The sequence below is a fragment of the Demequina muriae genome (assembly GCF_030418295.1).
In the GTDB taxonomy this organism is placed as follows: Bacteria; Actinomycetota; Actinomycetes; order Actinomycetales; family Demequinaceae; genus Demequina; species Demequina muriae.
The window spans coordinates 570,114-626,713 of sequence record NZ_JAUHQA010000001.1 but is presented as its reverse complement, the minus strand read 5'-3'; the positions used below and the strand labels follow the sequence as shown (position 1 = coordinate 626,713).

Below are 56,600 nucleotides of genomic sequence, written 5' to 3'. Positions count from 1 at the left end.
GGCTCGACCCCGGCCAGGGCCGAGTGCGCACCGCGCGCAGCTTCGACGCCTACGAGGGCGGCGGCGAGTACAACGTCGCACGCGGGCTGGCCCGCGTGTTCGGCCACCGCGCGGCGGTCGTGACGTCGCTCGTGGACAACGAGGTCGGACGGCTCGTCGAGGGACTGATCATGGCGGGCGGCGTCGACGCCTCGTGGATTCGGTGGCGAGACTTCGACGGCGTGGGTCGCGCCGCCCGCAACGGGCTCAACTTCACGGAGCGCGGCTTCGGCGTGCGCGGAGCGGTGGGTGTCTCGGACCGTGGTCACACGGCCGCATCGCTGCTGGCGGCGGACGAGGTGGACTGGGACGCGCTGTTCTCGTCGGGAGTGCGGTGGCTGCACACCGGCGGGATCTTCGCCGCGCTGTCCGACACCGCGGCTGACACCGTCGTGGCTGCGCTGGAGGCGGCGCGCCGGCACTCGGTCGTGGTCTCGTACGACCTCAACTATCGCCCGAGCCTGTGGAAGGCGGTGGGCGGTCGCGAGCGTGCTCAGGAGGTCAACCGACGCATCGCGCCGCTCGTCGACGTGATGCTCGGAAACGAGGAGGACTTCACCGCCGCGCTGGGTTTCGAGGTCCCTGGCGTCGACGCGTCGCTCGACGAACTCGACGTGAGCGGCTTCGAGGCGATGATCGCCGAGGTCACCCGTCAGTACCCGAACTTCGCGGTGGTCGCCACCACGATGCGCACGGTGCGCAGCGCCACCATCAACGACTGGGGCGCCCTCGCATGGTCTCGCGAGAGCGGGATCGTGCACGCGACGCACCGGCCCGATCTGGAGATCTTCGACCGCGTGGGAGGGGGTGACTCGTTCGCGTCTGGACTCATCGCTGGACTGCTCGCGGGCGAGGGCCTGCGGACCGCGGTGGAGTGGGGTGCCGCGCACGGCGCCTTGGCGATGACGACGCCGGGCGACACCTCGATGGCCTCGGCCGCAGACGTGTTCAAGCTCGCGGGAGGCGGCGGCGCCCGGGTGGACCGCTGACCGCGAGCGGGGGCGCGGCCGTCAGAAGCGCGTCAAGGCGAGCGCGGGAGAGGGCCGATGCACGCCCCGGGGCTCGTACGGCAGGTGGCCTGACAGGCCCAGCAGGTCTGCGGCATACCAGACGATGCTGAGCCACATCTCTGTGCCCTGGAGGCCTGGCCGGCGCTGATCGGAGGTCGCGCCCTCGGCATCGCTCGCCGCGAACGGGAAGCCCTCACCGGGCACGTAATGCGTGATCGCGTCCTGCAGCAGTCGCAGCGCGACCTCGTCCACCTCTGTCGATCGATGCCGGGTGGAGCGACGAACGAGCCACAGGGGGTGGAGCACGTCGAGCACGTTGCAGGCGTTCTGTCGCGACGGCGAGAAGCGCCGCGCGGACCGCGCATGCGTGAGCACCGTGTCCACGACGCGTGCGGAGTGAGGCGGGGCCACGCCGAACTGGGCAAAGGTGCCGCGCGTGGTCCGGTAGTAGCCGTTGACCACGTCGAGGAGGTCGCCATCCTCGCTGGGCGCCCCCCACATCCCGGTCTCGGGGGATGCCGCACCGACCAGCCAGCCGAGCAGTGTGCGCAGGTGGGCGCGAGCCCCTGAGTCGGGACGGTCCCAGTCCCACAGGAGGGACGTTCCGAGGGCGTCGACCTGGTGTCCCGCGGTCCACGCGTCACCGCGCCAGGGGAGCGAGTCGAGGAGGGCGACCATCGCGGCGGCGTCCGCCTGGCTGACGTGGGCGAAGCCGTGAGGGGGCCCCGCGCCGAGCAGTCGCAGTGCGTAGCCGGCCGCGAGCACCGTGTAGCTCGCGTCAGGGTCGGCGAACGTTAGCGAGCGGTCGCCGACCGTGCCATCGGGGGCGCACTCGTGGAACAGTCCGGTGGTGGGGTCCTGCAGCGACTCGAGCAGGGCGCGGTGTCCCTCGAGGGTGCGCTGTGGTGGCACCTGACTCAGGAGGGCCGTGGACAGCTCGATCGCGTCGCACTGGGCGCGCAGGCTGGGCGGCGAGCCGGGGGCGTCGCTGAACAGCCCGCCGCCTGCATCGGGGTTCCAGGCCTCAGCCAGGATGTCCGGCAGGTCGCGCGCCGCCGCTGTCCCGAGGTTCCGCAGCGCAGTCGCGAGGGAGGCATCGTGTGCGGGCGGCACCCGCCAGCGCGTCACGCGCGCAGGGTTTCCGACGGCGATGGCGCCGGCCGGCACGTCCCTGGTCACCACAGCGCCGGCGCCGATCACGGCCTTGTCGCCCACCGTCACGCCGTCCACGATCGTCACGCCCGCGCCGATCCACACGTCGGTGCCGATGAGGATGCCGCGGCTCGTGTGGGGCTGACGGAACACCTCGGGCTCCGCGTCGAATCCGTGATTGAAGCCGACGATCGAGGTGCGAGCGCCCACGCGGGTGGAGTCGCCGATGCGAACGCGACCGCGCACGGCGCAGTCGACGTTGACGGAGCAGTCTGCGCCGATGGTCACGTCGCCGTCGAGGTGCGCTCGAGCGGCGATCGTGGTGCGGTCGCCCACGTGGATCGTGCCCGGCTGCACGGCGGCCAGGGGGGAGATGAAGCACTGGTCTCCCAGCGAGCAGTGCGGATGCCGATCGAGGAAGGCGCGCTGCAGGGAGAGCTGCTCAGCGACCTCCTCCTCCGTGGCGTGCTCCCAGAACTCCCAGGGCGCCACGTCGTAGTGGTGCGCATCGAATGGTGCGGTCATCTCGGCGTGCGTCCCTTCGGGTGAGGGGTGGGCGGGAACAGAGGTGCGCATCGGAATCGCACGACAGATCGTTTCGACGTGCACATCTCTTGACGAGTCAAGCACGACTAGTTAATGTCGTGCAAAGCCGCGCTTAATGCACCATTAAACGAACATAAACGAACATGCGCGGCGAGCTGACGAATTCAAAGGAGAACTCGTGCTCACTCACGTCCCTGCCATCGTGGCCCGCCCTTCGAGGTCGCGGGGCCTCGCCGCCTTCGCCATCGTGATGGCCCTCATCCTCGGCACCCTGACCGCAGTGTCCGGCGTGGGTGCGAGCCCCGCGCAGGCCGCGTCGCCAGGCCACATCCCCGCGCCCGACGGCACGCCGTGGCTCGATACGGACGGCGACGCGGTTGCGGCCCACGGCGGTTCCGTCGTGCAGGTGTCCGAGTCCGACGTGGGCCTGGACATCACGGGCGACGGCACCCAGGGCCAGGACGTGTGGCTCTGGTACGGCGAGGACAAGACCAACGCGACCCGGCCCGTGGACGGGGTGCGCGGCTACTGGTCGACTGACCTCACCACGTGGAACGACATGGGGCGAGTGCTCCCGAGCCACCAGTTCTTCACGCTCGACGTGAGCGAGGACGGCACCCGCGTCGAGGTGGACCAGGCGAGGGTCGACGAGATCAAGACCACGGCGAACAAGACCGCGCCCGACGCGGAGTCGACCCAGGACCAGATCGACGAGGCGCGCGCGTTCGTGCAGCCGTACGTCGAGACATGGGCGGACGAGGCCGCGGGCATCGCGGCGACATACGACGAGCAGGCGCTCGCCCACGCCTCGTATCGACTCAACGGCAACATCAACATCATGGAGCGTCCCAAGATGCTCTGGAATGCGAAGACCCAGAAGTTCGTGATCATTTATCACGCCGATGGTCCGCTGGCCACGAGTGCCGACCTGATCCGATGGGTCGAGGAGGGCGGGGACCCCGCCGACCGCGAGATCGGTTCGCGATACTCGCGCGCGGAGATGGGGTTCGCCACGTCGGACACCCCGTGGGGCCCGTTCAAGCTCGTGAACACGACCAAGATGAACTACTCAGAAGGCGTGCCGCCGAGCGGGCGCGAAGGCGACGCGCGCGACATGACCGTGTTCCAGGATGCGGGCGTCCACACCGTCGACCCCGCATCGGACGACGCCTATGCCGTCTACTCCTCCGAGATGAACAAGTGGATGTACGTGTCGCGCCTCAACGCGGACTACACGGGCCCTCTCGAGGAGGGGACGGACGCCGTTCTCGGCGAGGACTTCTCCACGCGCGTGCTGCCCGACTTCTCGCGCGAGGCCTCGAGCGTCTTCAAGCACGACGACTGGTACTACATGATCACGTCGGGCACCGACGGCTGGGCATCGACGCCTGTGGTGGCGTATCGCTCGCGCTCGATGATCACCCCCACCGAGGCGGTGGTCGGCGACGACAACGGCCATCCCGCCACCGGTCAGTGGGAGCGGCTCGACCCCGCCAACCCGTGCGTGGGAGATCCGTCGCGCACCGGAGTGGGCACCGCGAGCCCCGCGGAGTGCTTCGACTCCCAGCCCACCTTCGTCGTCACTCTCGACGCCGAGGCCGGCCACTACGCGTACATGGGTGACCGCTGGGCCGTCGACCCGAGCACCGGATCCGCGGGCCAGGGGTCGCGCTACGTCTGGGCGCCCATCCAGGTCGACTCGGACAGCGGCAGCATCAGCATCGAGAACGTGGGGGAGTGGGACCCGACCAACGCCACCCTGTTCCGCTCGCTTCCCGAGGTCGAGCTGACCGCTCACCTCGACGATCGCGACAGCTTCGACCCGGAGTTCTCGATCGAGGTGGGGGGCGAGACGATCACCGGCGTCACGGCCGCGTGGAGCGAGGCTGACCTCGATGCCGCGTTCGCCGGCGCGGGCACCCACGCGCTCAGCGGCCACGTGAATGACGGGCCTCTGGCCGGACGCATGGTGCAGGCCACGCTCGTGGTGGAGGGACCGCTCAACGTGTGCACGCAGCCGGGCACCACGGTGAGCGACTCCTTCCACCAGACCCAGTACGAGACGCTGCCCGCCGCGAACGCATGCGACGGCGACACCAGTACTCCGTGGTCGACGTGGGCGTCGGAGGGCCAACGGCCCGATCAGGCGACCTTCACCGCCTCGTTCACCCGCCCCTGGAGCGTGGAGCGCGTGGCGTTCACCAACAACGAGGGCACCATCGACGGCGGCAGCATCGAGTACCGAGACCCCGCCGACGGCACGTGGCGCGACGTCACGCCCGCCACCTTCGGCGCGGTGGTGACGGGGGAGAGCCAGCAGCTCGACATCGATCCCGTGGACGCCACCGGTCTGCGCGTCACGTTCGACACCAACGGGTCGTACCTGAAGATCGGCGAGATCGCGGTGCTCGGAACCGAGGTGCCCCCGGCGGAGCCTGTCAACGTGTGCGTCGCCCCCGGCACGACGGTCTCGGCCTCCACGCACCAGACGCAGTACGAGACGCTGCCCCCCGCACAGGCATGCGACGGCGACACCTCGACGATGTGGGGCACGTGGGCATCCCAGGCCACCCGCCCTGCCGAGGTCAGCTTCACGGCCGAGTTCGCCAGCGCGTGGGAGGTCGACACCGTCGAGTTCACCAACACCGAGGGCCAGATCGACGACGTCGGGGTCGAATATCTCGACCCTGCCGATGACACGTGGCGCGCCGCGGAGCCGGCGCAGTTCGGCCCCGTGACCAACGACGAACCATCCGTGCTCGAGTTCGCGCCGGTGGACGCCGCCGGCATTCGCCTCACCTTCGAGGTGAACGGCTCATGGCTCGAGATCCCCGAGATCGAGATGATGGGCGTTCCTGCGATCGTGGGTGGGCCCTCGATCGACTGGAGCGAGATCATCGTCGATGGCGAGGACGTCGAACGCGATGGGGACGGCGCGGCGTTCAACCACTTCGGTGGATTCGGCGCCGTGTCCGCGAACAACACCTCCAACCTGCTGCTGGACTACAAGGAGGAGCACCCCGACGTCTACTGGGCGATCATGGAGTCCCTGTTCGACCCTGACACCGGAGCGGGCCTCAACCACATCAAGCTCGAGCTGGGCGGCGACGTGGATACGTCATCGGGCACCGAGCCGGCGACCAAGCGCTCGGCGGACGAGCCCGCAGACGTGCTGCGCGGCGCAGGATTCCACTTCGCAGCCGATGCGCTCAGCATCAACCCCGACATCAAGCTCGAGGCCCTGCGCTGGGCCGAGCCGTCGTGGACGAACGGCGACTACGAGCTGCGCTACGACTGGTACCTCGAGACGATCGAGGCCGCGTACGACGTGTTCGGGATCGAGTTCGACTACTTCAGCCCTGCTCAGAACGAGGTGTCCAACGCCTACATGAGCGACGAGCTCGACTGGACCGTGTGGTTCGCGAAGCGCATCGCGGACGAGGCGGGCGCGGCGGACGCGCGCTACGACTACGCGGACATCAAGATCGTCGCCCTCGACTCGTACCGCAACGGCGAGAACGTGGCGACGCGAGTGATCAACCACGCGGACGCGGTGGACTGGATCGATGCCATCGGGTACCACTACACGCTCGAGGGCGGCACCAACCTCACGCGCCTGAACAAGGAGTTCGGGATGGAGATCCTCTACTCCGAGGGCATCGCGCCCATGATCGAGCCGCAGTACCGGATCCTCGGCGACCCCGCCCGCGGCGGAGTGGGAGGCACGACCTCTGCCGCTGACATCGCAGACCGGTTCATCGGCGCCTACCGGTGGTCGGGAGCCGGGTCCAACCCCGCGCACATGACCGCGTTCCTGTTCCAGCCGGCGAGCTCCGCGATGTACGAGGGAGTGCGCTACACGCCCAAATCCTTGGTCCAGGCATCGGATCCCTGGTCCGGCTACTACGAAGGCGGGATCGGGATCAGCACGGTGCGCCACTTCCACCAGTTCATCGACACCGGGTGGGAGTACATCGAGGGCGCATCGTTGGCGAACGGCAGCCTGGGCGACGGCGGCACCAACGTCGACACCGGAACGCGCAGCTACCTGACGCTGCGGAGCCCGGCCGAGGACGCCGGCGAGCCGGAGTTCACCCAGGTTCACGCCAACAACACCGCGACCACGCGGCACTTCGAGGTCAAGGTGGCGAACCTGTCCGAGGAGGAGGGGCGCCCGCTGCACCTGTGGGAGACCATCGGCCCGGAGGAGCAGGGCGATGCGGTCGACTCTCGCCACTTCCAGCCCACGGGGTCGATCGAGCCCGTCCGCACCGAGTCGATCGACGGCGTCGACCACGAGGTGTACCAGGTGACCGTCCAGCCGTACTCGATCCTCACCGTCTCCACCCTGGCCAACGGCCTCGGGGGCGACACGGAGGCGTACGTGCCCGGCCAGTACGAGTCGCCGAAGTCGCACGACACGATGGCACTGCCGTACACGGACGACTTCGAGTACGACGGCTACCCGACCGCCACCATCGGCGGGGAGGAAATGACGTACGTCGAGCGCCGCAGCGGCAACCCGCGCTACTTCGCCGACCAGGAGGGCGCGTTCGAGGTGGTGGCGGATGCCGACGCCGAGAACGGGAACGTCCTGCGTCAGAAGATCCACGCGGACAACCGCCCCTTCACCTGGAACGTGTGGGGCAACGGCGACCCGGCGGTGATGTCAACGGCGAGCCCGTACACCATCGTCGGCGACCACTCGTGGGCCAACTACACCGCGTCCGTCGACGTGAAGTTCGACTCCCTCACCCGTGACGGGTCGTTCGACAACTATGCGTCCGTCGGCGTGCGCCAGCATCGAGCTCCCGACCACGCGAACGGCTTCTACTCGCTGCGGCTGTACGTCGACGGCGACTGGGAGCTGCGCCGCCTCACCACCGTGGTGGACTCCGGATCGCTGTTCATGATGGACCCGACCACATGGCACCGTCTCAGCCTGTCCGCTCGCGACAACACGATGGTCGTGTCGATCGACGGCGAGGAGCTCGCCGTGTACTCCGACACCTCGGGAGTGCCGATGCTGTCGGGCCGCGTGTCTCTCGGGTCGGGCTTCTACGAGACCCAGTTCGACAACCTCGAGATCACCCCGGTCGAGGGTATGGCCTGGGAGTCGGTCAAGCATGACGACTCGACCGCGATCTTCGAGTACGACGGCGCGGAGTTCGCGCAGGTCGGCTACTCGGAGCTCAACCGCACCGTGCACCGATTGGGCGCGGGTGACTCCGTGGCGCTCGCGTTCGAGGGGTCCGGGCTGACGCTGTTCGGCGGCTCATCCGCGGCGACCATCGCGGTGTCCGTGGACGGCGGTCCCGAGACCACCCTGGCGATCCCGAGCTCCGGCTCCCGTCAGGCCACCTACTGGGTGCGCGGACTGACCGAGTCGGATGGCCACACGCTCGACGTGCGCGTGGTGTCGGGCACCTACACGGTGGATGGCGTGGACATCCTCACCGGCGGCGACCCCGTGACCGTGCCTCCGGAGCAGACCCCCGTCTCCGTCGATGAGTCCCTCGAGCGGCTGGCCGTCTTCGCGGGCGAGACCCCGGCCCTGCCCGAGACCCTTGCCGCGACGAGTGCCACTGGCACCTCGATCGACGCGCAGGTGGAGTGGATGGTGCCGACCGACGGTTTCGACACTCCGTACCGTATGGCGGCCGTGACGGGCACGTTCACGGCCAATCCGAGCCTCACCGTGACCGCGTATGTCGAGGTGGTGCCGCACGGCGCGCGCTACTTCATCGACATCGGCGGCACCGGCTCAGGCACGCCGGCTGCGGTGGCGTACCCCGCGATCGGCGCCCTGGTGGCCGATGCGGGCGACGCCCTTCTCAACGAGGCGGCAGATGGCGCCTTCAGCGAGGCGACGGGCTGGGGAGCCGCCGCGACCTACACCACCAAGGGCTGGGTGGCCACGCCGCCCTACGACAAGTTCTCCACGGTGGGCGCCTACACGGCGGGCACCGGCACGCCATTGGCGTACCGCGTGACCCTGCCCGCGGGCGACTACGCGATCGCGTCCGGGCACCACGAGTGGTGGAACGCCGGAGCGGGCACCTCTCGCAACGGCGCCGCCACCGTGAGCTTCACCGACGCCGGGGGCGAGGAGGTGACCGTCGACGCGGGCACATATGCGTTCCCTGCCGAGAACGCGGGAGCGCAGGCCACGTTGGGGGCCGAGTTCTCTCTCGATCACGACACTGTCGTCACCTACACGGTCGCCAGCAACGGCGGCACGGAGGCGCCCGTCATGAGCTGGCTGGGAGTGCACACGGTGGACGAGGCCACGGAGCCCGTGGACCGCAGCACGCTGGCCGCGCTCCTGGACCAGGCAGGCGGCACCTCCGTCACGGACTACACCGCCGAATCCTGGTTCGCGCTGCGCACGGTCGCGCTGGCCGCGCTGGAGGTGCACGACGATCCCGAGGCGACACAGGGCGAGGTCGATGATGCGGCCGCGCAGCTCCAGGACGCGTTGGACGCTCTGGTCGAGGTGCCCTCCGTGCCCTTGTCGGACTACCGGATCGCCACTCCCGTCGGAGTGCTGCCGGACCTGCCAGACACGATCGGGTTGGCGACGAGCAGCGGAGACGTCTCCGAGGTGCCGGTCGACTGGCAGGCGTTGCCCGCATCGGCCGTGCAGACGCCGTATGACACGGCGACCGTCACCGGTCAGGCGGGCACCACGGTGGTCACGATGAACGTCGAGGTGGTGCCGGCGTCGCTGCGGTACTTCGTGGACGCGGCGGGCTACGTCAGTGCGGACACGAGCGTGACCACTGACTCGCCCGCGCACGCGGCGATGGTGGACCTGCTCGGCGAGTCGCTCCTCAACGAGGTTCCCGACCAGCCGTACTCAGCGCAGGACGGCTGGGGCCTGGTGCAGCCCATCGGTGCGGGTGCGCCGTACGTGGGGGCGAAGGGCGCCGTCGCCGGGCCGTACGACAAGACGTCCACCACCGGTTGGTGGCTGGGCGGCACGGGCGGCGACAGCATCGACTACGCCTTCGGCCTCGAGCCGGGGACGTATGACGTGTCGCTCGGCTACCGCGAGTGGTGGGGCATGAATAGGTTCATTCAGCCCTCCGTGACGGTCGATGGTGCGACCACGGACGGAGCGGTGGTGGAGCTGTCAGGCTCCGCAGCCGTGACGGAGACCATCCAGGTCGTGGTGGAGGAGGCCGGTGAGGTCACGGTGTCCTCGGCACTGGCCTCGGGCACTCAGCTGCCCGTGCTGTCGTGGATCGGTGTCGCCCAAGTCCACAGCGCGCTGGAGTCGCTGCGCATCGATGCCGAGCCCACGCGCACTGCCTACGAGCAGGGCGATGCGCTCGACCTCGACGGTCTGGAGGCTACTGCCGTCTTTGCCGACGGTGCCACGGAAGCCGTGCCCACGGGGGCACTCGCGGTCACCGGATTCGACTCCTCGCAGGTGGGGGCGCAGACGGTCACGCTCGCCTACACCCAAGGCGGGGTCACTGCCGAGGCCACCTTCGAGGTGACCGTGAGTGAGCCCGCGGCCAGCATCGTCGAGCTGGTCGACGAGGCCACCGGCGTGAGAGTCGTGGGGACCACGGACACCCTTGCGGAGGGCACGGTCGCGGTCGTGACCCTGCTGGAGTCGGGGCCCGCCTACGGCGCGCTGCACGGTTCCATGCCGGACGGTGGCGCCGTGCTGTACGACATCACGCTGGAGGTGGACGGCGAGCCGGTGCAGCCCACGGGCGAGGTCGACGTCTACCTGCCGATCCCTGACGAGGCCACACTCGCCACGCTGGTGGTGGTGACGGTCGACGACGACCTGGTCGTGACGACGCTGCCCAGTGCCCAGGTGGACGGCGAGCTGCGGTTCTCCACGAGTCACTTCTCGGTCTACGGCGCCGCATGGCTCACGGCGGGCAGTGGTGGGGACGGCGCTGGTGGCGACGGCGGCGGTGGCGGAGATGGCGGCACCGACGGCGGTGACGTGGACAGTGAGGACGGCGGCGCGGGCCCGGACGGATCCGATGACGGGTTGTCGGTCACGGGCGTAGGACTGTCCATCTACCTCAGCGCGCTTGCGGCGCTCGTGCTCGTGGCCGTCGGCGCCGCCCTCGTGGCGCGACGACGCGCTCCTGCGACGGCGGTCTCGGGGGACACCCCCCGACCTGACCTGAGCTGACCCGGCTCAGTGGGGCCGATGCGCGAATCCTCCTCCGCGCATCGGCCCCACTGGCGTGTCCGGGGCCGTCGCGCAGACGGGGCACTTCTCGCTCGGTGGTGACAGAGGCGGCCGCAGGCACGGCTCCACCGTGAGGTGGTGCTGTGGTGCTGCGGTGAGGCGGTGAGGCGGTGCTGCAGTGAGGCGGTGCCGACCCAGAAGGGGCTAGCGGCCCATCGCAGTGCGCTCGGGGCAGTCGAACGGGTCGCGAGCGGCCAGCCCCACGCGGTTGAGGTACGCGATGACGATGCCGTACGACTCGAGCAGCGAGGTCTCCGTGTACGGGACGTCGTGCTGCTCGCAGTACTCGCGCACGATGGTGCGGGTGGCGGCGAGGTTGGGGCGCGACATGTTGGGGAAGAGGTGGTGCTCGATCTGGTAGTTGAGCCCGCCCATGAAGATGTTCATGCCCCAGCCGCCGCGGATGTTGCGGCTGGTGAGCACCTGCTTGGAGAAGAAGTCCATCTTGACGTCGTCGGGGACGATCATCATGCCCTTGTGGTTGGGGGCGAACGAGGCTCCCATGTAGACGCCGAAGACGGCCATCTGCACGCCGATGAACGCGAAGGCCATGCCCAGCGGCAGCATGAGGAACAGCGGCACCAGGTAGAGGCCGAAGTGGAGCGCGATCATCGGCAGCTCCATCCAGCGCTGGCGACGCGAGCCCTGCGTGATCAGCGAGGCCACGGACCGGTAGTGCAGGTTCAGGCCTTCGAACGTGAGGAGCGGGAAGAACAGCCACCCCTGGCGCTGGTTGATCCAGCGGATGACGCCCTTGGTCTTGGCCGCGTCCTCCTCCACGAACGTGATCGTGTCCTGCTCGATGTCAGGGTCGGAACCACGCTTGTTCGGGTTCGCGTGGTGGCGCGAGTGCTTGGACATCCACCACTGGTGGCTGATGCCGACGATGATCGTGCTGAGGATGCGTCCGAGGCGGTCGTTGGCGGGCCCGGAGACGAACACCGCGCGGTGCGAGGCCTCGTGGCCGAGGAACGCGACCTGCGTGAGGACGAGGCCGAGTGCGGCGGCCACGACCAGCTGCCACCACGAGTCACCCACGAGGATGAAGGCGGTGATGACTCCACCCAGGGCGAGCGCCAGGCCAGCGCCGAACATCGCGTAGAAGCCATACGCGCGGGCGAGGAGCCCGGTGTCGCGGACGGTCGCAGCGATCTCTGCGAAGCGGTGCGTGATGGGGTTGCTGGGCATCGGGGCGGTCGCTTTGCGCGGCGTTTGCGTCATGCCTCTCCAGAGGGGGGTCGTCGGTACGGCGTGGGTGCCGAGCTCGAGTGGGGACTCGTCGGACTGATGGCCTTACCCTACGCGACCGTAGGTTGACTGTCACACCCCCGCGCGGGGGATCTCACACCAGGGAATGTGAGAGCGCAGGTACTCTCGTGCCCATGGTCGCCCCCGTCATCGCCACCCTGGTCGGACTCGCCATCCTTGCGTGGAGCGCCGAGAAGTTCGTGATGGGCGCGGCGACCGTCGCGCGGTTCCTGGGGATGGCACCCCTGCTGATCGGCATGATCGTGATCGGATTCGGCACGTCCGCGCCTGAGATCGTGGTGTCGTCCTTCGCCGCCGCGCAGGGCACCCCGGAGATCGCGCTCGGCAACGCCTTCGGCTCCAACATCGCGAACATCGGCCTGATCCTCGGCGTGACGGCCATCACGCTGCCGATCATCGTCAAGCGCGGCATCCTGCGCAAGGAGATGCCGCTGCTGATCGTGGTGACCCTGGTCGCGTGGCTGCTGCTGAGCGACGGCGAGCTGTCGCGCGGCGACGCCGCGGTGCTAGTGCTGCTCCTCATCGTCCTGCTCACCTGGTCGGTGATGCAGTCCAAGCAGGAGACCGACGGGGACTACGCCCACGACGTGGACCAGGAGACCGATGCGCGCGGACTGTCGCGCAAGGCCGCATGGATCTGGCTGCTGGTGGGCCTGGTGCTGCTGGTCCTGTCCTCCCGCCTGCTGGTGTGGGGTGCGACGGAGATCGCTCAGGAGCTCGGCTGGTCGGACCTCGTCATCGGCCTGACCGTGGTCGCCGTCGGCACCTCCGCACCGGAGCTGGCATCCTCGTTGGCGGCCGCGCGCAAGGGCGAGAACGACCTTGCGCTGGGCAACATCATCGGCTCCAACCTCTTCAACACGCTCGGCGTCGTCGGCGTCGCGGGCCTGATCGCTCCTGCGGCCGTGGGGACGGACCTGCTGTACCGCGACATCCCGATGGTGATGCTCATGACGGTGCTGCTGCTCGCCTTCGGATTCCGGCTGCGGCGCAACGGTCGCATCAACCGGCTCGAGGGGGCGGTGTTCGTGGCGCTGTGGCTCGGCTACACCGCCTATCTCGTGCTGAACCCCGCATGACGGGCACCGATGCGCGGGCCACGGCCCTCTCGCTGCGCGGCCTGACCAAGCGGTTCGGGGCGACCCTTGCGGTGGACGGCATCGACCTCGACATCCCCACCCACACCTTCTACGGAGTCGTCGGGCCCAACGGCGCAGGCAAGACCACCACGCTGTCGATGGCGACGGGACTGCTCGAGCCCGATGCGGGAGCAGTGTCCGTGCACGGGATCGACCTCTGGTCGCGTCCCGACGAGGCGAAGCCCATGATCGGCGTCCTGCCCGACGGCCTGCACACCTTCGACCGCCTCACGGGAGCCGAGCTGATCAGCTACGCGGGCCTGCTGCGCGGCATGCCCAGGGACGTGGTGAGAGAGCGTCGCGACGATCTGCTGGCGGCGCTCGACCTGGGGTCCGCCGGCTCGACCCTCGTGACCGACTTCTCCGCGGGCATGACCAAGAAGATCGGGCTGGCGTGCGCGCTGGTCCACGCGCCCCGAGTGCTGGTCCTCGACGAGCCGTTCGAGGCCGTCGACCCCGTCAGCGCCGGCGCGATTCGGCGCATCCTGCGCGCGTTCGTGGATACCGGTGGCACCGTGGTGCTGTCGTCGCACGTGATGGCCTTGGTCGAGCGACTGTGCGATCACGTCGCGGTGGTGGGCGGCGGCCGCATCCTTGCGGCGGGCACCGTCGATGACGTCCGTGGCGGAATGGACCTCGAGGAGCGATTCGTCGGGCTCGTCGGCGGCGAGACCGATGCGCGGGACTTGACGTGGTTGCGGCAGTCCTAGGGCTCAAGGCCCGCGTGGTGCGCCACCAGCTCCGGCGGGAATGGTGGCGCGCGCTGCTGCTGGTCGGCGGCGCGGTGTGGTCGCTGTCGCTGATCCCCGCGACGTTCTGGGTGCAGCGCTACCTGTCGACCGAGACCTCCGACGTGCGCGCGACGCTGCTGGTCGGCTTCGCCGCCGTGTGCGTCGCTGGCTGGGTCGTGGTGCCGCTGCTCGTCACCGGACTGGAGGACACCCTCGACCCGGGCCGGTTCGCCAGCCTCGGGGTGGAGGCACGGCGCCTGATGCCGGGCCTCACCATTGCCGCCGTGCTGACCCTGCCCACCATGTTCTTCGTCGCGGTCTTCCTGATCCTGGCGCGGTCGTGGCGGTACGAGGGCTGGGCGGCGGTGACAGTGGCCTCCGTGGGCGGGCTGCTCACGGTGGCGCTGATGGTCGTGGCCGCTCGCGTGGCGGTGGCGTGGTCCGGGCGGCTGCTGTCGTCGCGCCGTGCGCGGCTGAGTGCACTCGGAGGGCTCGCGGTGGCGGCCGCGCTGTTCGCTCCCGCCGCCTGGCTCACGTTCCGCGACGGCATCGACGCGGCGTTGGCCTACGAGATTCCCGTGGTCCTCGAGTGGCTGGGCCGCACGCCCGTCGGCGCCGGCATGGCCGCCCCCGGGTCACTGGCACTGGGCGATGTGGCAGGCGCCGTGTGGCGACTCGCCCTGCTGGCGGCGACGGTGGCGATCGTGCATCGCGCCTGGCAGGCGAATGTCGCGTACACCCTGGTGCACCCGACATTCCGGGGTGCGGGCACGCGCCGCCGGGGGGACGCCATCCTGGACGCCCGTCAGGGCTCGAGGGAGCACGGCATCGTGGCGGCCGTCCGCGCGCGGTCCCTCATCTACTGGCGCACCGACCCCCGTTACCTCGTGGGCGCCATCGGCGTCGTCGCGGTTCCTCTGGTGTTCTTCGGGCTCGCGCTGCCCGTGCTGGGCCTGGACCAGCGGTGGGGTTTCGCCGCGCCCGTCATGCTCGCCGCCTCGATCGGCTGGGGGCGCCACAACGACGTCGCCTACGATTCGACGGCGCTGCACCTCGACATCGTCGCGGGACGCGTCGGCCGCGCAGTCATGACGGGGCGCACCCAGGCGGTGCTGGTCTGGGCGGTGCCGCTCGTGGCGGCGGGCGCGCTCGCCGTCCTTGCGTGGTCAGGGCTGTGGGAGGCGGCCCCGGGAGTCGTCGGCGCGTGCGTGGGCGCTCTCGGCGTCACGCTGGGCATCTCGGCCGTGACGTCGGTGCTGCTGCCGTACCGCGCGCCCGAGCCGGGTCAGAATCCGTTCGGCGCCGAGGTGGGCGCGGTCGGCGCGAGCCTCGTGGCACAGCTGGTGTCGGGCGCCGCCATGGCCGCGGCGCTCCCGATCGTGACCGTCGCGTTCGTGCTCTCGCTGACAGTCGATGCGCGGTGGGGCTGGCTGGCCCTCGTCGCCGGGGTCGGGCTCGGCGTGGCAGGAGCGGTGGCCGGAGTTCGCGCCGCGGGGTCGCTGTACGACCGCCGCGCCGGGCGCCTGCTGGCCGCGGTCTCCTGACTGCGGGACGGCCGCGACCAGGCCTGTGCGAGCCCGCATCGGCGTCGTAGGATGGGCGGCATGAGCGAGACCCTCGACCCCCAGTCGGACCCCGGCGCCCCCCAGGGCGGCACCGCGACCATCGAGCGCGTCACCACCCGCGAGCTGGCAGAGCCGGGCGATGCCGAGCGCTTCGCGCACTACGTGCGCAAGGAGAAGATCATGGAGTCCGCGCTCTCGGGCGACCCTGTGATCGCGCTGTGCGGCAAGGTGTGGATTCCCGGCCGCGACCCGAACAAGTTCCCGGTGTGCCCGGCCTGCAAGGAGATCATCGACGGCCGGTTCGGCAGCGACGACGGGGACGACTGACCCCGAGGCGCACCACGCCCTGGTGACGCCCGGCCTCCCCACCCCGCGCGCGCATCGGCCCTAGGCTGGAGCCGTGTCCACGCAGGAGGAGCTCGAGCGCGAAGGCGCTGTCGCGACCCGCACGGACGACGCCTGGGTCACCATCGTGTGGAATGACCCCGTCAACCTCATGAGCTACGTCACCCACGTGTTCCAAACGTACTTCGGGTTCTCGCGCCACGACGCCGAGGCGCGCATGCGCGAGGTACACGAGAAGGGTCGCTCCGTGGTCAGCTCGGGCGGCCGCGAGAAGATGGAGGTCGACGTGCAGGCCATGCATGGCTACGGACTGTGGGCGACCCTGCAGCGGAGCGGCGAGTGAAGGGCTTCACCGCGCGCGAGGGCGCCGCGGTCGCGGAGCTCGACGACGAGGAGCGCATGGTGATCGCGCGCATCGTCGCCGACGTGGGGCTGCTGCTCGGGGGCGAGCAGTTCGGCATGGACTCGCCCATCGACCGTGACGCGGGCGCCGACGAGGCGGACGAGATCTTCCGCCACCTGCGCGGTCTCGAGGAGTCCCTGGCGGAGCCGGACGACCCCGCGGTGCTCCGCCTGCTGCCTTCGGCATCGAAGGACGACCGCGACGTCGCGGACGAGTTCCGCCGCCTCACCGAGCACGACCTGCGCGACCTCAAGGTCGCGCGCCTGCGGACCATGTGGGCGCAGCTGAGCGAGGACGGCCCCGACTGGGCCGTCGCGCCCGCCGACGCGATGTCGACGGCGGCCGCCCTGACGGACGTGAGGCTGGTGCTGGCCTCGCGACTCCGGCTCGCGAGCGACGAGGATGCCGAGCGCCTTCATGCGGAGATCGACCTGGCGACGCACGTGCTCGCCACCGATGCCGAGGATGACCTGGACGTGGACCCCGAGCGGGTCTGGCTCGGGATGCTCTATCAGGCGCTGACATGGCTGCAGGAGTCGCTGGTGCAGTTCGCGATGGAGGAGGATGCAGGTGAGTGACGCGCCCATCGGGGTGTTCGACTCGGGAGTGGGAGGTCTCACGGTCGCCCGCGCGATCATGGACCAGCTGCCCCACGAGTCCATCCACTACGTGGGGGACACCAAGTACGGCCCGTACGGACCGTTGCCGATCTCGGATGTCCGCAAGCATGCGCTGTCGATCATGGACGCGCTGGTCGCGGACGGCGTGAAGATGCTGGTCATCGCATGCAACACGGCCTCAGCGGCCGTGCTCCGCGATGCCCGCGAGCGGTTCTCCCGCGAGCGCGGCGTTCCGGTGGTCGAGGTGATCGTCCCCGCGGTGCGGCGCGCGGCATCGCTCACCAAGTCCGGGCGCATCGGCGTGATCGGCACCACGGCCACCATCACGTCAGGGGCGTACGACGACGCGCTCGCGGCGGCGCCGGACATCTCCGTGCACTCGCAGGCGTGCCCCCGATTCGTGGAGCTGGTCGAGAACGGCATCACGTCCGGTCCCGAGGTCATCGACGTCGCCCGCGAGTACCTGGCTCCGCTCCAGGACGCGAACGTGGACACGTTGATCCTCGGCTGCACCCACTACCCGATGCTGCAGGGCGCAATCAGCTACGTGATGGGCCCCGACGTCACCCTGGTCGACTCCGCCACCGAGACCGCGATCGACGTGTACCGGGCGCTTACCGCCTCGGGCCTCGAGCGCAGCCGCGACGCCGCGGCCGTGCATCGTTTCTCCGCGACGGGGGAGCGGGAGCGGTTCGAGGCGCTCGCCCAGCGGTTCCTCGGCCCGGTCGTCACGAGCGTGGAGAGCCTATGAGCATGCGACTCACGATCGTGGGGTGCGCCGGGTCCACGGCCGGGCCCGAGTCGCCGGCGTCGTGCTACCTGCTCGAGGCGGAGGACGACGAGGGGCGCATGTGGCGCGTGATCATGGACCTCGGCTCGGGGGCCATCGGCCCGCTGCAGCGCTACTGCGATCCCGCACGCGTGGACGGGGTGCTCGTCTCCCACGGCCACCCCGATCACTGCGCGGACCTGGGAGCGCTGTCGGTGCTGCGTCGATACGGCCCCGCGCGTGACGAGGGCCTGCCGCTCATCCCGCTGCTCGGCCCGCCGGGGCTCGACCGGCGCGTGGAAGAGGTGGCCGGCGACCCCGACGGCTCCGACATGGACGTCTACGACTACCGCCCGCTCGCGCACGGTGACGAAGCCCGCATCGGCCCCTTCGTCATCGAGGCCGCGCGCGCCCGCCATCCCGTGCCGGCGCTCGCCTACCTCGTGACCGTGGGCGACTCGCGGCTGATGTTCACCGGCGACACCGACCGCTGCGATGAGGTGGACGCGCTCGCGGCGCGCGCGTCGATCATCCTGGGGGAGGCCGGATGGGCGCACCGGGAGGTCAACCCCGAAGGCGTGCACATGAACGGCGATCAACTGGGGCGCATGGCGGCCGAGGCTGGCGTCGAGGCGCTCATCGTCACGCACATCGCGTCGTGGATGGACCCTCACCCCACCCTCGCCGCAGTGCGACGGCATGTGCCGCTCGCGTGCCTCGCCAAGCCCGGCCACGTGCACGGCTTCTGAACCGCGCTCGCGACGCCGTTAGGCTCGTGGCATGACCTCCCTCACCCGCGCCGATGGGCGCACTCCTGACCAGCTCCGCCCCGTGACGTTCGAGCGCTCGTGGCTCGACTCCGCCGAGGGCTCGTGCCTCGTGACGTTCGGCGGCACCCGCGTGCTGTGCGCCGCATCGTTCACCCCGGGCGTTCCGCGCTGGAAGAAGGGCTCGGGCGAGGGATGGGTCACCGCCGAGTACGCGATGCTTCCCCGCTCGACCAACACCCGTAACGACCGTGAGTCGGTGCGCGGCAAGATCGGCGGACGCACTCATGAGATCAGCCGGCTCATCGGCCGTTCGCTGCGCGCCGTGATCGACGTCAAGGCCCTGGGCGAGAACACCATCGTGCTCGACTGCGACGTGCTGCAGGCCGACGGCGGCACCCGCACCGCGGCGATTACCGGCGCCTACGTCGCACTGGCCGATGCGGTGGCCTGGGGCCGCGCGCACGGCGCCATCAAGGCCGGCGCTCAGCCGCTGTCAGGCTCCGTCTCCGCGATCTCGGTGGGCATCATCGACGGCACGCCGATGCTCGACCTTCCTTACGAGGAGGACGTGCGGGCCGAGACGGACATGAACGTGGTGATGACCGGCGACGGCGGCTTCGTGGAGGTGCAGGGGACCGCCGAGGGCAAGACCTTCAGCAAGGCCGAGCTCGACGAGCTGCTCGCGCTCGCGACCGCTGGCAACGCCGACCTCGCTCGCCTGCAGGCGCAGGCGCTGGACGTTGAGAAGGCGGCGAGCTGACATGGCCGTCCTCGCGATCGCCACACGCAACGCCCACAAGGTGGACGAGATCTGGGCGATCCTCGCGCCGCTGCTGCCGCATGTGCATCGCGAGGACGTCGCCTCGGCGCTGGACCTCGATGCGCCGTCGCCCGTCGAGGACGGCGTCACCTTCGAGACCAACGCGCTGATCAAGGCGCGTGCCTTGGCCGCGTCGACGGGTCTGCCGGCGCTCGCCGACGATTCGGGGATCGCCGTCGACGTCATGGGCGGGGCGCCCGGGGTGTTCTCCGCGCGATGGGCGGGATCCCACGGCGACGATGCCGCGAACCTCGCGCTGCTGCTCGACCAGATCGCGGACGTCCCCGACGAGCACCGGGCGGCGTCGTTCATCTGCGCCGCGGCGTTCGTGACCCCCGATGGCCGCGAGTTCGTCGAGGTGGGCCGCATGCAGGGCACGGTGGCACGAGCACCTCGCGGCGAGGGCGGGTTCGGCTACGACCCCGCGTTCGTGGCAGAGGGCCAGAGCGTCACCAATGCGGAGCTGTCGCCCGAGCGTAAGAACGCGCTGTCCCACCGAGGGGCGGCCTTCCGAGCCATGGCGCCGCACGTGGCCGCCTTCTTGGCCGAGCCGCAGCGCTGACGCACACCCCCACCCGCGCATCGGCCGCCTGGGTGGGGCGCTGTATTCAGCGCAGCACGCCGCAGTGGGCGAGCGCCCGCCTGAGCAGACTGTGCTGCCCGCCCGTCATGTCGCGCGCGACGTCGTCGCTGGCGGCCTCCTCGGGGCTGAGCCATACGATGTCGAGCGCGTTCTGGCTGGGCTCGCACGAGCCATCGACCGCCACCACGAATGCCAGCGCGACCGCGTGCTGCCGCGAGTCATGGAACGCCCCGTACCCCTCCGTCGGAAAGTACTCGGCCACCGCGAACGGGGTGGGCGAGATGGGGATGCGCGGCATCGCGACGGAGCCCAGGTCCTTCTCGAGGTTGCGGATCAGCGCATCGCGCACGGTCTCGTGGAACAGCACCCGGCCGGCGACGAGGGCACGCGAGATCGCATCGTCGTCGGCGCGCAGCAGCAGGCCGACCTCGCTCACCTCGCCGGCGGCGTCGACGCGCACCGGGACCGCGTTGATGTACAGCAGCGGCAGCTCTCGGCGGACGTGCTGGAGCTCGCGTTCGGACAGCCACCCCGAAGGCTCGGAGGGCATCTCTGCCATGTCAGTCATGAGTCCTTTCTACCGCGCCGGGGTGGCATGGTGCGCATGCGCGCCGAGGCGTGGGATTCTGGTCAGGAATACCCCCCGGCGTTGCCGCGTTACGGGGGGCGTACGGGGAATCGACAGAGGAAGGAACCCCATGGCAACCGTGGAATTGACGACCGAGAACTTCGAGCAGACTGTCACCAAGGACGGCATCGTCCTGGTGGATTTCTGGGCTGAGTGGTGTGGACCCTGCAAGCGCTTCGCGCCGATCTTCGAGCAGTCCTCCGATGACAAGCCCGAGATCACGCACGCGAAGGTCGACACCGAGGACCAGCAGGCGCTCGGTGCTCAGTTCGGCATCACTGCGATCCCCACGCTGATGGCGTTCCGCGACGGCATCATGGTCTACAACCAGGCCGGCGCGCTGGCGGGACCTGACCTGCAGAATCTGGTCAAGGCCGTCGAGGACCTCGACATGGACAAGGTCCGTGCCGACGTCGCCGCGCAGCAGTCGGAAGAGCAGCACTCGCACTGACGTGTACCGAAGAGCCCCGGACCCTGATGGGTCCGGGGCTCTTCGCGTTCCCACCCGACGTGCGCGATCAGGTATGCGCGATCAGGCCGAGCAGGCCACGCAGCGCTCCCGCAGGGGCCTCGCCTCGAGCTGCGCTGGCGGGATGGGGCGCTGACAGGCCACGCAGATGCCGTACTCGCCCGCCTCGAGACGCTCGACCGCACCGGCGGCGTGCCGCTCGTCGTCGCGGGCGGACTCGAGCAGCCCGGCCAGCATCGACCACTGGGATGACAGGGTCGCTCCCTCGGGGTCGTGCTCGTCGTCGTCGAACTCGCCGCGGCGAGCACGGGTCAGGGCGTCCATCTCCGCTTCGAGCTCCGCCACGCGGGCGCGGATGCGCTCCTGCTGCTCGACCAGCAGGGCTCGCTGTCGCTCATCGGGCGCCATGATGTGAGGGTAGCCGGGGACTCCGCGCCGAGCCCGGCCCGGGTGCCCGCCAGCGGGGCCACGCCCGGCCATTCCCGCCGCACTCACGTGCGTGGGGGCATGCTCTCGTGGTGCGCGAGGGGGGACTTGAACCCCCACGTCCTAAGACACTGGATCCTAAGTCCAGCGCGTCTGCCAATTCCGCCACTCGCGCGCGGCCACCAGGATACGCGGGCAGCGCGCCCGCGCCCGATCGCCCAGGGGCAGCGTCAGTCGATCCCGAGGTCCCGGCGCAGCTTCGCGACGTGGCCCGTGGCCTTGACGTTGTACTGCGCGAGCTCGACCGTGCCATCGGTGCCGATCACCACGGTCGAGCGGATCGAGCCCTCGACCTCCTTGCCGTACAGCTTCTTCATGCCCCACGCGCCGTAGGCATCCTGCACAGCGCGGTCCGGATCGGACACGAGCGTGAAGGTCAGCCCCTCCTGCTCGCGGAACTCGGCCAGCTTCGCGGGCTCGTCCTTGGACACGCCGACGACCTCGTAGCCGGCGGCGTTGAGGGCGTCGAGGGAGTCGCGGAAATCGCAGGCCTCAGTGGTGCAGCCCGGCGTCATCGCGGCCGGGTAGAAGTACAGGATGACCTTGCGGTCGCGGTGCTCGGAGAGCGTGAACGAACCCTGGTCCGTGGGAGCGGTGAAGTCGGGAGCGGTGTCGCCTGCGGCGAGTCTGTTCTCAGTCATGATGCCAACCTAACGCCGATGCAGGCGTGGGGGATTCCCGCCTCGGCCGCGTGGCTGTGGTGAGATATCCCCATGGCCGTTGTGGTGACGCCGCTCGCTGGCTAACCTCGCGGTACAACAGGGGGGTTGGCCATGGGTCGCGAGGGGCACGAGTCGGTGCGCTGCCCACTGTGCGGCACGCCGGTCGATCGCACGCGACAGGAGTGGTGCCCGCAGTGCGCCGTCCCGCTGCGATCGGCAACGTTCGACGACCTGCTCGCGGCCGACGAGGCACTGCGCCAATGTCAGCGGTCGTACGACGCCCTCGCCTCGACGTGGACCCAGTGGGGCGAGCGCCGCGAGGCGCTCGCGGATCAGCTTGTCGCGCAACGTCCACCACCCGCTCCGCGCCCGCCCGTTGTCAGTCCCATCCCGACCTCCGCGTTCACCGCCCCCACGGCTGCGCCCGAGCCCACTGCCGCATCGGCCGAGCCGGCGCCTGCGGCCGCCCGAGAGTACGCACCCGGGTTCGTCCATCGCGAGACCGACCCGACCGTGCGCACTGGCCCCGCCCCCGCATCGGTCGCCCAGGCGACGCCACCTTCTGAACTGCCGCGCACGCAGCAGCCGCAGGCCGCGCCGCATCGGCGCGCGAGCCGCGCCGCTGCGGTCCTGACGGCACCGGTGCTGCTCGGCATCGCCGGCGCCTCGCTCATGATCGCCGCGGCCATCGTGTTCGTCGCGATCGCGTGGACCACCTTCACTCCGCTCGCCCGGGGCCTCGCGGTGCTCGGCGTGTCCGTCGCGGTCGCGGCGCTCGCTGTGTGGTTGCGTCGCATGCACCTGCCGATCACCAGCGGGGCCGTCGGCATCGTGTCCATGGGGTTCGCAGGCGCGGCGGGGATCTCCTTCCTGCGCGGCACCGCGGCGTCGGGCGCGTTCGACCTCCCGCTGTCGCTGCTCTTGGCGAGCGGGGCTGGCGTCGTGCTGTCACGGTGGCAGCTGAGGTGGGTGGGATCCGCCGCGGCGCTCGCGCTCGTGGCGGCTGGCGTCGGACTCACCATCGCCGCCTCCGCGCAGGCGGCCGATGCGGGTGCGGGCAGCATCGTCTCCAGCATGTGGGCGTGGGCCTTGACCGGCACGGCGGTGGCCGTCGCGCTCGCGCTCACGCCTCAGTGGTGGGCGTGGAGCGTGGCGCGGTCGATCATCCGGTGGTCGGCGATCGGCTGGGCGTGCGCGCTCGGCGCCTCGGTCCCGCTCTGGACGTGGGCGAGCGACGCCACGACGGCCGATGCGGTGGCGGGCCTGGTCCCGCTCGTCGCGCTCGTGGCCTTGGCCCGCTGGTGGCCGCGCGCGGCGGTCGTCGCCACCGCCGTGGTCGCCTCTCTGGTCGCCCCTGCGCTCGCGTTCACGTGGGGCGCAGCGCCATGGCAGCAGGTCGCGGTGCTCTCCGTCGTGTGCGCGGTCGCAGTGATCGCCGGGCTGCGGCTGGGCACTGTTGCGCGGGTGGCGCTGTTCGTCGGTCTCGTCCCCGGCTATGCCGTGGTGGCGCTCGCGACCGTCGGGTATGCGCTCACCGTGGTGCTGGCGCGCACCGTTCAGGGCGATGGGTTCGCGCCCATCGACCTGTGGGCGGGTGCGGCGGCTCTCGTCGCCGGACTGTCGCTTGCGATGCTGCGCCTGTGGCGGCTCGAGACCAGCGGTGTGCTGGCGGGGAGCGTCAGGGCCGCGTCGATCGTGGGGGCCGTGCTGGTGGCGACCGGCGCAGGAGTCATCGCCGCCGGCGTCGCCGAGCTCACGCCTGACCGCAGCATCCACGCGGCCGTCTCGGTGGCGCTGTCGATCGCCGGCGCCGCGCTCATCGTGGCCCGACGGCTGTGGGAGGTGCCTGCGGCGCGAGCAATCTCGTCGTGGGCCGGCATCGTGCTGCTGGTCGTGGCGGCGGGCCACGGGGTGTGGGGTCTCCAGATGGTCGAGCTGCCGGTGGCGCTGTCGCTCGCGGCCGCGCTGGTCCCCGTGGCGGTGCTCGCCGCGCACGGCCGCCGGCAGCCGTGGCAGGGGACGGGACTCGCGACGCTGTTCGTGACCGCGGTGATCGCCGCCCTGGGTGTGGCGCTCGGCGCGTCCGTCACGGGGGCACTGGCCATCGCCGTCACGGCCGCGGCCGGTGCGGCGTGGCTCGTGCGACGACTCCCGGCGCTCCAGCAGCGGCCCGCGCTGGCCGGGCTCGTGCCAGCCGTCGCGTGGGGCGCGATCAGTGGAGTGTGGAGCGGCCTCGCGACGCTCGAGTGGGTGGATTCGCCCAGTGCGACGCCCGACGGATGGGTCGCGGCGTCCGCGCTCGCGGCCGCCCTTGCGCTGGCCGCCGTGCGCGCCGGACCGGAGCGAGCCAATGCGGCGCGGGCTGAGCCGTTCGGCACCGTGCTGACCGTCGTGGCCGCGCCCGGCGCCCTCGCGGCGCTGGCAGACCAGACGCGCCTCGACGAGCCCTGGTCCACCGTCGGCGTGGTCGTGGCGAGCGGAGTGGGCGTCGCCGCGGCGCTGCCCCTGTGGCGTGACCGACTCGCCCGGCGGCTCACCCGCGTCAGCGCTGTCGCGCTGGTGACCCTCGGAGGGATCGCCGCTCTCGGACGCCTGGCGGATGACAGCGAGCCGCTGGTCCCTGGGCTCGTGCTGAGTCTTGGGGCGGTCGCTCTGCTGGCGGTGGCCGCACGCTGGTGGCCTCGCGCGGCCGTGGCGCCGGCCGTCGCACTCGCCACCGCGGTCGGCCCCACCCTCGCGCTGCGCGAGGACCAGGGCATCACCGCAGCCGCGGCGCTGCTGGCGTGGGGCGCCGCACTCGTGCTGACGGCATTCACGAGGGCGCCGGACCGGTGGCGGCTCCCCGCGGTCGTGGGCGCGAGTCCAGCGCTCGTGACCGCACTCGTGGGCACGGCCGTCGTGGGCGCGGTGGCGGCGGCGTCGTCCCTCGCGGGTGGCCGCACCGACTTGGACCTGAGTGCGCCGTGGTGGGCCCTTGCGCTGACGGCAGGCCTGATCGTGGGGGCGGACCGCGCGAGAAGGTGCCTGCGGGGCTCGGTTGAGACTCGTGTCGCTGCGGTCGTGGGCGCGGTCGCGACGGTGGCCGCCGTCGTCGTGGCGACCTCCGTCGTCGTGGACGCCCTGGAGCTCGGCGAGGGGACGCGGCTGGCGCTGACGCCCGTGGTCGCCACTGTGCTCGGCGCTGCCGCCGTCGCGTGGTCGCTGCGGGAGGGCGATGCCCTGGTGGCTGCCACGGCCCGGCGCGGGTCCATCGCGTGGGCCGTCCTGTCCACCTTTGCCCTTGAGATTCAGATCGGGGTCGAGCGCGCTCCGTGGGTGAGCGGACTCCTCGTCGTCATCGGCGTGGCGGCGGCGCTGAGCATGGGGTGGAGGCGGTGGCCCCTCGAGGTGATTCCGCCCGCGGTGGCGCTCGTGACGCTGGCGCCGTTCGCTGCGGGACCCGCGCTCGGCGCATCGGCGTTCGCAATGGCGTGCGTCGCGGGGGTCCTGGTCGCGGCGACGGCGTGGGCGGGCCGACGGCTGAAAGCGACGGTCCGAACCGCCCTCTGGGTCGGGGCGAGCCCTGCCGGCGTGGCGGTGGGGATCGCGGCAATTGCGGCGGTCGTGCTGTCGGGGGCCGCCGTGGTGGAGCACCTCACCGGCGAGACCTTCGACGCCGCACTGTCGTGGTGGCACGTGGGTGCGTTCGCGACGGCGTGCGTCACCGCTCTCGCGTGGCGCGAGCTCGCGTGGTTCCGCGGCTGGATGCCGCTCGCGCTCGTGGTGGTCGGCACCGCCGCCCTCCCACCCCTGTGGGCCGCAACGGTGCTCGGCGCCGCGGGACCTGCGCTGCTGTGGTGGGGACGGCGCCTGGGTGCGGGAGCGGCCGTCGCCGTCACCGCATCGGGCATCGGCCTGCTGTGGGCCGTGGGATCCGACGTCGCACTCGCGGGGACCGCCGCGGGCGCCACCATCGTGGCCGTCGCGATTGCCCGTGGCTGGCGCACGGCCGCGCGCACTTGGGGCGCCGCCGTCTCTCCGTTCACCGCCGCCGTGGCGGGCGCGTCCGGTGCGCGTGCGCTGGGCATGGAGACGATCGACGCTCCCGTCGCGATGGGACTGGCGATGGCCGTGCTGCTGCTGCTCGTGGAAGGCAGAGCCTCGCGGCTGCGGGACACCGTGACCGTCACCGCCGTCGCGATCACAGTCGCCATCCCGCTGGTCGCGGACTCCGTCGAGATGGCGGGCGTCGCGCTGCTGCTGGCCGCCGTGGGCTGGTGGCGGCTGCGGTCCGTCGGAGTCGGGTGGGCGACGTGGATGTGCGCGGCCGCCGCCTCGCTCGGCACCGCCCTGATTCTCTTGGGCGCCGACGTGCAGGTGATCGAGGCGTACACCGCAGTGCCGGCGGCGTCGCTGCTGCTGATCGGCGCCCAGTGGCTGCGCGAACGCCCGCAGCTGCGGTCGCTGACGGCCTTGGCGCCTGGGCTCGCCATCGCGCTGATCCCCAGCTACGCCGCCCTCGCGCTCCAGCCTGACGCGCTGGCACGCACCGTGGGGCTGGTGGTCGCCACGATCGTCATGGCGCTCGTGGGCGTGAGGCTGCGCTGGTTCGCCCCGATCCTGGGCACCGCCGTGACCGCCGTGGTGGTGTCCGTGCTGCAGATCGTCGTCGGGGCGAACCTGCTGGTGCGGCTCGTCGCGTTCGCGGTGGTGGGGACCCTGCTGCTCGCGATCTCGTCGTGGTTCGAGCGGATCAAGGAACTGCGCTGACGTCGAGGCTGCGCGATTTCGCATCGTCCGGCCGGTCCTGCTAATGTTGTCTTTCGCACCGCGCGGCATGGAGCACGCGATCGCGAGCACCTCTAGCTCAATTGGCAGAGCAACTGACTCTTAATCAGTGGGTTCCGGGTTCGAGTCCCGGGGGGTGTACCACACACAGAAGGCCCGGTCCCCTGAGGGACCGGGCCTTCTGTCGTTCAGCGGTGCGTCAGCCGGCCGCGAGGGCGCCGTCCGACGAGAACACCAGGCCCACGGCCACCTCGCCGGAGGTGATCGCGGTCTTGCTCAGCGGGCCGCCCGCGTCGAGGGCGCGGAACTCCGCCACCTCGAGGCCGTACGTGCTCTCGAGGCCCGGCTGGCAGAACGGGCGCTCGGGGCACTCGGGCGGTCCACCGAGCACGATCGGGCCGCACGATTCGGCGAGCTCCGAGAGCGTGGTGACGCCGTAGGCGTCGATGAAGCCCTGGGTGACGGCGAACGCGTTCTGATCCTGCGCATCGGCCGCTGCGCCGACGACCAGGCCCTGCTCCTCGGCGAGGGGCTCGAGAGCCGCAACCGTCTCCGCGATGTCGCCGGAGGCGACCACGTTGTCGATGTCGCCGTCGAGGAACTCCGCGAAGGTGGCGGCGTACTCGGGGACGATGTCGATCTCGCCGCCGGTGAGGGCGGGCAGGTACGTCTCGCGGTTGCCGATCTCGCGCACCTCGGTCTCGTAGCCGGCGTCGTCGAGGACCTCGGCGTAGATCTCGGCGAGCGTGATGTTCTCCGTGAAGTTCGCGGCGCCCACGGTGATGCTCGAGCCGTCTCCGGTCTCCTCGACGGAGATCCCGGCCTCGTCGACCCATGCCTCGGCGACCTCTTCGGAGGTCTGGCGGTCGATGTCGACGGCCTTGTTGAGCTCGATGAGGCCCTCGGTGTCGAGTGCGGCGGACACGGCATCCAGCGCCGCCAGCACATCGTCGGTCGCGACGTCGGCGTTGAGCGCGGGAATGATGTTGTCAGAGTTCTGCAGCATCATGTCGTCCTCGAGCACCACGAGCTGCTCCCCGGGAACCGGGAGGCATTCCTGGGCGGTGGCCGGCTCGGAGGCACCCGTGGTGGGGGCTGTCGAGTCGTCAGGGGTGGGGTCGTCACTGCCGCCAGAACTACAACCGGCGAGAGTCAGGGACGCGACGGCCAGGGCCGCCAAGGTGGCGTTGCGGGTGCGCATGAGAGCTCCTCGTTTAGGTGTCAATCAGGGTCAGCAACCAACGCGACGCCCGGGTTGTTCCCGGCTCCACGTCTCTACCAGGCTAAGCGCAGTCGGTCGTTGGTGCCAGGGTCGGTGCGGCCGATGCGCGGGTCAGGCGGTCGCGGCGGCGGCTTCGCGCAGTGGCTTGGCGGTGGCAGCGTGCTGGATCCGAGCCATGACCCCATCGGTCACGAGCGCGACCGCAGCGACCAGCACGGCCCCGGCGAGCACCTGGCCGTAGCGCTGCGTGGCGAGACCGGTGTTGATGATCACGCCCATGCCGCCACCGGCGACGAGGGCCGCGAGCGGGACCGTCGCGACGGTCTGCACGGCCGCGGTCCGCAGCCCGGCGGCGATCAGCGGCACCGCGAGCGGGAGCTCGACGCGGGTCGCCACCTGGAACCGGGTCATGCCCTGGCCGAGCGCCGCCTCGCGGATGTCGGGATCCACGTCCGCCATGCCGGTGAACGCGTTCGACAGGATCGGGGGGAAGGCGAAGATGGCGGCCGCGAGGATGACGGCGTTGTTGCCGAAGCCGATGGCCGACGCGGCGAAGAGCGTGAGCAGCGCGAGCGTGGGGACGGCACGGCTGACGTTGGACGTCACGACGGTGACGGCGCCGCCCTTGCGGACGTGACCGAGGAACACGCCCAGGGGAAGAGCGACCACGACGGCCAGGGCGACGGCCGCGAAGCTCATCCACAGATGTTCGAGGGTGAGCGCGATGATCGAGTCCTGCGCGAATCTCCAGCCGCCGTCGAACGTCGGCGTGGTGATGCCATTGGCGCCGGTCCAGTTCTCGGCGGTGGTGAGGTAGGCCCATGCCTCGCTGAGAGTGCTCATGCGGCGGTCCTCCGTCGTGCCCAGGGCATCGCCAGCCGTCCGGCGAGTGCGAGCAGCAGGTCGAGCACCAGCGCGAGCGCGAGGCACAGGAGGGTCGCCGTCATGATCTGCGCGCGGTAGTCGGACTGGAGCCCGCGGAACATCAGCTGGCCCAGCCCGCCGTAGCCCACGACCACGCCGACGGTCACGAGCGCGACGGTGCTGACGGCGGCGATGCGCAGTCCCGCGATGATCGACGGCAGCGCGTTCGGGAGCTCCACCTGCAGGAGCAGCCGCATCGGGGTGTATCCCATGCCGCGAGCCGCGTCGGTGACGTCCCGGTCCACCCCCTGCAGCCCCACCACGATGTTGCGCACCAGCACGAGCAGCGCGTACGCCACCAGACCGATCAGCACCGTGGTGCGACCGATGCCGGTGAAGGGCGCGAGCAGACCGAACAGCGCGAACGAGGGGATCGTGTAGAGCACCCCGCTCACGCCCATGATGGGGGAGGACAGGCGTGGCGCGCGGCGGGCGATCACCGCGAGCGGGAACGCGATCGCGAACGCGATGGCGAGGGCCTGGAGCGTCAGCGTGGTGTGGATGACGAGCTGCTCCGACACCTCGTCCCAGTTGCGCTCGAGGTAATCCAGGGAGAGCCACGGATTGTCGGGCGCGTCCATTCCACTGACGCTACAGGGCGCACACGGTGGTGGCGAGCACCGCACCTCTGAATCCAGCGCAGGGGGTGCGGCCTCGTGGTGCGTGCCCCGCTGGTGATGGCTCCGCACGGTAGCGTGACGGGATGGATCACGCCGGCATCACCTTCGATCACGTCCGCAAGGAGTATCCCGACGGCACGGTCGCGGTCGAGGACCTGAGCCTCGACGTCGCGCCCGGAGAGATCATGTGCCTGGTCGGGCCGTCGGGCTGCGGCAAGTCGACCACCCTCCGAATGGTCAACCGGCTGGTCGAGCCCACGTCGGGCACGATCACGGTCGACGGTGCGGACATCATGAGTCAGGACGCCGTGCAGCTGCGGCGGTCGATCGGCTACATGATCCAGCACGTGGGTCTGTTCCCCCACAGGACGGTCGCGCAGAACGTGGCCACGGTGCCGAGCCTGCTGCGCTGGGACAAGGAGCGCAAGCACCGTCGGGTCGAGGAGCTGTTGGACCTGGTGGGCCTCCCGCACTCGACGTATGGCGCCCGGTATCCCCACGAGCTGTCCGGTGGAGAGCGGCAGCGGGTGGGCGTGGCGCGCGCGCTCGCGGTCGAGCCGCCGGTGCTGTTGATGGACGAGCCCTTCGGGGCGGTCGACCCCCAGCGTCGCCGCAGCCTTCAGCAGGAGTTCCGCGACCTGCAGCGCCAGTTGGGCCTCACTGTCATGATGGTGACGCACGACATTCGCGAGGCCGTGATCCTCGCGGACCGCATCGCGGTGTTCTCCGAAGGCGGCGCGATCGAGCAGATCGGCACGCCCGACGAGGTCACGAAGAGCCCCGCCAACGACTTCGTCGAGGACTTCCTGGCGGACTTCGGCGCCATCGCGGACTAGCTTGCGCCCGCATCGGCCCGATGCGAGGGAGAGGTCGCGCGCGCCCCGCCTGCGGCGCCAGGACTACGGGGACTGGGGTGTGCGCGGGCTCTGTGTCGGCTGAGGGCTCTGCGTGGTCTGGGCGCTCTGTGTCGTCTGCGGGCTTTGTGTTGTCGGCGGGCTCTGCGACGACGGTGGCGTCTGCGGTGTCGGGGTGCCGCCGTCCTTGCCCTCGATCCACGCGTGGCGGGCCGAACGCGACAGCCGTCGAGGCTCGCGCCACTTGGAGCGCCACCAGGCGACCATGCCGCCTTCGGCCTCGTGCGACTCGCGTTCCATGCGCTCCTCAGCCTGACGCATCTCTCGATGGCGGCGCCGTCGCCTGCCGGTCGTGACGATGCGGTAGACGGCGATGCCCATGAAGAGGAAGACGAAGACCACCAGCACGGGCACGAAGATCGCGACCAGCACCAGTCCTACCGCGATCGCGTCCTCGGCGAACGACGCGAGAGGCGCGCCGGTGCCGCCGGTGGTGGCGTTCACGGCGGGGCGGGAGGCCGCCTTCGCAACGTGGGTGGCGAGCGCGACGACCGCACCGACCAACCCTGCGATCAGCGGGTTGTCCTGCCAGAAGTTCGACTGGTCGACCACGGTCGACGCGGCGGTGGCGGCGAAGATCACGCCGCCCACCACGGGGCGGACCGCGGTCTGGATGAGGTCGTTGACGTGGTCGACGCCAGGGATCTTGTCGAGGATCAGCTCTGCGACCAGCAGCGCCAGCGAGATGATGATGGCCGGCCACGACTGGAGCCACTCGAGGTGTGCGGGGAGCTGGATGAACTCGGTGAAGCGGGCGAACACGCCCACCAGCACGAGCGGGATGAATGCGTTGAGACCAGCGGCCGCAGACAGGCCTGCGCCGGTGAGTGCTGCGAGCATCCATTCCTCCGATCCGCGCGCCGATCCGACGCGGGTAGGTGATCGCTCAACGATAGCCCGTCGCGATGGGTGGGGCGGGCCCGCGCAGAGAATGCAGAAGGGCCGCCCCTCGCGGGACGGCCCTTCTGGCTGACGGGTGGCTAACGGGACTTGAACCCGCGACCCCCTCGACCACAACGAGGTGCTCTACCACCTGAGCTATAGCCACCATCGGCCCGCCAAAGCGAGCCAGCGAAGATCATACCTTGCCGCAACGCCTTCAGTCGACGCAGCGCCCTCAGTCGACGCGGGGCCTACTCCTGGGGCGCCACCCGCGCTGCGGCGGCCTTGGCGGCGTCGGAGTCGGGGCCGGGCATCGGGACCAGCACGGTCTCGCGGTAGTACCGCAGCTCGCGGATCGAGTCCTGGATGTCGCCGAGCGCCCGGTGGCCGCCCGTCTTGGGCGGAGAGTTGAAGAACACGCGCGGGTACCAGCGGCGCACCAGCTCCTTGAGGGAGCTGACGTCCACCACCCGGTAGTGGAGGTGGGCCATGAGCTCGGGCATGTCGCGCTCCAGGAACTGGCGGTCCATGCCGACCGTGTTGCCGGCGAGCGGCGCCTTGCCCTCGGCGGGCACGTGGGCGCGCACGTACTCGAGCACCATGCGCTGCGCCTCCGCCATGGTGGTGCCGCCCGCCAACTCGGGGAGCAGCCCGGACTCGACGTGCATGTTCCTCACGAAGTCGTTCATCTGCGCGAGCGACTCGTCGGAGGGCTTGATCACCACCTGCACGCCGTCGCCGAGCACGTTGAGCTCTGCGTCGGTGACCAGGCAGGCGACCTCGACGAGCGCGTCGGCCGTCGTGTCGAGTCCGGTCATCTCGCAGTCGATCCAGACGAGGGGAGAGTCAGCCATGGCGACCACTCTACGGCGCGAGCCCAAGGAACCAGGCATGACGGCCGATGCGGGGGCGAGGGGTTGACAGACAGCGGCTTACATGGTTGGTTAGTTGGTGAAGTAACTAACCAGTAGACGCGACGTGATGCGAAGGGCGTGAACGGTGGACGACGGACGGCCGATCTTCCTGCAGATCGCAGAGAGCCTCGAGGGCCAGATCCTCGACGGCTCGATGCCGGAGGAGGCGCAGGTGCCGTCGATCAACGAGCTCGCGCACTTTCACCGCATCAACCCGGCGACGGCCCTCAAAGGGGTGAACCTGCTGGTCGATGCCGGGATCCTCTACAAGCGCCGGGGAATCGGCATGTTCGTGGCGGAAGGCGCGCGGTCACGACTGCTGGCGGACCGGCGGGCAGAGTTCGCCGAGCTCCACGTGCGGCCATTGGCGGAACGTGCACGGGGCCTCGGCATGACGGTGAAGGACGTACAGGACATGATCAGGAAGGAGATGGAGCGATGACAGCCATCGTCGAGGCCACGGGCCTCACCAAGAGGTTCGGGCGGGTCCATGCGGTCGAGGACGCGACGTTCTCGCTCGACGAGGGCGGCATCCACGGACTGCTCGGGCGCAACGGCGCCGGCAAGACGACCATGATGCAGCTGCTCACCGGGCAGGAGTTCGCGACCGAGGGGGAGGCTCGTATCTTCGGGGAGTCTCCCGTGGAGAACGCCCACGCCCTCCGGCGGGTCTGCTTCATCAAGGAGTCTCAGGTCTACCCGGACGGGTTCAAGGGCAAGCACGTGCTGCGGTCCGCCCCGTGGTTCTTCGATCGCTGGGACGCCGCATTCGCCGAGCGTCTGGTGCGCGCGTTCAACGCGCCGCTCGATCGCCCCATGAAGAAGATGTCCCGCGGTCAGCGCAGCGCGATCGGCGTGATCGTCGGGCTCGCGTCCCGCGCAGAGCTCACCTTTCTCGACGAGCCGTACGCGGGGCTCGACGCGGTGGCTCGCCAGCGCTTCTATGACCTGCTGCTCGAGGACTACACGGCCCACCCGCGCACGGTGGTGCTCTCCACGCACCTCATCGACGAGGCGGCCAACCTGCTCCAGCGAGTGCTGGTGATCGACGACGGCAGGATCGTCATCGATGCGGATGCCGACGAGCTGCGGGCGACCGCCACCACCCTGGTGGGGCGCGCTGCTGACGTCGAGGCGTACGCCGTCGGTCGCGAGGTGCTGGACCGCACCACGCTCGGCGGGATCGCGTCGATCACCGTCGCAGGGCTGAGCGCGGAGGAGCGCCGCGCCGCCGCATCGGCCGGTCTCGAGGCGAGCCCGGTGTCACTGCAGGGGCTCGTCGTCAGCCGCACCGGCGGCGTGGAGCACGACGACGCGACGAAGAACAAGGAGAAGAGCGCATGACCTCCACCACACTGACCCCCGCTCCGGCGGGCGCGGGCGCGCTGGCACGCATCTGGGACGTCGTCAGGCTGCACGTGGCGAACCCCGTCCCCACGCTGGTGGTGCCGTGGCTCATCACCTTCGCCATCTTCGGTCTCAATCTCGCCATCTGGCTGATGGTCGCCAACGCGGCAGGCGGGGTCGAGAACCTCGAGCCGGACGCGTTCGCGTACAACGGCGGCATCTCGTGGATCGTCGTGTTCATGATGGTGGTCGCCGTCCAGGCGATGAACCTCACCTTCAAGTTCGCCCTCGGGTTCTCGGTGACGAGGCGTGACTACTACCTGGGCTCGGTCCTGTACTTCGTGCTGCTGGCGCTGCTGTACTCCGCGGGGATCACCGTGATCGCCGCGGTGGAGCGGGCCACCGACGGGTGGGGCCTGGGAGCGGCGTTCTTCGCGCCGTGGGGCTTGGCTGGCCAGCCGCTCACGACCGTGTGGTTCTTGTACCTGATGGCGATGCTGCTGTTCTTCTTCCTGGGAGCCGCGGTGGCCACGGTATGGGTGCGCTGGGGCCCCTACGGTCTCTACGCCTTCTTCATCGGCCTCGCGGTGCTCATCGTCGGGGCCGCGTGGCTCATCACGACCACGGACTCGTGGGCCACGGTGGGGGAGTTCCTGACCGAGACATCGCTCGTCGCGATCGCCGCCTGGACGCTGCCCGTCACCGTGCTGTGCGGTGTGGTCGGTCACCTGTTCCTGCGCCGGTCGACGCCGCGCGGCTAGGCCTCACGCGCTTCAACGACGGCCGATGCGCACCCGCCCGGGTGCGCATCGGCCGTTTCGCTGTGCGACCCCGAGGAACAAATCAGGGTGATCCCCTATAGACACTCAGGGTATACACCCAAGGTATAGTGGATCTATGGACAGATCACTCGCTCTGCTGGGACTCATGAGCACGGGGCCTACGCACGGCTACGACCTCAAGACCCGCTACGACTCGATCTTCGGGTCGTCACGTGCCATCGCGTTCGGCCAGATCTACGCGACGCTGTCGCGGATGATCCGGGACGGACTGATCGAGCAGATCGGTCAGGAGCCGGGCTCGGGCCCCGATCGCAAGCGCTACGCCGTGACCGAAGCGGGCCGATCCCGGCTCGCCGAGTGGCTGCGCGAGCCCGACACCCCGTCGCCCACGCTCCAATCGAATCTGTTCGCCAAGACGATCCTGGCGCTCGTCCTCGACGACGATGCCGATGCGCTGCTCGACATCCAGCGCCACGCCCATCTGGCACGCATGCGCGAGCTCACCACGGCCAAGTCCGGCGCGCCGCTGCTCGACCGCCTCGCCATCGACCACGCCCTCTTCCAGATCGAGGCCGACCTGCGCTGGATCGACCTGACCAGCGCCCGCCTGACCGACATGCGAAAGGAGGTCCGCCGCCATGGCTGACCCCATCATCACGGCCACGGGACTCACCAAGTCCTTTGGGCCCACCCAGGCCCTGCGAGGGATCGACCTCACCGTCGAGCGCGGCGAAGTGCTCGCCGTCATGGGGCCGTCCGGGTCCGGCAAGTCCACGCTGGTGCACTGCCTCGCAGGCGTGATCTCGCCTGATTCGGGCAGCGTGGTGCTGGACGGCACGGACCTCACGGCCCTGAGCCCGGACCAGCGCGCGAAGGTGCGTCTGCAGCGCATCGGCTTCGTGTTCCAGTTCGGCCAGCTGCTGCCGGACCTCACCGCCACGGACAACGTCGCGCTGCCGCTGCTGATGGCGGGGCGCTCCCGTCGCGCCGCCAACACGCAGGCGATCGCCTGGCTCGACCGCTTAGGGCTGGGCGATCAGGCCGACAAGTCTCCCGGATCGATGTCGGGCGGGCAGGCGCAGCGAGTGGCCATCGCTCGCGCCCTCGTGACCCGTCCTGCCGTCCTGTTCGCGGACGAGCCCACCGGGTCGCTCGACTCGGTCAGCTCGGAGAGCGTGCTCGGCGCGATGCTCGAGGTGGTGCGCGAATCCGGCACCACCGTGGTGCTCATCACCCACGATGCCCGCACCGCCGCGTACGCGGACCGGGAGGTCATCGTGCGCGACGGCCTGCTGTCGGGCGCGTATGCGTCGGTGCCCGCGTGAAGCCCGGTGCCGCCCGCGTCCTGGTCCTCCACGGCGGCGCGGCCTACCGCAGGCTCGCCGGGATCGTGGCGGGCGTCGCACTCGGCGTCGGGATGCTGCTGATCCTGCTGGGCGCGTTCCTGCACATGCCCGACCGCGACGCTCGCGCTGCGTGGGTCGATCCGAAGGGCGAATGGCTCGAGTACACCGAGGAGGGCGAGGTCATCGTTCCTACGGCGACCTCCACGGCCATCCTCGCGCAGTCGTCCCAGGACTACTTCGACGGCTTGACCATGTCCGTGACGCGGATGGCGACGTCCGCTGACACCGATGTCGCGCTTCCGACCGACCTGGCACCGCCCGCGCCTGGCGAGTACTACGCGTCGCCCGCCATGATCGACGTCATCGACGCGGCGCCTGCCGATCAGCTGGGGCAGCGCTACGGCGAGCGGCTGGGAGAGCTGCCCGCAGAGATGCTCAAAGGCCCGAGCCAGCGAGCGATCCTCGTGGGCGCGGGGTGGGAGGCCGTCGCGAACCGGGCTGGCGCCGTGATGTTCGAGGGCTTTCCCTCGGAGACCCGGTACAGCGCATCGACCACCTTTCAGGTGATCCTGGCGATCGGCGCAATCGCGATCCTGGTCCCGATCGTCCTGCTGATCTCGATCGTGGGGCAGCTCGGAGCCGCGGAGCGGCGTGACAGGTTCGCGACCGTGCGGCTCATCGGCGCGGGGCGCCGCGCGGTTGCGTGGCTGTCCGCGTGGGAGATGGCGGCTGCGTCCGCCGTGGGAGCAGTGCTCGGCATCGGCGTCGCGGCAGCACTGACGCCTCTCGCCACTCGTCTCACGCTCAATGGCGCCACCACCTACGCCGCCGATCTCTCCCCGTCGCTCGCCTGGACCGCAGCGATGGTCGTGGGCGTGACCGCTCTGGGTGCCGCGACCGCATGGTGGCGCGCGTTCAGCGATGACGTGGGCGCGCCAGGCGCGACGCGCGAGCGTGCGGAGAAGCAAGTCACGGCGTGGCGCGCGCTGACCCTCGGCCTCGGCATCGTGCTCATGGTGGGTGCCGCATGGATGGCGAGCAGCGGCACGGGGCCGGTGGATCTTGCGTCCTACGGGTTCATCCTCGGCTTCGCGCTGATCGCCTTCGGCATCGTCATCGCAGGCCCGTGGCTGACCCGGGTCGCGAGTGCGGCGCTGCGCCGGTTCGCCTCTCGAGCCTCGGCGGTCGTCGCGGCCGGCAGGCTCGAACGGCACCCGCGCTCGACCTTCCGGTCCGTCGCAGGGCTCGTGGTCGCCGTGTTCATCGTGAGCGTATTCGCCGGATCTGCCAGTGCCATCCAGGGCCTGATCGAGCCGAAGGACCGGCCCGGACTGCTCGACCCGCATGCCGTGGCGGCCTCCGCTGGCCCCGGCGTCGACGCGGAGGCAGCACGGGCAGTCGTGGGTGACATCGAGGGGGTCGAGTACGTGGCCATCGGGTATTGGCCCGAGGACCCTGACGCGGGCGGTGCGCTGATGTCCGGCGACGACGCGCGAGCCATCGGCGCCACCGACCTGCCTTCCTCGGACGGAGCGATCATCGATGTGTTCGGCATGCTCGCGGACAACGGTGAGGGGAGCGGTATCTCCATCGACCCGCCTCGAGAAGCCTCGACTGCCGTACGGGGCGACGTCTCGTATGTGATCGCGGTCACGGACGGCGAGACGGCCTCGATCGAACGCACCCGCACGGCCCTGTTCGGAGCGGCGAACCCGGATCTCGCTCCGCTCACCCGGGCGGACTACGCCAACGCGGGCACGGCCGAGGTCACGAATGAGCTGGCCATCATGGCCTACCTCGGCATGGGCATCGCGATCGGCATCTCCGCCTTGTCGCTCGCGGTCGCGACGGCTGCCGCCGCGCTGGACCGCAAGCGCACGTTCGGTCTGCTGCGTCTGGCCGGCATGCCCGTGCGTCAGCTGCGCTCGACGGTCTCGATCGAGGCGACGGTGCCGCTCGCGGCCACGCTGCTGGCCTCAGCCGGGCTCGGCTTCGGCGTCGCGTGGCTGATGATCGAAACGCTCGGCAACGGGCTGAGCGTGGACTGGCCCGACCCGCGGTACTGGTGGGCCATCGCGGCGGCGCTTGCCATCGCGGCCGTGTCCGTCACCGCCTCGTTCGGATCGGTGCGCCGCTCGACGGAACTCGAGTCGACGCGGTTCGAATGAATCCTGCACTGAGCGCCCGGCGGCCGCCATCACCGCCGGGCGCTCACGTGTGCGTGGGTCAGCTGGGGCGTGAGGCGAACGTGCCGCGCTCGTACTGCTCGGGCCAGTAGTCGACCGGCACGCCGAGCTCGTGTGCGGCGCGCAGCGCGAAGTGCGGATCCCGCATGAACTCGCGTCCTGCCATCACCGCGTCTGCCTGGCCGGTCGCGACGATGTGCTGAGCGAGCTCAGGATCGGTGACGAGTCCCACTGCGCTGGTCGGCACGTCCGCGCGCTCGCGCACCTCGGCCGCGAACGGCACCTGGTATCCCGGCCCGACCGTGATGCGGGCGTCGGGGACGTTGCCGCCCGAGGAGATGTCGATGAGGTCGGCACCGGCCTCGCGGAGCCACCGTGACACGGTCACCGTGTCCTCGAGAGTCAGGCCCTCGGGCTCCATCCAGTCCGTCGCGGACAGCCGGACCAGCACGGGCACGTCGTCACCCGCGACCCGACGGACCTCGGCGAGAGCCTCGAGGACGATGCGGGCGCGGTTCTCGAGCGACCCGCCGTACTCGTCGGTGCGGTCGTTGCTGAGCGGAGACAGGAACTCGTGAAGCAGATACCCGTGCGCGGCGTGCACCTCGAGGACATCGAAGCCGGCGTCGAGCGCCCGCTGGGCAGCCGCGCCGAAGGCGGCGACCGCATCGGCGATCTGTCCGTGCGTCATGGGGAGTGGGTCCGCGAGACCTGAGAACGGGAGGTCGGAGGGGCCGAGCGGGCTCCAGCCGCCTTCCTCGAGAGTCACCGCGCCGTGGCCCTCGCGGCCACGGTGAGTCGAGGCCTTGCGCCCCGCGTGAGCGAGCTGGATGCCGGCGGCGGCTCCCTGCGAGTGAATGAACGTCACGATGCGCGCCCATGCATCGCGCTGCTCGTCGTTCCACAGGCCCGTGTCCCAAGGGGAGATGCGCCCCTCGGGGAGGACTCCCGTCGCCTCGGCCATCACGAGTCCGGCGCCGCCGCGGGCCATGCCGCCCAGGTGGACGAGGTGCCAATCGGTGGGCACGCCGTCGCGCTCCTCGACCGAGTACTGGCACATCGGCGCGACCCACAGGCGGTTGCGGAAGGTGGTGCCGCGCAGGGTGAGCGGCGAGAACAGGGAGGGCGTTGTCATGGGTGGCCTTTCGTGTGGAGCAGACGTCGGCACAACGCGCGTGGAGCGTCGCGGATTCCGGGAGGGCGCGGCCGGGACGGCGCGTCCTGCGCAGTTGGCCGATGCGGGCGCGGGCGGCCCCCGCCTCGAGCCGCGGCGCGGTCAGAATGTGAGGGCTCCCAAGTGAACCTTCACATGATGCAAGCGCTGTCGCTGCTGGCATGCCCGGTTTGTACGGGGGAGGGGCCGTCTTCGTTACTCAATCGTGACCGCGCTGTGGTTGCGGTGGACCCAAATGTGAGCGCTAATATTCAGACACCGGCCGCATCGCGGCACGGAGGGAAACCACCCCCCACCCGGCAACGCAGCCGGACCAGAACGAGGAGGTTCTTGGTATGAGGAAAAGGTTCTTGTCCACCATTGCACTTGCAGGAGCGGCAGCGCTGACCATCGCGGGCTGCTCGAGCGACGGAGACGGCGACACGCCTGACGACGCAGCCACCGGAAGCACCGGAGGCAGCGAGACCACGGAGACCATCACCGTCGGCTTCGCGCAGACCGGTGCCGAGTCCGGCTGGCGTTCGGCCAACACGGAGTCCATGCAGAATGCGTTCTCCGAGGAGAACGGCTTCGAGCTCGTCTTCAACGCGGCCGACAACGACCCCGCCGCGCAGATCTCCGCCGTGCGCAACTTCATCAACCAGGGCGTCGACGCGATCGTCATCGCCCCGGTCGTGGAGGACGGCTGGGACGACGTGCTCAAGGAAGCTCAGGACGCCGGCATCCCGGTGATCCTCGAGGACCGCACGGTCACGGCACCCGACGACCTCTACGCAGCATGGGTCGGCCTCGACTTCAAGGCTGAGGGCGTCAAGGCCGGCGAGTGGGCCGTCCAGGAGTTCGGCGACGAGCCGACCAACATGGTGGTGCTCGAGGGCACCACGGGATCGGCTCCGGCCAACGACCGCGCGGAGGGCTTCAGCGAGGCCATCGCCGGCTCGGCCATCGAGACCATCGACTCGCAGTCCGGTGACTTCACTCGCGATGGCGGCAAGTCCGTCATGGAGGGCTACATCGCCAACTACGGCATCGAGGGCATCGACCTGGTGTACGCACACAACGACGACATGGGTCTCGGTGCGATCGAGGCGATCGAGGCGGCGGGCGGAACGCCCGGCGAGGACATCAAGATCGTCACCATCGACGCGGTCAAGGACGGCATGCAGGCGCTCGTCGACGGCAAGATCAACTTCATCGTCGAGTGCAACCCGATGCTGGGTGAGAAGGCTGCCGAGCTCGTCAAGGCTGTCCTGAACGGCGACGACGTCGAGAAGGTCCAGTTCGTGGAGGACCAGTCCTTCACGCAGGAGCAGGCCGCCGAGGTCATCGACTCTCGTCCGTACTGATCCCAGGAATCCGTCTGACGGCCCCGGTCGTCTGACAGCATGATCCTGTGAACCCCGTCGGGGGGCCGGCTCGCGCCGGTCCCCCGACGGGTCCACCTACGAGACGAAGAGGTCGTAACGCCCATGCCTGCGGACACCGAAGTCCAGCCCATCGTCGAGATGCGCGGCATCACCATCGCTTTCCCCGGAGTCCTGGCGCTCGATCGCGTCGACTTCCGGCTCATTCCCGGCGAGATCCACTCGCTGATGGGGGAGAACGGCGCCGGCAAGTCCACGCTGATCAAGGCCCTCACCGGCGTCTACGCGATCGACAGCGGCACCATTGCGGTGGCAGGGAGCGAGCGGCGGTTCGAGTCCACCGCCGACGCCCAAGCCGCCGGCATCTCCACCGTGTACCAAGAGGTCAACCTGTGTGCGAACCTCTCGGTGGGCGAGAACGTCATGCTGGGTCACGAGAAGCGTGGCCGCACCGGAATCGACTGGCGCGCCACCCACACGGAGGCCGAGAGGCACCTCGCGGGCCTGGGCCTTCGGCTCGACTCGCGGTCCGAACTCGGCAGCCACTCCATTGCCATTCAGCAGCTCGTCGCGATCGCCCGCGCCATGGTGCTCGACGCGAAGGTGCTGATCCTCGACGAGCCCACCTCGAGCCTGGACCGCGGCGAGGTCGAGCAGTTGTTCGCGGTGATCCGCGACCTGCGCGACTCGGGTGTGGCCATTCTGTTCGTCAGCCACTTCCTGGAGCAGGTGTACGAGATCTCCGACCGCATCACGGTGCTGCGCAACGGCCGGTTCGTGGGCGAGCACCTCGCCGCTGACCTCCCCAAGGACGCGCTGGTGGCCGAGATGATCGGCCGGGAGCTCGAGGACCTCGCCGCGATCTCGGATCGTGCGGACCGCGCGATCGACCGCACGGGAACGCCTGTGGTCAAGGCCACGGGCCTCGGCAAGCGCGGCATGCTCGAGCCGGCGGACCTCGAGGTGTACGACGGCGAAGTCGTGGGCCTGGCCGGTCTGCTCGGATCCGGCCGCACGGAACTGGTGCGGCTGCTGTACGGAGCCGACCGCGCCGAGACCGGTGAGATCTCCGTGGACGGCAAGACCGCCCGCATCCACAGCCCACGCCACGCCATCGACCACGGCATCGCGTTCTCCTCCGAGGACCGCCGCGGCGAGGGAGTGGTCGCCGACCTGACGGTCGCCGAGAACATGATCCTCGGCATCCAGGCCCGGCGCGGGTGGCTGCGCCGCGTGTCGAAGGCCGAGCAGGACGCGGTGGTGGGCGAGTACATGGAAGCCCTCGGCGTGCGCCCCGCGGACCCCCACGTGCCGATCGGCAACCTGTCGGGCGGCAACCAGCAGAAGGTGCTCCTCGCCCGCTGGCTCGCCACGGCTCCCGAACTGCTGATCCTGGACGAGCCGACGCGCGGCATCGACGTCGGCGCCAAGGCGGACATCCAGCGCAAGGTCGCAGAGCTGTCCGAGAAGGGGCTGTCCGTCATCTTCATCTCCTCCGAGCTCGAGGAGGTGCTGCGCATCGCGCAGCGCGTCATCGTGCTGCGCGACCGCCGGGCAGTCGGTGAGCTCGACGCTCACGACGTCGACCTCGACGGGCTCGTGGACTACATCGCCCACTCCGAAGAAGGGAGCGTGTCGCGGTGAGAATCCTCAGACACCGCCTGTTCTGGCCAGCCGCGGCGCTGGTGACCCTGCTCATCGTCAACACGATCGCGAACCCCAACTTCGCACGGGTCACCATCCGCGACGGCCAGCTGTACGGCAACCCCATTACGATCCTGCGCGACAGCGCGCCGCTGATGCTGGTGGCGCTCGGCATGACTCTGGTGATCGCCACGCGCGGCATCGACCTGTCGGTGGGCGCGATCATGGCCGTCTCGGGCGCAGTCGCGCTCACGATCATCGACGACTCCCCCAACCCAGGGAGCGTCGGCACGGTGGTCGTCGCGGTCATCGTCGCCGTGCTCGTGGGCCTGGTGCTCGGCGTGTGGAACGGGTTCCTCGTCTCCGTGATCGGCATCCAACCGATCATCGCGACATTGGTGCTTATGCTCGCCGGCCGTGGCGTCGCGCTGCTGATCACCGGCGGTCAGATCACCACCGTCAACAGCGCGCCGTACAAGTTCATCGCCAGCGGATATCTGATCATCCTGCCGATCGCCTTCTTCATCTGGGTCGCGGCGGTGCTGGTGGTCAGCATGCTCGAACGGCGCACCGCGCTGGGCATGCTCACCGAGTCGGTGGGCATCAACCCGGAGGCCAGTCGCCTGGCGGGGGTGCGGTCGCGCGGCATCATCTGGAGCGCGTACATCGCCTCAGGAATCCTTGCGGGCATCGCCGGCGTGATCTACGCGTCCAACACGATGGCGGCGGACGCCAACTCGGCGGGCTACCTCATCGAGCTGTACGCGATCCTTGCCGTGGTGCTCGGCGGCACCTCGTTGATGGGCGGCAAGTTCTCGATCGCCGGCACCGTCATCGGCGTGATGACCGTGCAGGCCTTGGAGAAGGCGATCCTGTTCCTCGGCGTCCCGCCCGCGCAGGCCCCCGTGTTCTTCGCCGTCGTGGTGGTCGTCGTGGTGCTTCTCCAGGCGCCCCGAGTCCACACCTGGGGCCGTGCAGTGGGACGCCGCATGGGCGTGGGTGCCAAGCCGAGAACCGATGACCGGAAGGAGGTGGCGGCATGAGCGCCACCGACACCACGACCAGGAGCAGCGCTGCGGCAGAACCCGGCGCGAAGGGCATGATCGGCACGTTCACGAGTCGCTACGCCTCGGTGCTGCCCACGTTCGCGGCCATCACGATCCTGATCGCACTGCTGGTGGGCGCCGAGATCTACTTCGGCAACTTCCTCACCGGCCGCAACATGTCCGCACTGCTGCTCGACAACGCGTACCTGATGGTGCTGGCGGTCGGCATGACGTTCGTGATCGTCACCGCCGGCATCGACCTCTCGGTCGGTTCCGTGATGGCCTTCACCGGCATCTTCGGAGCCAGCCTGTTCGCGAGCGGTGTGCCGTTCGTGATCGTGATACCCGTGATGCTGCTCTCTGGCGTCGCGATCGGGCTGCTCATCGGAGTGCTCGTGCAGTACTTCAACGTGCAGCCGTTCATCGCGTCGCTGGCCGGGCTGTTCCTGGGGCGGGGCCTGGCGTATGTGGTGAGCCTGCAGTCGATCCGTGTCGAGGACCCCGTCCTCTCGTGGCTGGGATCAACCCGGTTCACGCTCGGTGACTTCTACATCGCGCCGACCGGCGTGATCGCTCTGCTCACGGTGATCATCGGCGCGCTCGTCATGCACTTCACGCGGTTCGGCCGCACGGTCTATGCGGTCGGCGGCTCCGAGCAGTCCGCTCGCCTCATGGGCCTGAACGTCGCCCGGACCAAGGTGATGGTGTACGTGATCAGCGGCCTCTGCGGTGGACTCGCCGGACTGGTGCTGACGGCCTACACCGGATCTGGCTATCCGCGCAACGGCATCGGCACCGAGCTCGATGTCATCGCGGTCGTCGTGATCGGCGGCACCCTGCTGAGCGGCGGGCGTGGCTACGTGCTCGGCTCGATGATCGGCGTGTTCGTCTTCGGCACCATCAAGACGATCATCAACTTCATGGGGGCCGAGCAGTCGTGGACCCACATCATCGTGGGTGCATTGCTGCTGCTGTTCATCGTGGTCCAGCGCGCCATCGTGGCGCGCTCCGACAGATCTCGGTGACCGCGAGCCCCGTTCTCCTCAGCGATGTGGTCTCGCCCCGTCCACCGTGCCAGGATGGCTCCGTGGACGGGGCAGAGCCGCTCGTGGAGCTGGAGGGTGCGACGGTGCGCTTTGGCGCGTTCACCGCTCTCGACGGCGTCGACTTCCGGATGTACCCCGGCGAGGTGCACTCTCTGATGGGGGAGAACGGCGCAGGCAAGTCCACGCTGATCAAGGCGATCACCGGCGTGCTGCCGCTCGACGAGGGCACCCTGACACTGGCCGGCGAGTCGGTGCAGTTCGCCACGCCCCACGCCGCGCAGGCGGCAGGCGTCTCCACGGTCTATCAAGAGGTCGACCTGCTCCCCAACCTCTCGGTGGCGGAGAACATCTGGCTTGGCCGCGAGCCCCGGCGCTTCGGCCTCATCGACAACGCGGCCATGCGCCGTCAGGCGAGCGAGGTCCTCGATGGGCTGGGTCTCGACATCGACCCGGCGTCGATCCTGGGCAGCCACTCGCTCGCGGTGCAGCAGCTGGTTGCCATCGCGCGCGCGATCTCCACCGATCTCCGAGTGCTGGTGCTCGACGAGCCCACCTCGAGCCTCGACACGGACGAGGTCGCGGAGCTGTTCCGCGTCATCCGCGACCTCAAGCAGCGCGGCGTCGCGATTCTCTTCGTCAGCCACTTCCTCGACCAGGTGTATGAGATCTGCGACCGCGTCACCGTGCTCCGGGACGGCGCGCTGGTGGGGGAGTACCTCACCACCGAGCTGCTCCGCATCGACCTGGTGCAAAAGATGCTGGGTCGGGACGTCGCCGAGTTCGCGACTCGCGAGCGCGTGATCGAGCCCGACCTCCCGACGGACCCCTTCCTCAGCGCCCGCGGCATCACCAGCGCGCCGGGGATCGTGGACGCGGACATCGACGTCGCCGAGGGCGAGGTGCTGGGCCTGGCGGGCCTCCTCGGCTCGGGCCGCACGGAGCTGGCGCGGGCGCTGACGGGGATCGATCGTCCGCAATCCGGAGTCATCCGCATCGAGCGACGGGACGTGAAGCTCGAGTCGCCCCGGCACGCGCTGCAGATCGGCGTCGTCTACTCGTCCGAGAACCGGCGGACCGAAGGGCTGCTGCCGGAGCTGTCGATTCTCGAGAACATCGTGCTCGCCGTCCAGGCGCAGCAGGGGGCCATGCGCCGCATTCCCCTCGCGCGCCAGCGGGAGCTCGCGATGAGCTGGATCGACGCCCTCGGCATCCGCCCGGCCGATCCGGATCGCAAGGTCAGCACTCTCAGCGGCGGCAATCAGCAGAAGGTGATGCTGGCCCGCCTGCTCGCGCTGTCCCCGCGAGTGCTGGTGCTCGACGAGCCGACGCGCGGCATCGACGTGGGCGCGAAGGTCGAGATCCAGAATCTTGTCGGTGAACTCGCGGATAACGGCCTCGCGGTGATCTTCATCTCCGCGGAGCTCGAGGAGGTGCTGCGCGTCGGCGACCGGGTGGCCATTCTGCGTGAGGGGCGCGTCGCGGAGACGCTGGCGGCGGATAGTCTGAATCCCGATACATTGCTGGCTCTGGTGGCGCAGCCGGACCTGCCGGAAGCCTGAGGGGGACTGCGTGGCGCAAGAGAAGCCGGCTCGCGCGGCGAACATCTTCGATGTCGCGCGCCTCGCAGGCGTCTCCCACCAGACCGTCTCTCGTGTGATCAACGGTCTGCCCAACGTGCGGCCGGCCACCAAAGAGCGTGTCGAGCAGGCCATGAAGCAGCTGCGCTACAGCCCTTCTCCCGCGGCCCGTGCGCTCGTCACTCGCCGTACTCGGACCATCGGCCTCATCACCTCCGGCTCCGTGGACTACGGGCCGAGCTCGATCGCGATGCACTTCAACCGCGCCGCGCGTGACGCCCGCTACAGCGTGGACACCGTCTCGACCGGCGAGCGCGACCCCGAGACGGCCAAGAGAGCCGTCGAGGGTCTGCTGCGGCAGCGCGTCGACGCCGTGGTGATCGTCGTCAACGATGCCGAGGTGCTGGAGATGGTCCGGGCGCTGGACCTGGGAGTGCCGCTCGTCGTGGCTGCCTCGACCGCACGGCGCGGCCCGCAGCTGGTGGCGATCGACCAGTACCGTGGCGCCAGGGCGGCCGTGCGGCACCTCGCGGAGCTGGGCCACACCCAGATCCTGCACCTCGCCGGTCCCGAGCAGTCGACCGATGCGATCGAACGGGTGCGAGGGTGGCGAGATGAGTTGGCCGCCCGCCGCCTGGTCGCACCGGAGCCGCGTCACGGCGACTGGTCGGCCGAGTCCGGCTTCGCGATCGGTGCCGACCTCGAGATCGCCCGCGGCACAAGCGTGTTCGTCGGCAACGACCAGATGGCGATCGGCCTGATGTCCGCCCTGCGGCGGCGCGACCTGCTGGTGCCGGACGATGTCAGCATCGTCGGCTTCGACGACATCCCGGAAGCGGCCTATCTGTACCCGCCGTTGACGACGGTGCGTCAGGACTTCGCGGCGCTCGGCCAGATGATGATGCAGAAGGTGCTCGTCGCGCTCGAGGAGGGCGAGAACGAGTCCGCCGACACGCCGCTGCCGACTCAGCTGGTGGTGCGAGACTCGACTCGCGAGCTCACGATCGGCTGACCGGACCCCCGTCCGGCACTCACTGCCCCCTGGAGGCTCCGACCGCTCGCTGTCCGGCGCTCAGTGTCGCCTCGTCGCTGAGCTGCACCGGCATCGGCCGCACCTCGTCCCTCAGGGTGCCCATGCGCTCGTCGAGCGTCGCCGCCAGTCGGGCCGCATCGGCGAGCTCGCTCGCGAGGTTCGCAGGCATGTCGTGGCGGTACTTGTAGAACAGCTTGTGCTCGATGCTCGCCCAGAAGTCCATCGCCATGGTGCGGATCTGAAGCTCGACGGTGATGTGCTCGGTGGTGGAGGACAGGAAGACCGGCACCTTCACGATCAGGTGCAGCGACCGGTAGCCGTTGGGCTTGGGCTCGGCGACGTAGTCCTTGACCGTCACGATGGTGAGGTCGGGCTGCTGCGCGAGCATGTCGGCGACCCAGTACAGGTCGGAGACGAACGTCGCCGTGATCCGTATCCCGGCGATGTCGGCGATGCTCGCGCGCACGTCGTCGACGGTCGGGTCGCAGCCGATGCGGTGGGCCTTCGCGATGATGCTGTCCACGCTCTTGAGCCGCGACCGCACGTGCTCGATGGGGCTGTAGTCGTGGCTGCGCTCGAACTCTCGGCGCAGGATGTCGACCTTGGTGAGGACCTCGTCGATGCCGAACTGGTAGAGATCGCGCATGTGGGCGATCTCCTCCCTGGTGGCCTGCGCTCCGTCGTTCACGGCCGAGGCGGGGTCACCCTCACCGGCATCTCGTCCGGGGGCGGTCGATGCGCCGATGTCAGATTCGCCGATGTCAGATTCGCGGTGCACGGACGTGGCCTCCAGTCTGCATCCACGGTGTGGTCGCGGCGCTGCTCAGTGAACGCGTGACGCCTGGCAGGCGTGCCCGCTCTTGGCACCTCGCGGCGCGACTCACGTGGCACAGCAGGCAGCCGCGCCCTCGGGCGAACTTGCCGCGAGCGTGGCGAGCAGCTGCACCGGAGCTGCCACGGACTCGCAGCACAGTGTGTAGACGTTGGAGCGACCGCGCGGGGTGACGGTGACGAGCCCGTTCTCGCGCAGCGGCGCCAGATGATGGCTCACGAGGGTCTGGTGCAGGCCGGTGGCATCGGTCATCTCCCGGACGGTGTGCGGGCCTTCGGCGAGCAGGAGGGCGAGCTGGAGACGCGTCGGATCGCCGAGCGCGCGCAGCACGGGCGCCAACGCTTGAGCACGCTCGACGAGGTTCTCGGATGGGGACAAGTCCTGACGGGCCACACCGATGGTCGTATCCATGAGGCAAGTATGCCACGTTCGGCTTGCTATCAACAGCAACTGCTGTTATTAATAGCGCTATCGACTCATAGCGCTGGTGCTCACCAAGGAGAGAATCATGGGATCGCAGAGTTCATTGCCGGAGACGGGCCTTCCCGTCATCATCATCGGCGCCGGCCCCGTCGGCCTCGCTGCGGCGGCTCACGCCGTCGAGCGGGGCCTCGAACCTCTCGTCCTGGAGAGCGGGCAGCTGGCCGGGGCCGCGGTGCGCGAGTGGGCGCACATCTCGCTGTTCTCGCCGTGGAGCTTCGACATCGACGCGGCCTCCCGCCGCCTCCTCGTGCGAGACGGGTGGCAGGAGCCCGATGGCGACGGCATCCCCACCGGCGCGGACCTGGTGGAGCGCTACCTTGAACCGCTGTCCCGTGTGCCGGAGCTCGCGAGCCGCATCCGCTACGGAGCGCAGGTGCTCGGCGTCTCGCGCGAGGGCATCGACAAGACTCGGTCGATCGGACGAGAGCAGCACCCGCTCGTGGTGCGTGTGCAGACGGACGGCGGTGTCGAGGACATCACGGCGGCAGCGGTCATCGACGCGTCCGGGACCTGGCGCTCGCCGAACCCGCTGGGGGCGATGGGCATTCCGGCTCCGGGAGAGGCCGATGCTGGTCGCTGGCTGGTGGGAGGTCTGCCAGACGTGCGCGGCAAAGACCGGCACCGGTTCGCGGGTCAGCGCACTCTCGTGGCAGGACTGGGGCACTCGGCCGCGAACACGGTGCTCGCCCTCGTCGATCTCGCGGCCGAGGCGCCGGGGACCGAGATCGTCTGGGCGATTCGCGGTGACTCGCCGCAGCGGCTGTACGGCGGCGGCGAGGCGGACGAGCTCGCCGAGCGGGGTGCGTTGGGCACCCGTCTCAAGGAGGCCGTGGACTCGGGCGCCGTCACGCTGCTGCGCAGCTTCGCCATCACGGCCCTCGAGCCGACGGCCGACGGCCGTGTCACCGTGAGTGCGAGCGGGCCCGATGGCGCCCAGGCGGTGACGGTCGATGCGATCGCGGCGTCCACCGGTTTCCGGCCGGACCTCGGCGTCATCCGGGAGCTGCACCTCGATCTCGACCCCGTGACCGAAGCGCCGTCCCGGCTCGCGCCCCTCATCGACCCCAACTTCCACAGCTGCGGCACGGTCGCGCCGCACGGGGTCGACGTCCTGGCGCACCCGGAGTCGCACTTCTTCATCGTCGGCATGAAGAGCTACGGACGCGCGCCCACGTTCCTGCTCGCGACCGGATACGAGCAGGTGCGTTCCGTGGTGGCGGCGATCGCAGGCGACCACGAGGCCGCGCTCCGGGTGGAGCTCGCGCTGCCCGAATCGGGCGTGTGCTGCGCGTCCCCCGGCGTCAGCGCACCCGGGGTCCCCGCAGGCTTCGCGACTGGACTCGCGCACGGCCGCAGCGGCGAGCTCGCGACCGACCGAGTGGCAGTGCCGGTCGCGGCGACGCTCCTGCAGGTCGAGTCGTTGGGCGCGTCTCGGGACGCCTGCTGCGGCTAGGAGAACCGGCGGCGGTAGGTCGCGTTGGCGGCCACCACCGCGACCACGAGGATGCCGAGGCACCACCCGAGTGCGACCCACAGGTCGGTGCCCACCGGCTGCTCGGCGAGCAGAGCACGGATGGCGTCCACGATCGCCGTCACCGGCTGGTGCTCCGCGAAGGCGCGCACCGGACCGGGCATGGTCTCGGTGGGGACGAACGCCGAGCTGATGAACGGCAGGAAGATCAGCGGGTACGAGAACGCGATCGCGCCATCCTGAGTGGTGGCAGACAGTCCCGCGATGACCGCGAGCCACGTCAGCGCGAGCGTGAACAGCATCAGGATGCCCGCCACCGCCAGCCACGTCAGGACCCCGGCTCCTGAACGGAAGCCCATCCCGAGCGCGACGAGCACCACGACCGTCAGCGAGACGAGGGTGGACACCAGCGACGTCAGCACATGAGCCCACAGCAGCGACGATCGCGCGATCGGCATGGACCGGAGTCGTTCGACGATGCCGCCCTTGACGTCGAGGAACAGCCGATAGGCCGTGTAGGAGACTCCGGACGCGATCGTGATCAGCAGGATGCCGGGCAGGAGGTAGTCGACGTAGGAGTCCGACCCCGCGTCAATCGCCCCGCCGAACACGTACACGAACAGCAGCATGAACGCGATCGGCATGACCGCCGTCGTGATGATGGTGTCGGGACTGCGCAGGATATGACGCAGCGATCGGCCGGTGAGAGTGGACGTGTCGGCCACCAGGGCGGTCATGGCTGCTCCTTTGTGGCAGGGGAGTTCCGGTCCTGCCCCACGATGGCGAGGAAGACCTCCTCGAGGCTGGGCTGCTTCTCCACGTACTCGATGCGGGCGGGCGGGAGCAGGCCCTTCAACTCGGCGAGGGTGCCGTGCGCGATGATGCCTCCCTCGTGAAGAATGGCGATGCGATGGGCAAGGTGCTCGGCCTCGTCGAGGTACTGCGTGGTGAGCAGCACGGTCGTGCCGCCGTCGGCCAGGTCCTTGATGGTGGCCCACACCTCGAGGCGTGCCTCGGGGTCGAGTCCGGTGGTGGGCTCGTCGAGGAAGATCACCGGCGGGTCGCCGATGAGGCTCATCGCGATGTCCAGGCGACGGCGCATCCCACCCGAGTACGTGGCGACCGCGCGAGAGCCCGCATCGGTGAGCGAGAACCGGGCGAGAAGCGCATCGGCGATGTCGCCTGGGCGAGGAAGGTGGCGAAGCCTGGCGATCAGCACCAGGTTCTCGCGCCCGGTGAGAATCTCGTCGACTGCGGCGAACTGCCCCGTGAGGCTGATGGACTCGCGCACCTCCGTGGCCTGGGCGGCCACGTCGAGTCCGTTGACGCTGACGGTGCCGGCGTCCCCGGCGATCAGGGTCGACAGGATCTTCACGACGGTGGTCTTGCCTGCTCCGTTCGAGCCGAGCAGCGCGACGATGCTCCCCGGCGCCACGTCGAGGTCGACGCCACGCAGCACGTGCAGGTCGCGATACGACTTCTCGAGGCCGCGAATGCGAATCGCAGGCGCGGGCGCGGTCATGGCTGCTCCTCCTTCTCCGCGCGTGCGATCGCGTCAGCGAGGCGCGTGCGCTCCTTGCGGATCCAGCTGCCGCCGTCATAGTTCTCCATGAAGGTCTCGACGAAGTCGACGGGATCGGCACCCACGAGGTCGCGGATCGGCGTGCCCGCGGCCGCGCTCTGCTCGAGCAGGTCGGCGAGGTCGTGAAGCATCGCGATGAGGCTCCTGCCATCGCCCGTGGGGCCGATGTTCATGAGGTACCGCTCGATCGCGAGGGCGGTGTGGCGGTAGGCATCCGGCAGCTGCGTGATGCGGCTCCGGTACTCCTTGTAGCGCTTCTTGTCGCCGAGATCCCCGGTGACCTTCTCGATCCATCGTGCGGCCATGACTACTTCCCTTCGTTGCGGAGCTGTGCGAGTCGATCCGAGAGGAAGCTCCACGTCCTCCAGAAGTCGTCGAGGTACTCGGCGCCTCGAGCGTTGAGTGAGTACACCTTGCGCGGCGGACCCTTCTCCGACGGCACCTTCTCGACGTCGACGAGGCCGCGCTGCTCGACCCTGACGAGCAGGGCGTACACGGTTCCCTCAGCGATGTCGGCGAAGCCCTGCTCCCGCAGCCGTGCCGTGATCTCGTATCCGTACGCCGAGTTCACGGCCAGGATCGCGAGGACGAGGCCCTCGAGAGTGCCCTTGAGCATCTCCGTCATCTGCTTGCCCATGGCCGCCTCTCGCTAGTACTCAGTGATGCTTACTACCAGTACATAGTAACGCTGAATAGCGAGAGCGCAAGAGGGCCGATGCGCGAAGCGGACTGGAGCTGCCACCCACGCAGTCGGCGGCCGAGAGCGAGGCAGGGCGCCCCTGGACGCGCGGCGCGCAGTCGATCCGCTCAGCGGGTGGTGTGGGCTCCACCGTTGAGATGAAGGGTCTGTCCCGTGATGTGGCGCGCCTGCTCCGAAGCGAGAAAGGTCACCAGTGCGGCGACATCGGCAGGGCGGCCGGCTCGCTTGACGTGCGTGCGGTCCACGAGTCGGGCGCGTCGGTCATCGCTCATCCGTCCGCCGAACAGGTCGGTGCCATCGATGAAGCCGGGCGAGACGATGTTCGCGGTGATGTCTCGCGCACCCAGACGCTCGGATACGCCGGCGTTCCAGGCCGCGAGTCCTGCCTTGGCCGTGGAATACGCGTTGGCCGCATACTCGGCGCCGATCGATCCGATGCTCACGACCGAGCCACCGCGGCGGAGCTTCTCCTCGAGGGAGATGACGGTGAGCACCGCTCCCAGCAGGTTGGTCTTCAAGGTCGCCAGCCAGTGTCGCTGGTGATCGAGCACCGACGATGTGGCCGTCGCGGCCGACCCTACGAATCCTCCGGCATTGTTCACGATGACGTCGATGCCGTCGGGGAAGAGTCCAGGCAGCGAAGCGATGTCCTCCGGATCGCCCGCATCGACGACGGCGACGCGCGAGCCGATGCGCTCACCTGCGGCCTGGAGCCGATCGTGATCGCGACCCGTGATCGTCACGGCGTCGCCTGAGTCGGCGAATGCCTGCGCGATGGCGAACCCGATCCCACCGCTGCCGCCGGTGACCAGTACTTCCCTGCCCATGGTGTGTCCTTCCGTCGTGATGCGTTACGTTTAGACCTAAACATAGAAACTTCCGAGGATCAAGGGGAGGGGGTCAGGATGGGAATCTCGCCGCATCAGATCGCCGCAGCATGGCGGCAGGAGCGTCCGGAGACGTCGACTCGATCGATCACGGTGGTCTCTGCGATCAAGCGCGCGGCGCGGCAGCTGCAACGCGAACGCGAGCGCGTCCTCCACGAGCTCGGCGTCGACGCCGCCACGTTGGACCTGCTGAGCACCCTGCGACGGTCGGGGCCTGGGTACACCCTTTCCACGCGCGAACTCGCCGAGCAGACGCTTGTCTCGGCCGGGGCGATCTCCCAGCGCATCGCGCGAGCGGAGCGCAGCGACCTGGTGCGGCGGCGTCCTGCGGAGCAGGGGCGCACCGTGCTGGTGGCGCTCACCCCTGCCGGTCGCGCCTTGGTGGAGCGGGTGGTGGACAAGGTGCTGGAGGCCGACGACGGCGCCATCCAGTCGTTGACCGATGACGAGTTGGAACTGTTGCAGGACCTGCTCGCCAAGCTCAGGCTCTGAGTCGGGACCGTTCCGTCCACGGCCCGACCACCACTGCCGGACAGGGGGCCGATGCGCGCGGCAGGGGTCCATGAGCGCCGGACAGGGGGAAGGGGACGGGGAGAGCGACGGTGCCCCCGGCAGGACTCGAACCTGCAACCTACGGATTAGAAGGCCGTTGCTCTATCCATTGAGCTACGAGGGCGACGGGCGTGCGCGAGGCACGAATCCCCAGCGTACTGGCACCCTCGCCGCCCGGAAAAGCGGGCCCGCCCGCGCATCGGCCGTCCGCGCTCGCGTTATGGGGCGGAACCAGGCCTGACGATGTGAGGCGCGGGACGTGGGCACGGTAACCTGATCACTGCGCTCGCGGCACGCCTGCGCGAGGAGGAGGGACCGTACCGGCATGACGATCCGGCCGATCAAGACATGGTCGCATCCCGGCGCGCTCCTCGACGCTCTTGTGGACACCCGCGACGTCGTGGCGGGCATCGAGCTGCCGATCCCGCTGGGCGACGCCGAGAGCACCCGTGAGCTGCGCGCGCACATGCTCGACCAGCTCGATCACCACCTCATCCCGCGCGTGCGTGAAGAGGCGTCGCCCGCCATCGTGGTGGTGGCAGGGTCGACCGGAGCCGGCAAGTCCACGGTGGTGAATGCGCTGCTCGACGAGCAGCTCACGGCGTCGGGCGTGCTGCGCCCGACCACCAAGGTGCCGCACGTGTTCCACCACCCCCTCGACGCCGATGTGCTGAGCTCGATCGCGCACGAGGCCAAGGTGATCGCGACCGAGGCCGTGCCTCGCGGGCTTGCGCTGATCGACTCTCCCGACCTTGATTCGGTGCGCGGCGAGAACCGCCTCGTCGCCGAGCAGCTGCTCGAAGCCGCGGACCTGTGGATCTTCGTCACCACCGCCGCCCGCTACGGCGACGCGGTGCCGTGGGAGGCGCTTCGCCGCGGCGCCGAGCGCGGCGCATCCATCGCCATGGTGCTGAACCGAGTGACGGTCGACGTCGCGGCCCAGGTGCGGCGCGAGCTCGTGGACCGGCTGGCGAGCGAGTCGCTGGAGGCGCTGCCGCTGTTCGTGATCCCCGAGGACACCGAGGGTGGCGCGCGCCTGCCCCACGACGTCGTGGGGGGCCTGGGCCGGTGGCTCGAGGGCGTCGCCGCAGCCTCGGCCGCGACCATCGTCGAGCGCACCATGCACGGCGCCACCGAGTCTCTCAAGGAGTGGCTCGAGACCCTCGCCGAGCGCATGGACGACCAGGCCGCGGCTGCCAAGGAGGTCCGATCCGAGGTGCGCCGATGCGCGGCCCGGGCCGAGGCCGCAGGCGGGGACGCCTGGTACAAGGCCGTCCCGACCGGCTCTCTCGAGGCGCGCTGGGACACCGCGTGCGCCGAGGGCGGGCCTCTTCACAAGCTGCGCAACAGCGCCTGGGTGAAGCGTCGCAGCGCCCGCGAGCTGCGCGACGAGGCGCTGCGCGTGATCGAGATCGAGGTGATCGAGGCCGTCGAGGCGACCCTCGCCCGCGACGCCGACACCGCGTCCGAGGCCATGGTCACGGCGCTGACTCATGGGGACGAGTCGCCCGGCCGGTGGCTCGCGGCACAGCGGGACCCGCGCGACGCACGCGTGATGCGCGAGCGTCGCGCCGCCGACGCGACCCGCGCGTGGCTGTCCAAGATCCGTGAGCAGGTGATGCGCCTGCCGGGCGCCTCCCGAGGCGCCGAGGTGCTCGGTGAGGACGGGCTCGCGGCAACCCTCGCATCGGCCGCGCTGGGCGTCGAGCCGGCGCGCATGCTGCTGGGCACCCTCGTCACCCCCAGCCTGGGCGACGTCCTCCATCTGTCGCGTGCGGAGCTCACCGGCGCACGCCGGTACTGCATCAACCGCGAGGCGCTCGACATGATGCGTCCCACCGACGTCACCTCGCTGCTGCCCGAGGCCTCATCCTCGGTGCGCCTGCGTCGCGCCGAGCTCAGGGGCCTGATGTGAGCATCCAGTTCGAGCACGTCGAGCCGCCCTCCGAGACGACGGTGCTCGTCGAGCGGGTGGCGCGGCTGCGCTCGTCGATGGAGTGGGCGTCCGAGGCGATTCCCTCCGGTGTGCGCGAGGAGGTGCGCGCGACCATCGAACGGTGCGACCAGCGGCTCGCGATGGGAGTCGACTTCACGGTGGTCGCGCTCGCCGGCGGCACGGGGTCGGGGAAGTCCAGCCTGTTCAACGCGATCGTCGGACGCGAGTTCGCTGTGCCGGGCGTCGCCCGCCCCACCACGTCGCACGTGAGCGCGGCGGTGTGGGGGGACAGGGCCGATGCGCTGCTCGATTGGCTCGAGGTGTCACCTGATCGGCGGCTCGGGCGGGAGATCGACCAGCTCGACTCCGACGACGAGGCGACGCTGTCCGGCATGGTGCTGCTCGACCTGCCCGACCACGACTCGATCAACGCGGCGAACCGCGAGATCGTGGACCGCATCGTGCCGATGGCTGACCTGCTGCTGTGGGTGGTCGACCCGCAGAAGTACGCGGACCACGCGCTTCATCAGTTCTATCTCAAGGCTGCCTCCGAACGGGACCGGCCGTCCCTCGTCGTGCTGAATCACGTGGACCGGCTGTCCACCGAGGACGCCTGGGCCGTGGCGCGTGATCTGCAGCGCCTGCTCGCGGTTGACGGCATGACGCAGGTGCCGGTGATGCCGGTGTCCGCTCGCACAGGGCACGGTCTGGACATCCTGCGCGCCGAGCTGGCGGGCGCGGTGTCCGCGCGCACCGTCGCCGCCGAGGCGGTGCGGTCGGATCTGGTCAGCGCCGGTCGCTCGCTCGCGGGGGCGCTGGCGAAGGATGCCGACCCGCAGCTGCCCGATGTCGACGAGCTGGTCGCCGCGCTCGCTCGCGCCGCGGGCGTCGATGCCAGGGCCGATGCTGCGGCCGCGCGGGCGCGAGGCGCTCACGGAGAACTGAGCACCACGTGGCGAGCGCCGGTGCACACCGTCGAGCGCGAGCGTCTCGACTGGATCGACGCCGCGACCGAAGGACTCCCGGTCGCGTGGCGACGGGTGGTCTCCGAGGCCGTCGAGGGCGCCTCCGACCTGGCGCGCCGCATCGAGGAGTCGCTCGAGGACGCGCACTGGCCGACGATCGAGCCGGTGCATGGG

49 protein-coding genes and 4 tRNA genes (2 of these 53 cut by a window edge) are annotated in these 56,600 nt (G+C 69.9%); 32 read left to right on the top strand and 21 right to left on the bottom strand.

All coding sequences use genetic code 11. The features are described 5' to 3' along the window. Positions 1 to 1,028: the 3' portion of a sugar kinase gene (locus QQX02_RS02860; protein WP_301141092.1), read on the top strand. It extends 76 nt beyond the left edge of the window; 1,028 of the gene's 1,104 nt are visible here — the last part of the coding sequence; the start codon falls outside the window, past its left edge; its stop codon occupies positions 1,026 to 1,028. 21 nt (positions 1,029 to 1,049) lie between these two features. On the opposite strand, the gene QQX02_RS13400 is transcribed toward QQX02_RS02860, so the two are convergent. Continuing rightward, the gene (locus QQX02_RS13400) at positions 1,050 to 2,726 is read right to left on the bottom strand and encodes an acyltransferase (protein WP_367304225.1); all 1,677 of its coding nucleotides are present in this window, start codon (positions 2,724 to 2,726) and stop codon (positions 1,050 to 1,052) included. 199 nt (positions 2,727 to 2,925) lie between these two features. On the opposite strand from QQX02_RS13400, the gene QQX02_RS02850 reads away from it, so the two are divergent. Beyond that, on the top strand, positions 2,926 to 10,911 hold the full coding sequence (locus QQX02_RS02850; protein WP_301141091.1) for a bacterial Ig-like domain-containing protein: 7,986 nt from the start codon (positions 2,926 to 2,928) through the stop codon (positions 10,909 to 10,911). A 204-nt stretch (positions 10,912 to 11,115) separates the two neighbouring features. On the opposite strand, the gene QQX02_RS02845 is transcribed toward QQX02_RS02850, so the two are convergent. After that, a complete protein-coding gene (locus QQX02_RS02845; RefSeq protein ID WP_301141089.1) occupies positions 11,116 to 12,192 on the bottom strand; it encodes a fatty acid desaturase family protein in 1,077 nt (358 codons plus the stop codon). Positions 12,193 to 12,353: 161 nt separating this feature from the next. Here QQX02_RS02845 and QQX02_RS02840 point away from each other — a divergent pair, with 161 nt between their 5' ends. The 10 genes from QQX02_RS02840 to rdgB all read left to right on the top strand — a co-directional run bounded on the left by QQX02_RS02840 (position 12,354) and on the right by rdgB (position 19,964). Then, on the top strand, positions 12,354 to 13,319 hold the full coding sequence (locus QQX02_RS02840; RefSeq protein WP_301141088.1) for a calcium/sodium antiporter: 966 nt from the start codon (positions 12,354 to 12,356) through the stop codon (positions 13,317 to 13,319). After that, positions 13,316 to 14,089 carry an ABC transporter ATP-binding protein gene (locus tag QQX02_RS02835; protein ID WP_301141087.1) on the top strand — a complete coding sequence of 258 codons (774 nt, stop codon included), beginning with the start codon at positions 13,316 to 13,318 and terminating at the stop codon, positions 14,087 to 14,089. Before QQX02_RS02840 ends, QQX02_RS02835 begins: the two co-directional genes overlap by 4 nt. Next, positions 14,071 to 15,654, top strand: coding sequence for a hypothetical protein (locus QQX02_RS02830; RefSeq protein ID WP_301141086.1), 1,584 nt, complete (start codon positions 14,071 to 14,073; stop codon positions 15,652 to 15,654). Before QQX02_RS02835 ends, QQX02_RS02830 begins: the two co-directional genes overlap by 19 nt. Before the next feature lie 60 nt (positions 15,655 to 15,714). Further along, complete coding sequence (locus QQX02_RS02825) at positions 15,715 to 16,002, top strand: DUF3039 domain-containing protein (RefSeq protein ID WP_301141085.1); 288 nt, start codon at positions 15,715 to 15,717, stop codon at positions 16,000 to 16,002. A gap of 73 nt (positions 16,003 to 16,075) precedes the next feature. Continuing rightward, positions 16,076 to 16,363: an ATP-dependent Clp protease adapter ClpS gene (gene clpS / locus QQX02_RS02820; protein WP_301141084.1), complete on the top strand. Its 288-nt coding sequence runs from the start codon at positions 16,076 to 16,078 to the stop codon at positions 16,361 to 16,363. Then, positions 16,360 to 17,001: a DUF2017 family protein gene (locus QQX02_RS02815; protein ID WP_301141083.1), complete on the top strand. Its 642-nt coding sequence runs from the start codon at positions 16,360 to 16,362 to the stop codon at positions 16,999 to 17,001. Before clpS ends, QQX02_RS02815 begins: the two co-directional genes overlap by 4 nt. Further along, the gene (murI, locus tag QQX02_RS02810; RefSeq protein WP_301141080.1) at positions 16,988 to 17,794 is read left to right on the top strand and encodes a glutamate racemase; all 807 of its coding nucleotides are present in this window, start codon (positions 16,988 to 16,990) and stop codon (positions 17,792 to 17,794) included. Before QQX02_RS02815 ends, murI begins: the two co-directional genes overlap by 14 nt. After that, positions 17,791 to 18,561: an MBL fold metallo-hydrolase gene (locus QQX02_RS02805; RefSeq protein WP_301141078.1), complete on the top strand. Its 771-nt coding sequence runs from the start codon at positions 17,791 to 17,793 to the stop codon at positions 18,559 to 18,561. The genes murI and QQX02_RS02805 overlap by 4 nt, the downstream gene beginning before the upstream one ends. A 31-nt stretch (positions 18,562 to 18,592) precedes the next feature. Next, the gene (rph, locus tag QQX02_RS02800) at positions 18,593 to 19,342 is read left to right on the top strand and encodes a ribonuclease PH (protein ID WP_301141077.1); all 750 of its coding nucleotides are present in this window, start codon (positions 18,593 to 18,595) and stop codon (positions 19,340 to 19,342) included. A 1-nt stretch (position 19,343) separates the two neighbouring features. Beyond that, positions 19,344 to 19,964 (top strand): RdgB/HAM1 family non-canonical purine NTP pyrophosphatase, encoded by a 621-nt coding sequence (gene rdgB, locus QQX02_RS02795; protein ID WP_301141075.1) that lies wholly within the window; start codon positions 19,344 to 19,346, stop codon positions 19,962 to 19,964. Between the two features lie 46 nt (positions 19,965 to 20,010). Here rdgB and QQX02_RS02790 read toward each other — a convergent pair whose 3' ends face one another. Then, on the bottom strand, positions 20,011 to 20,553 hold the full coding sequence (locus QQX02_RS02790; RefSeq protein ID WP_301141074.1) for a DUF4916 domain-containing protein: 543 nt from the start codon (positions 20,551 to 20,553) through the stop codon (positions 20,011 to 20,013). Positions 20,554 to 20,683: 130 nt separating this feature from the next. Between QQX02_RS02790 and trxA the strand changes: the two genes are divergently transcribed. After that, a complete protein-coding gene (gene trxA, locus QQX02_RS02785) occupies positions 20,684 to 21,064 on the top strand; it encodes a thioredoxin (RefSeq protein WP_062135530.1) in 381 nt (126 codons plus the stop codon). Between the two features lie 81 nt (positions 21,065 to 21,145). Here the strand turns inward: trxA and QQX02_RS02780 are convergent, their stop codons facing one another. The 3 genes from QQX02_RS02780 to bcp form a co-directional block, all read right to left on the bottom strand. Next, complete coding sequence (locus QQX02_RS02780) at positions 21,146 to 21,490, bottom strand: TraR/DksA family transcriptional regulator (protein ID WP_301141073.1); 345 nt, start codon at positions 21,488 to 21,490, stop codon at positions 21,146 to 21,148. Positions 21,491 to 21,598: 108 nt separating this feature from the next. Next, positions 21,599 to 21,683, bottom strand: a tRNA-Leu gene (locus QQX02_RS02775). A gap of 55 nt (positions 21,684 to 21,738) precedes the next feature. Then, complete coding sequence (bcp, locus tag QQX02_RS02770) at positions 21,739 to 22,209, bottom strand: thioredoxin-dependent thiol peroxidase (protein WP_301141072.1); 471 nt, start codon at positions 22,207 to 22,209, stop codon at positions 21,739 to 21,741. Between the two features lie 132 nt (positions 22,210 to 22,341). On the opposite strand from bcp, the gene QQX02_RS02765 reads away from it, so the two are divergent. Both QQX02_RS02765 and QQX02_RS02760 read left to right on the top strand, forming a co-directional pair. Then, complete coding sequence (locus tag QQX02_RS02765; RefSeq protein WP_301141071.1) at positions 22,342 to 26,979, top strand: hypothetical protein; 4,638 nt, start codon at positions 22,342 to 22,344, stop codon at positions 26,977 to 26,979. An 86-nt stretch (positions 26,980 to 27,065) separates the two neighbouring features. After that, positions 27,066 to 27,141: transfer RNA gene (locus QQX02_RS02760), tRNA-Lys, on the top strand. A 55-nt stretch (positions 27,142 to 27,196) separates the two neighbouring features. Here the strand turns inward: QQX02_RS02760 and QQX02_RS02755 are convergent. From QQX02_RS02755 to QQX02_RS02745, 3 genes are all read right to left on the bottom strand, one after another. Next, the gene (locus QQX02_RS02755; protein WP_301141070.1) at positions 27,197 to 28,198 is read right to left on the bottom strand and encodes a glycine betaine ABC transporter substrate-binding protein; all 1,002 of its coding nucleotides are present in this window, start codon (positions 28,196 to 28,198) and stop codon (positions 27,197 to 27,199) included. 132 nt (positions 28,199 to 28,330) lie between these two features. Beyond that, positions 28,331 to 29,062, bottom strand: coding sequence for an ABC transporter permease (locus QQX02_RS02750; RefSeq protein WP_301141068.1), 732 nt, complete (start codon positions 29,060 to 29,062; stop codon positions 28,331 to 28,333). Next, a complete protein-coding gene (locus tag QQX02_RS02745; protein WP_301141067.1) occupies positions 29,059 to 29,724 on the bottom strand; it encodes an ABC transporter permease in 666 nt (221 codons plus the stop codon). Before QQX02_RS02745 ends, QQX02_RS02750 begins: the two co-directional genes overlap by 4 nt. Before the next feature lie 122 nt (positions 29,725 to 29,846). On the opposite strand from QQX02_RS02745, the gene QQX02_RS02740 reads away from it, so the two are divergent. After that, positions 29,847 to 30,599: an ABC transporter ATP-binding protein gene (locus tag QQX02_RS02740; RefSeq protein ID WP_367304224.1), complete on the top strand. Its 753-nt coding sequence runs from the start codon at positions 29,847 to 29,849 to the stop codon at positions 30,597 to 30,599. Between the two features lie 63 nt (positions 30,600 to 30,662). Here QQX02_RS02740 and QQX02_RS02735 read toward each other — a convergent pair whose 3' ends face one another. From QQX02_RS02735 to orn, 3 genes are all read right to left on the bottom strand, one after another. Then, positions 30,663 to 31,517 (bottom strand): DUF4126 domain-containing protein, encoded by an 855-nt coding sequence (locus QQX02_RS02735; protein ID WP_301141066.1) that lies wholly within the window; start codon positions 31,515 to 31,517, stop codon positions 30,663 to 30,665. Between the two features lie 135 nt (positions 31,518 to 31,652). Continuing rightward, positions 31,653 to 31,725: transfer RNA gene (locus QQX02_RS02730), tRNA-His, on the bottom strand. Between the two features lie 85 nt (positions 31,726 to 31,810). Next, entirely contained in the window at positions 31,811 to 32,413 is a 603-nt protein-coding gene (gene orn / locus QQX02_RS02725; RefSeq protein WP_301141064.1) for an oligoribonuclease, read from the bottom strand. 145 nt (positions 32,414 to 32,558) lie between these two features. Here orn and QQX02_RS02720 point away from each other — a divergent pair, with 145 nt between their 5' ends. The 6 genes from QQX02_RS02720 (at position 32,559) to QQX02_RS02695 (ending at position 38,116) form a co-directional block, all read left to right on the top strand. Continuing rightward, positions 32,559 to 32,915 (top strand): GntR family transcriptional regulator, encoded by a 357-nt coding sequence (locus tag QQX02_RS02720; RefSeq protein ID WP_301141063.1) that lies wholly within the window; start codon positions 32,559 to 32,561, stop codon positions 32,913 to 32,915. Next, entirely contained in the window at positions 32,912 to 33,817 is a 906-nt protein-coding gene (locus tag QQX02_RS02715; RefSeq protein ID WP_301141062.1) for an ABC transporter ATP-binding protein, read from the top strand. Before QQX02_RS02720 ends, QQX02_RS02715 begins: the two co-directional genes overlap by 4 nt. Next, positions 33,814 to 34,581, top strand: coding sequence for an ABC transporter permease (locus tag QQX02_RS02710; RefSeq protein WP_301141061.1), 768 nt, complete (start codon positions 33,814 to 33,816; stop codon positions 34,579 to 34,581). Before QQX02_RS02715 ends, QQX02_RS02710 begins: the two co-directional genes overlap by 4 nt. Before the next feature lie 136 nt (positions 34,582 to 34,717). Beyond that, positions 34,718 to 35,248, top strand: coding sequence for a PadR family transcriptional regulator (locus QQX02_RS02705; protein ID WP_301141060.1), 531 nt, complete (start codon positions 34,718 to 34,720; stop codon positions 35,246 to 35,248). Beyond that, entirely contained in the window at positions 35,241 to 35,927 is a 687-nt protein-coding gene (locus tag QQX02_RS02700; RefSeq protein ID WP_301141059.1) for an ABC transporter ATP-binding protein, read from the top strand. The genes QQX02_RS02705 and QQX02_RS02700 overlap by 8 nt, the downstream gene beginning before the upstream one ends. Then, complete coding sequence (locus tag QQX02_RS02695) at positions 35,924 to 38,116, top strand: FtsX-like permease family protein (protein WP_301141058.1); 2,193 nt, start codon at positions 35,924 to 35,926, stop codon at positions 38,114 to 38,116. Before QQX02_RS02700 ends, QQX02_RS02695 begins: the two co-directional genes overlap by 4 nt. Before the next feature lie 58 nt (positions 38,117 to 38,174). On the opposite strand, the gene QQX02_RS02690 is transcribed toward QQX02_RS02695, so the two are convergent. Continuing rightward, positions 38,175 to 39,269, bottom strand: coding sequence for an NADH:flavin oxidoreductase/NADH oxidase (locus QQX02_RS02690; protein ID WP_301141057.1), 1,095 nt, complete (start codon positions 39,267 to 39,269; stop codon positions 38,175 to 38,177). A 374-nt stretch (positions 39,270 to 39,643) separates the two neighbouring features. Here QQX02_RS02690 and QQX02_RS02685 point away from each other — a divergent pair, with 374 nt between their 5' ends. The 6 genes from QQX02_RS02685 (at position 39,644) to QQX02_RS02660 (ending at position 46,997) form a co-directional block, all read left to right on the top strand. Continuing rightward, a complete protein-coding gene (locus QQX02_RS02685; protein ID WP_301141056.1) occupies positions 39,644 to 40,654 on the top strand; it encodes an ABC transporter substrate-binding protein in 1,011 nt (336 codons plus the stop codon). 123 nt (positions 40,655 to 40,777) lie between these two features. Further along, positions 40,778 to 42,316, top strand: a complete 1,539-nt coding sequence (locus QQX02_RS02680; protein ID WP_301141055.1) for a sugar ABC transporter ATP-binding protein — start codon at positions 40,778 to 40,780, stop codon at positions 42,314 to 42,316. Continuing rightward, positions 42,313 to 43,359: an ABC transporter permease gene (locus tag QQX02_RS02675; protein WP_301141054.1), complete on the top strand. Its 1,047-nt coding sequence runs from the start codon at positions 42,313 to 42,315 to the stop codon at positions 43,357 to 43,359. The genes QQX02_RS02680 and QQX02_RS02675 overlap by 4 nt, the downstream gene beginning before the upstream one ends. Next, the gene (locus QQX02_RS02670) at positions 43,356 to 44,387 is read left to right on the top strand and encodes an ABC transporter permease subunit (protein ID WP_301141052.1); all 1,032 of its coding nucleotides are present in this window, start codon (positions 43,356 to 43,358) and stop codon (positions 44,385 to 44,387) included. Before QQX02_RS02675 ends, QQX02_RS02670 begins: the two co-directional genes overlap by 4 nt. A 62-nt stretch (positions 44,388 to 44,449) precedes the next feature. Beyond that, the gene (locus QQX02_RS02665) at positions 44,450 to 45,967 is read left to right on the top strand and encodes a sugar ABC transporter ATP-binding protein (protein WP_301141050.1); all 1,518 of its coding nucleotides are present in this window, start codon (positions 44,450 to 44,452) and stop codon (positions 45,965 to 45,967) included. Between the two features lie 10 nt (positions 45,968 to 45,977). Continuing rightward, positions 45,978 to 46,997 (top strand): LacI family DNA-binding transcriptional regulator, encoded by a 1,020-nt coding sequence (locus QQX02_RS02660; protein ID WP_301141049.1) that lies wholly within the window; start codon positions 45,978 to 45,980, stop codon positions 46,995 to 46,997. A gap of 19 nt (positions 46,998 to 47,016) precedes the next feature. Here QQX02_RS02660 and QQX02_RS02655 read toward each other — a convergent pair whose 3' ends face one another. Together QQX02_RS02655 and QQX02_RS02650 are read right to left on the bottom strand one after the other, a co-directional pair. Beyond that, positions 47,017 to 47,796 (bottom strand): GTP pyrophosphokinase, encoded by a 780-nt coding sequence (locus QQX02_RS02655; protein ID WP_301141048.1) that lies wholly within the window; start codon positions 47,794 to 47,796, stop codon positions 47,017 to 47,019. Positions 47,797 to 47,898: 102 nt separating this feature from the next. Continuing rightward, on the bottom strand, positions 47,899 to 48,261 hold the full coding sequence (locus tag QQX02_RS02650; protein ID WP_301141046.1) for an ArsR/SmtB family transcription factor: 363 nt from the start codon (positions 48,259 to 48,261) through the stop codon (positions 47,899 to 47,901). A gap of 97 nt (positions 48,262 to 48,358) precedes the next feature. On the opposite strand from QQX02_RS02650, the gene QQX02_RS02645 reads away from it, so the two are divergent. Next, the gene (locus QQX02_RS02645) at positions 48,359 to 49,786 is read left to right on the top strand and encodes an NAD(P)-binding domain-containing protein (RefSeq protein ID WP_301141044.1); all 1,428 of its coding nucleotides are present in this window, start codon (positions 48,359 to 48,361) and stop codon (positions 49,784 to 49,786) included. Here the strand turns inward: QQX02_RS02645 and QQX02_RS02640 are convergent. The 5 genes from QQX02_RS02640 to QQX02_RS02620 all read right to left on the bottom strand — a co-directional run bounded on the left by QQX02_RS02640 (position 49,783) and on the right by QQX02_RS02620 (position 52,913). Beyond that, positions 49,783 to 50,541, bottom strand: coding sequence for an ABC transporter permease (locus QQX02_RS02640; RefSeq protein ID WP_301141043.1), 759 nt, complete (start codon positions 50,539 to 50,541; stop codon positions 49,783 to 49,785). The genes QQX02_RS02645 and QQX02_RS02640 overlap by 4 nt on opposite strands. Further along, positions 50,538 to 51,326 carry an ABC transporter ATP-binding protein gene (locus tag QQX02_RS02635; protein ID WP_301141042.1) on the bottom strand — a complete coding sequence of 263 codons (789 nt, stop codon included), beginning with the start codon at positions 51,324 to 51,326 and terminating at the stop codon, positions 50,538 to 50,540. Before QQX02_RS02635 ends, QQX02_RS02640 begins: the two co-directional genes overlap by 4 nt. Continuing rightward, positions 51,323 to 51,691: a DUF1048 domain-containing protein gene (locus QQX02_RS02630; protein WP_301141040.1), complete on the bottom strand. Its 369-nt coding sequence runs from the start codon at positions 51,689 to 51,691 to the stop codon at positions 51,323 to 51,325. The genes QQX02_RS02635 and QQX02_RS02630 overlap by 4 nt, the downstream gene beginning before the upstream one ends. Before the next feature lie 2 nt (positions 51,692 to 51,693). Beyond that, positions 51,694 to 52,023, bottom strand: coding sequence for a PadR family transcriptional regulator (locus QQX02_RS02625; RefSeq protein ID WP_301141039.1), 330 nt, complete (start codon positions 52,021 to 52,023; stop codon positions 51,694 to 51,696). A gap of 170 nt (positions 52,024 to 52,193) precedes the next feature. Beyond that, a complete protein-coding gene (locus QQX02_RS02620; RefSeq protein ID WP_301141038.1) occupies positions 52,194 to 52,913 on the bottom strand; it encodes an SDR family NAD(P)-dependent oxidoreductase in 720 nt (239 codons plus the stop codon). A gap of 78 nt (positions 52,914 to 52,991) precedes the next feature. On the opposite strand from QQX02_RS02620, the gene QQX02_RS02615 reads away from it, so the two are divergent. Continuing rightward, on the top strand, positions 52,992 to 53,465 hold the full coding sequence (locus tag QQX02_RS02615) for a MarR family winged helix-turn-helix transcriptional regulator (RefSeq protein WP_301141037.1): 474 nt from the start codon (positions 52,992 to 52,994) through the stop codon (positions 53,463 to 53,465). 111 nt (positions 53,466 to 53,576) lie between these two features. Here the strand turns inward: QQX02_RS02615 and QQX02_RS02610 are convergent. After that, positions 53,577 to 53,649: transfer RNA gene (locus QQX02_RS02610), tRNA-Arg, on the bottom strand. A gap of 201 nt (positions 53,650 to 53,850) precedes the next feature. On the opposite strand from QQX02_RS02610, the gene QQX02_RS02605 reads away from it, so the two are divergent. Beyond that, the gene (locus QQX02_RS02605) at positions 53,851 to 55,440 is read left to right on the top strand and encodes a zeta toxin family protein (RefSeq protein ID WP_301141036.1); all 1,590 of its coding nucleotides are present in this window, start codon (positions 53,851 to 53,853) and stop codon (positions 55,438 to 55,440) included. Then, positions 55,437 to 56,600, top strand: partial view of a GTPase gene (locus QQX02_RS02600; protein ID WP_301141035.1) — the 5' portion only. The gene runs 183 nt beyond the window's last position; the window shows 1,164 of its 1,347 coding nt (coding positions 1-1,164); the start codon lies at positions 55,437 to 55,439; its stop codon lies beyond the right edge, outside the window. Before QQX02_RS02605 ends, QQX02_RS02600 begins: the two co-directional genes overlap by 4 nt.

Bases quoted from the DNA above. Each gene is read 5' to 3' on its own strand.
- orn (WP_301141064.1), bottom strand. From the start codon at position 32,413: ATGGCTGACTCTCCCCTCGTCTGGATCGACTGCGAGATGACCGGACTC.
- QQX02_RS02740 (WP_367304224.1), top strand. From the start codon at position 29,847: ATGGATCACGCCGGCATCACCTTCGATCACGTCCGCAAGGAGTATCCC.
- QQX02_RS02615 (WP_301141037.1), top strand. From the start codon at position 52,992: ATGGGAATCTCGCCGCATCAGATCGCCGCAGCATGGCGGCAGGAGCGT.
- QQX02_RS02605 (WP_301141036.1), top strand. From the start codon at position 53,851: ATGACGATCCGGCCGATCAAGACATGGTCGCATCCCGGCGCGCTCCTC.
- QQX02_RS02750 (WP_301141068.1), bottom strand. From the start codon at position 29,062: ATGAGCACTCTCAGCGAGGCATGGGCCTACCTCACCACCGCCGAGAAC.
- QQX02_RS02745 (WP_301141067.1), bottom strand. From the start codon at position 29,724: ATGGACGCGCCCGACAATCCGTGGCTCTCCCTGGATTACCTCGAGCGC.
- QQX02_RS02780 (WP_301141073.1), bottom strand. From the start codon at position 21,490: ATGGCGCCCGATGAGCGACAGCGAGCCCTGCTGGTCGAGCAGCAGGAG.
- QQX02_RS02680 (WP_301141055.1), top strand. From the start codon at position 40,778: ATGCCTGCGGACACCGAAGTCCAGCCCATCGTCGAGATGCGCGGCATC.
- QQX02_RS02640 (WP_301141043.1), bottom strand. From the start codon at position 50,541: ATGACCGCCCTGGTGGCCGACACGTCCACTCTCACCGGCCGATCGCTG.
- QQX02_RS02685 (WP_301141056.1), top strand. From the start codon at position 39,644: ATGAGGAAAAGGTTCTTGTCCACCATTGCACTTGCAGGAGCGGCAGCG.
- QQX02_RS02835 (WP_301141087.1), top strand. From the start codon at position 13,316: ATGACGGGCACCGATGCGCGGGCCACGGCCCTCTCGCTGCGCGGCCTG.
- QQX02_RS02825 (WP_301141085.1), top strand. From the start codon at position 15,715: ATGAGCGAGACCCTCGACCCCCAGTCGGACCCCGGCGCCCCCCAGGGC.
- QQX02_RS02620 (WP_301141038.1), bottom strand. From the start codon at position 52,913: ATGGGCAGGGAAGTACTGGTCACCGGCGGCAGCGGTGGGATCGGGTTC.
- QQX02_RS02845 (WP_301141089.1), bottom strand. From the start codon at position 12,192: ATGACGCAAACGCCGCGCAAAGCGACCGCCCCGATGCCCAGCAACCCC.
- QQX02_RS02650 (WP_301141046.1), bottom strand. From the start codon at position 48,261: ATGGATACGACCATCGGTGTGGCCCGTCAGGACTTGTCCCCATCCGAG.
- QQX02_RS02790 (WP_301141074.1), bottom strand. From the start codon at position 20,553: ATGACTGACATGGCAGAGATGCCCTCCGAGCCTTCGGGGTGGCTGTCC.
- QQX02_RS02715 (WP_301141062.1), top strand. From the start codon at position 32,912: ATGACAGCCATCGTCGAGGCCACGGGCCTCACCAAGAGGTTCGGGCGG.
- QQX02_RS02710 (WP_301141061.1), top strand. From the start codon at position 33,814: ATGACCTCCACCACACTGACCCCCGCTCCGGCGGGCGCGGGCGCGCTG.
- trxA (WP_062135530.1), top strand. From the start codon at position 20,684: ATGGCAACCGTGGAATTGACGACCGAGAACTTCGAGCAGACTGTCACC.
- murI (WP_301141080.1), top strand. From the start codon at position 16,988: ATGCAGGTGAGTGACGCGCCCATCGGGGTGTTCGACTCGGGAGTGGGA.
- QQX02_RS02635 (WP_301141042.1), bottom strand. From the start codon at position 51,326: ATGACCGCGCCCGCGCCTGCGATTCGCATTCGCGGCCTCGAGAAGTCG.
- QQX02_RS02645 (WP_301141044.1), top strand. From the start codon at position 48,359: ATGGGATCGCAGAGTTCATTGCCGGAGACGGGCCTTCCCGTCATCATC.
- QQX02_RS02765 (WP_301141071.1), top strand. From the start codon at position 22,342: ATGGGTCGCGAGGGGCACGAGTCGGTGCGCTGCCCACTGTGCGGCACG.
- QQX02_RS13400 (WP_367304225.1), bottom strand. From the start codon at position 2,726: ATGACCGCACCATTCGATGCGCACCACTACGACGTGGCGCCCTGGGAG.
- QQX02_RS02805 (WP_301141078.1), top strand. From the start codon at position 17,791: ATGAGCATGCGACTCACGATCGTGGGGTGCGCCGGGTCCACGGCCGGG.
- QQX02_RS02705 (WP_301141060.1), top strand. From the start codon at position 34,718: ATGGACAGATCACTCGCTCTGCTGGGACTCATGAGCACGGGGCCTACG.
- QQX02_RS02840 (WP_301141088.1), top strand. From the start codon at position 12,354: ATGGTCGCCCCCGTCATCGCCACCCTGGTCGGACTCGCCATCCTTGCG.
- QQX02_RS02690 (WP_301141057.1), bottom strand. From the start codon at position 39,269: ATGACAACGCCCTCCCTGTTCTCGCCGCTCACCCTGCGCGGCACCACC.
- rdgB (WP_301141075.1), top strand. From the start codon at position 19,344: ATGGCCGTCCTCGCGATCGCCACACGCAACGCCCACAAGGTGGACGAG.
- QQX02_RS02670 (WP_301141052.1), top strand. From the start codon at position 43,356: ATGAGCGCCACCGACACCACGACCAGGAGCAGCGCTGCGGCAGAACCC.
- QQX02_RS02755 (WP_301141070.1), bottom strand. From the start codon at position 28,198: ATGCGCACCCGCAACGCCACCTTGGCGGCCCTGGCCGTCGCGTCCCTG.
- QQX02_RS02630 (WP_301141040.1), bottom strand. From the start codon at position 51,691: ATGGCCGCACGATGGATCGAGAAGGTCACCGGGGATCTCGGCGACAAG.
- QQX02_RS02625 (WP_301141039.1), bottom strand. From the start codon at position 52,023: ATGGGCAAGCAGATGACGGAGATGCTCAAGGGCACTCTCGAGGGCCTC.
- bcp (WP_301141072.1), bottom strand. From the start codon at position 22,209: ATGACTGAGAACAGACTCGCCGCAGGCGACACCGCTCCCGACTTCACC.
- QQX02_RS02700 (WP_301141059.1), top strand. From the start codon at position 35,241: ATGGCTGACCCCATCATCACGGCCACGGGACTCACCAAGTCCTTTGGG.
- rph (WP_301141077.1), top strand. From the start codon at position 18,593: ATGACCTCCCTCACCCGCGCCGATGGGCGCACTCCTGACCAGCTCCGC.
- QQX02_RS02735 (WP_301141066.1), bottom strand. From the start codon at position 31,517: ATGCTCGCAGCACTCACCGGCGCAGGCCTGTCTGCGGCCGCTGGTCTC.